Here is a 57671-nt window from a genome sequence, read left to right on the forward strand (position 1 = left end):
CTCTGTTGAAGAAAATTTAGCCATAAAAAATGCACCTCCAATTGTTAGACTGTGTCTAACAATTGGGGTGCACTTCATTAGGTTTGAAGAGACTTTTATTTCACATATCATAGTAATTTAGCTCCTATGAAAATAGGATTTAAGTTCTTTCTAAGGTGTTTATGGCGTACCGATAGTTACTGCCAGCAATGAAGCAATTCTATCTAGAGCTTCCTGCACTGTAGTAGGAGGAAGAGGCGCCCAGTTTGCTGGATTAATAGGTGTATAAGCTAAATCGAAAGCATCATCAACTCTAATCAACGTTGTATTTGTACCTAAAATATTTATCCGGGAACGAATAGGTAAAGAATCAACTGTTGCTCTGACTCTTGTAATAACGTCATTAACGCCATTGACAATTAAATTCCCTGAATTAGGGCTGGGATTGAAAATGTTTTCTGTAATAGCAAAGCTGGTTAAATTTAAGGGGTCAATTGGAATATGACCAGATAGCACATTAATAATGACATTACCATTTATTCCTCCACCAACTAAATTGACTTGGGTATCTGTAGTTGCTTGTGAATTAATAGTAATATTTCCACTAGAAACGAATGAAGCAAACATCGCCATGTTAATTCCATTTTGAGTATAACCACCGGATAACATTGAATCACGGATATTCACTTGATTCACAGAAGTAGATAAAGCTGTGAATATAGGAGTAGGGGTTATATTAACGCTAACAAAGAATAATTTACCTGAAACACTTTGCGCTGTTTGAAAGTTAAAATCAAGAGGCCCACTTAGTAATGTCAGGTCGACAAACCCAGATCTTGGATCTTGTGAAAAGTTCAGATCAAACCAAGAAGGATCATTTATATCGAAAGGAATTTGTAATCTAGTTAATAAAGTACTAGTTCCTACTAATTGAACGTTAGCTTTTAAATGAATTAATGGTTCAATATAGCTACCAGGTCCAATAGAGATAGCATAACGTTTAGTTATATTTGAAGGATCTGGAAATGGGGCGATAGCATCCGTTATTGATGCCATTGCTGCAGTTACTGTTAAAAATGGTGCACATTCAGAACCATCAGCAGTAGCATCATTACCAGCTTTGTTTACATAGACTATTCGAGTGAATATTGGTAGTGGTTCTATGCATCCAGGTCCGGTAGGTCCAGTGTCGCCAGTAGGTCCAGTGCCGCCGGTAGGTCCAGTGCCGCCAGTAGGTCCAGTGTCGCCAGTAGGTCCAGTGGGTCCGGTAGGTCCATCGGGTGGTCCGGTAGGCCCGGTAGGTCCAGTGGGTCCAGTAGGTCCATCAGGTGGTCCAGTGGGTCCGGTAGGTCCAGTGTCGCCAGTAGGTCCAGTGTCACCAGTAGGTCCAGTGTCGCCAGTAGGTCCAGTGTCACCAGTAGGTCCAGTGATGCCGGTAGGTCCAGTGATGCCGGTAGGTCCAGTAGGCCCAGTAGGTAGTGTGAATGGTGGAATAGCTGGTAAAGTAGGTCCGACTAAATTAGGATTTTCTGAAGCAGGAGATAAAAAATCATCCATTATATTTTCACCTCTGAAAAATTCGTATTACTAATAGTAAATGTGGGAGGGACAAAGTGAAATGGACAAACATGTGTGTTTTATAAATTAAATGAAATAGTTATTTGAATTAAATAGAGCACCATTAGAGATTGGGGTGCTCTTAAGCCAAGAACTATAATGTGTATTACTAAAGTCTGTGTAAGTATATGAACGTTGTATATAAATAGTACAGAAAAAGAAAATTTAACGAAGGTCAACTGTACGAAATTAATGGGGATGAATTGGCTAGATTGATGATAATGTTATCTATCCAATTGTAAGGACAATGTATTTTATGATTTTCATTAATGGACAAGCGGTTGTATATGTGAAATTTAATAAAATAGTTATTTTATGACCAAAAGTAAAAGAACCCGTTTGGTATAAACGGATTCTCCTTACAAGGTGTGCAAGAAATTCAAGGTAAATGGACAAGAGAAACCTGTGAAATCCCTTACGATACTAATGTATGCAAAGGAATCAATAAGATTAATGAAATTTACACTTAAATAAAAAGAGCACACTTATAAGTGTGCTCTCAAATAAGAAAGGTAGAATGCTATGAATGTAAAGCCGCCATATAATAACATATGCTTGTCCGGTTTAAATGTGAGAAGTTTTTAATAAAAACGCTATTTTAGTAAGGAACAAGTTTAAAAGGCCCTGATTGACACAGGACCTTTTAAAAGGGAACAACACTTGACATGTTAAAAATTATGACTGAAAGGTACTTTCATATTACCATTATTGGAATTTTAATTCCAATAATGGTTGTTGAGAAATAAAAACTTTATTTTGTACAATAAAGTAGCTAGCTGAAGTAGCTAACTGCTCTATTGTACAGTTTTAGAAGTTCACTGGATACAGATATATGTTGTAACAAAAAGTTACATCTATAGTATAAACAAATATCAAAATATTATGCAGGAAAGAAAACTAAATTAAAACTTCATTTTGTACAACAAAGCAGTCAGCCTAATTGGCTAACTACTTGTTGTATAAAGGAAAATTAGGCCCTACAAGTAAAGATGTGTAACTTAGAGTTACAGTTATAGTGTTAGCAGGACTGGAAATGTTATACGGGGATTAATGTAATAAAAATTTCATTTTGTAGAAATAAGGAAACTAAAAAAAAGCACCATGCATCAGTGCTCTTTAAGATAGGAGGTAACTCTCTGAAAGGAACGGCTAGATTAGAAATATATGATGTGAAAAAGAAATAAGAACAAAATTTTATTATAGATTTAATACAAAAGAGCAGCTAGCAAAAGCTAACTGCTTCAAACAGGAATGTAACTCTATATGTATATATTATTGATGAAATATTGATTTTTATTCAGGAAAAATACATTCATTTTGAATTATTGAATTACAAAGAACTTTTAATAAAAACGCTATTTTAATAAGGGAGGGCCCTTACTGAAAGCAAGGGCCCTATGGAAAGTTTCAAAATGTTTTTTTAGATATGTTAATGGTTAGGAAAACATAAATCTGGAAATAAAACTTGATATTCCGGGATTAATCGAAGATCAATGGTTGAGGTTGCAAAGGATAGATATTTTGCTTCTAATTCATCTAGTGTTACTAGGTGATGAGTACCTAAGCCATTCTGGATGCTATGTTTAGAAAGCGTTGGACCAATTTGTAATTTTCGATTTTTCATAGCTTTGTTCCATGGGCTGTAAAAGAATTTTAAAATGAAAGCAGGATACATGTAAACGCTAAATGGATGATTTGATCTATGCCTTCCAGCTGTATAGTTACCATGCAAATAATTGTGGATGAGTCTCCCTCCTACGTAGTAAGGTTTAGTTGGCTGAGGATGAAGTATTATCCCATGGTAACGCTGTTTGACAAGAGGAATACCGTATCTTGGATTACTATAACTGTGAGTAGGTTCGTCCACCATCAGAATAGTCCGAATGGAATACATGTTTTTCCCTAAGGTAGCAAGAGAAGAGTAAAAGGCTTCCGTATCAAAACAGCAAAGAAATTCAGTGGTATTTAAAACCATTTTCCAACCCTTAATTTCTTTTTCTATTTCCATTATCTCTTTATCAACTAATATGGCATCAAACTCTAATACTTTTGAATCTCGGATTTCCCAATGAGGTGCAAATAATCTACATATTTCTACTGAACGATCAGTAGATCCTCGATTAATAAGAATACCGTGATTAAATAGTTTTGTGTGGTGCATTAACCACCATGGGAGCAGATACTCTTCATTGTAGAAATGGGAAATTAAAGTTGTATTAATAAAAATACCTCCTTTTTAAAAGTAGATAAAATATTTTTTGTTCTATTTGTAGAAAAGAGGAAGCTCAAAAAGAGCACTATATAAGTGCTCTTGTCGAGAGTGAGTTTAAATTCCTATCATTCTATACTAATATATGCACTGAATTATGTAGTTGCTACTAAAGTTAATGTCAGTTTTTAAAATTAGAGGTTTCTTTTAATGAAACCTCTAAAAAGACAACTAAAGTTACGTTATAGTAAATTCAATTACAATAGGAGTACCTCCATCTAGGACGGCTCCTCCTACAATAGTAGCAGCTGTAGTAGTCACACCAGTAATAGTATCACCTGTTTGAATAACACCATTAATATAAAGTGTGAAAAAAGCATAAGAAGCAGGGAATGTTGTTACAGCACCAGTGTCATCAGTGAAGTCTGTGTTAGCAAAAGTTAAATCTGCTCCAGCGGCAGTTCCTGTTGCTGCTGTACTTACAAATCGTCTTCCAGCTATAAAAGGTTTAACAATAGGCATTTATGTTCACTCCTTTTTTTAAATTAACTCAGACAAATTTTTAAAAGTCTTGTCCTGTATTGTATTCTATGTTGTTCTTCCTTTAAAAGATACGGCTTGTAAACTAGTAAAAAGTGTAATTCTTATGTATTTAATAGATGCTATAGAAAATTAAACAAAATAATCTTTTTAAAGTGAGATTGTGAGAATGATTGAGGAATCAAAGAACTAATACAATGATATCGTCCAGCTAGAAAACTAGAGGACACCAATTCATTAAAGCGGCAATTAAAGCTGTTTTAGGGATAGGTGTCCTTTTTATTTTTGAAAAGGGAGATGGGGAAATGAAGGTGCTAAAAGATCAGTTACGTGAATGGAAAAAGCAATCAAAACAAGCTAAGAAGAAAAATAAGAAAAAACAAAAAGAGAAATTAAGCACTCGTGAGATTGAGGAATTAATGGGGATGCATAGGCCTTGTTATGAGCGTAGACGTGGAGCGTTAAGACAAAAGTAATAAAAAATAAAAGGGAGTGGTCTTACATGACTAAACAATTATCTTTTTTACCAAAAATCGATAGATCAGCAACGCAGAAAAAATTAGAAGGTGTTCTCGAAAATGTACGTTTATATAGACAGTTTGGAATGATGCGTGAAGAAATGAAAGTCACTCCTTCTTATGAAATTAGATATCACGGACCTACAAATGATGTAGGAAAGCCATTAGAAGATGTAGCGATGGCTAATATACAGCAAAGTGAACGAGAAGAGTGGATTAAGAAAACGTCATTTCGTATCGATCAATTCCTAAATCGTTTGGGTAATGGGCGTGCAGGAAAGGATCAAAGAAACATTATCATTAAGCGTTATTTAGAAGATGAAGATGTATGTGATTATATGGTTTATAACGAAATTGGTATGAGCGAGCGTACTTATCGACGCGTTAAGGCTAGAGTGTTTTATAAACTTGCTTTTGCTCTTAGATTAGAAGTTTATGAGACTGAAGAAACTGGAGGTAATGAATAATGAATTTTGTTCAGCCAATACGTGATCCAGAGCAAATACAGCAGTTAAAAGAGTATTTTAAGGAAAAGAGCTTACGTAATTATATTCTCTTCATTATGGGCATTAATACAGGCCTGAGAATCTCTGATATTTTGAAACTGAGGGTAGGAGATGTCAAAGGCAGTCATATATCTATGAGAGAAAAGAAAACAGGGAAACAAAAACGTATTCAAATTACTGCAGCACTGAAAAGAGAACTTAAATGGTTTATTGAAGAAAGAGAAGACAATGAGTATTTATTACAAAGTAGACAAGGTAAGAATCGTCCTATTGGTCGTAGCATGGCATATAAGATACTAAGTGGAGCGGCGGCAGAGTTCGGATTAGATGAAATAGGAACACATACATTAAGAAAGACGTACGGGTATCATATGTACATGCAAACAAAAAACATAGCATTACTCATGGAGATATTCAATCACTCTTCAGAGAAAGTCACGTTACGTTATATAGGTGTAAACCAAGATGCAATGGATAAAGCAATGACTAGGTTTAAAATCTAATCATTGCTTATTTCTTTTTTTATCTAGGGGTATCGCAGCATTTTGGAAAAAAATAAAAAAAGACTCGACCATTTTTTGGTCAAGCCCTGTATTAAATTACAAACTATTTCCCTTTAAGCACCAGGAATAGTTGGAACCAAATTCTGTACGACTTTGATGAGATTATTTGCGATATCTTGTTGTTGAGATGTAAGTGTATCAGATCCATCAATGAATACTGTAACGCATATCGGGCAAGCTTCGATATGAATCCCCAATAGATTAATTGCTAGACCACCTGGTATATCCACAGTAAGAATCGATGTGGAACCTTCAGGGGGAGTACAAGTCTCACAGTTAGTTTCAAGAGCCATAGAGTCACCTTCTTTCTTGATAGAGTTAATATATAAATATGTTCGAAGATACTCAAAGGACAAAGGTATTTGTACAAGCTTCGAAAATTGTGTTAGTGACTCAGATTTCTCCCCAATGAACTCAAGTCCTTCAGAAGATGTTACAATTATTGGATTAGTATCGGTATCGTGTACAATGAAAATCCCGCCAAGCTTGGTGAATTCATCAATGATTCCTCCTGGTTTCATCATTGTCATGACGTCCAAATCAGTAATATTCCCTTGAATTCCGATCCAAACACACCAGTAATCCGCTGCCAGTTGTTCACCTGTAGTGTATTGATCTTTGATAATTGATGGAGATATCTGCACAACAGTATATTGAGTGAGTGACCAAAGTTGTTTGGCGAAATCATAGGAAGCAACATCATTCTCAAGCAGTAAGACGCCCTTACCAAAAACAAAAGTGCTACTAGGACAATTTATACTGGTTGTCTCAGTCGTAGAAACTGTTTTATTTATATCCAACGTATAATCATTGGATCCCTTTAAATTTTTCATTTGAACCACTGGTTCAGTAACGGTGAGACAACTATCCGAACTCATGATTCCGTCTAATCTTGCAAAAATTTGAGCTTCCCCGGTATTAATTGCTGTAGTCAAACCTTTTGTCTCTTCCTCATTTGAAACTATTGCACTTGAAAGATTGCTAGAGTACCACTCTACAAGTTGTGTAATGTCCCTAGTTGATTTGTCAGAATACGTACCTGTCGCAGTAAACTGATGGCTCAAACTTGAACAAAGAGATAAAGTCTTAGGATCTATCTTGATGGAAACCAAGACAGATATTCTTTTTTCGTAACATTCTTTCTCTTTTGGGATAAACAGAATAGGAGGGTTAAATTGATTGGAAGTGTTCATTTGTGTTAGCCTCACTTTCTTTATCAATACATTTAATCAATATATGTTACATACAGAACTCGGTTTGGACTTGACCGCTCCCCTGATTATTTAGTTCATTTTAATCTGAAACTATTCACTTCCAGTAACGATAATTATGTAAATAAGCTGTCCACATGGGCAGCATATTTTATTTTTCCTCATAGCGTAGGTTATTTTGCAAAATACTGGTGGTATCCCTATACAGTTACTCATAATTTTCGTACTGTGTAACTCAAAAGAGAAAGTTAAATGAAATCAATGATACCAAGCGATTCATCGAAGGGGGCAGTTACACACAATATAAGATATGGGTAAGTGATGGGAGCTTTTTACTATAAAATAATAAGCGAATGATAATGTTAATCAAAATGAACCCATTGGCTACTAGGTTAATACGATGTAACGGGAAGGAGATGAAAAAATGAATAATGGTCATTATGAATACAAAAATTCTTTTCATCAGTATTATCCAAACGAGTCTTATCCTTTTGTAATGGACAACAGAAATATAGATATGAGTAGAGGGGTAAGGCCACAACAATGGCAACAACTACAACAATGGCAACAACAGCAACAACAGCAACAACAACCACAACAACAGCAACCACAATATAAGTGTCAATGTGATGGGAAAGAAGCTCTTTGTGTTTCAATTCCAGTTCCAATTACAGTTGCTCTTTTGGGGACGAAACTCCAAGTTGAATTACCGTGTATTAGGATAACTTCCGAAGAAGATATTACACCAGTATTGAAAAAGTTGATAAAGTCCCTTGGTGGTTTACTTGGCGGTTCAGGTGGCACTTCGTCTTAAAAATACAACTTTACTTATTTATTCGGATAATAACAGCGTTCGTTTAATCGAGGCAAAGTAGATTTGAATAGCAATAAGCAACTTTTGTGTCATTTGAACTATAACTATACACTTTGGCAAGGTTATGGTTCTTTTTAATTGTGGCAAAATAACGCTTCTTATTAAAACTTTTGGCCAACTCATGAGTAAAGTGACAGCGTTATTGATTTTAAAAAATAAAAAATCGCCTTATTAAAGGCGATTTATAATTTATTCATTTTGCATTCTTTTGATGATACATAAATATTTTTAAAAATTAAATACAATGTTCTATATTAACGTGTTTCTGGATCTTTGTCTTTTTTTCTAAGACCAAATAATCCTAGTAGTCCTAATAAACCAAGCCAAGTCCAATTATTATTTTTATTACGATTATCATTTAAATCATTTGTCGTATTTACATTTCGAGTTCTCACATCATTATTAACTCTATTCGTGTTATAGTCATTAACTCGAGTTGTAGTATTATTATTGTTAACTCTATTCGTATTATATCCATCGTATTCAGCATGGATGCTTGTACCAAAAAACGTAATAGTTAGTAATAGGGCACCTAAAATAGATGTAAGTTTTTTCTTCATGGTTTTCCCTCCTTTCGTATTTAGTAATGTCTCCAGTTCCTAAAGACAATATTCGGTTGAAAATATATAAAACCATTTGAATTCAAATTATGATAAATATCTTTAATTTTTATTATTAAAAATACTTAATAATAATGGATTAAGTTAATTGAAATGTATTTATTCTTTTTAAGCATAAATTTTTGGTAACGGCACATTCTATGAGAGGTAATTACTATATTTGGGTAAGGTGTTCCTTATGAGTTATAAGAACTTATTTTCTTTAATCAAGAACATGATTGGGAAAATTTTTTCTATAGTAAGTATTGTTGCTAAAAGTCTAATTTCTTTAAGGAGGAATATTTTTATGGGTATTTTAAGTGGAAATCCACAAAATGAACCAATGCACTACGGAGAAGTCTTTGGGATTTGGAGTTATCTTGCAGCGGCACAAGGCGCGATTGCTGGATATCAAGTTCTTATTAACCATACAGGGGACGAGGATTTAAAGAAATTTTTAGAGAACCTTGTAGAGAATGATATCCAATCAGAAGTTGAAGAATTAAAAAATATCTTGAAATTGAATGGTGTTGCATTACCACCAGCACCTCCAGAAAGACCAGTTGCATCTATTGAAACGATTCCTCCTGGTGCTCGTATTAATGATGCAGAAATTGCAGCTAAAGTTTCTATGGATCTTGCTGCTGGCTTAGTAGCATGTAGTCAAGCTATGGGACAATCTCTTCGAGAAGATGTTGGAATGATGTTTGGTCAATTTCATATGAAAAAAGCACAAGCTGGAGCTATATTACTTCGTCTGAATAAGAAAAAAGGTTGGATTATTCCGCCTCCATTACATGTTCTACAATCCGATCAAGCATAGTTATTGAAAGAAAGTTCAATTTATTCAGTGTAGCTGTTGCAGTGAGGTAATCTAGGAAAATAAAGGTTATTAGCGAATTAAAATAAATGGCAGAATCGTGACCGTTTTTTGGCAGTAAATGTGCCGGTTGTTTTGGAATCAACGTGATATATTTGTATTGTGAGAAGTGGCGGAAAAACACAACTCACTCTGTTGTTTCTAAAATTATAAACGGTTCGTAATGACGGCACATAAAATCCGAAACCAGCAGATGGTAGTGGTTGAATGATACCGTTATTAAGGAGAGCTTTTGCTCTTCTTCAAGTTACTTAATAATATGAGTGCAGGTGAACGTAGCATCATTAAGTAATTGGAAGAAGAATAAAATTTCATTTATCGTACTTATAGTAATAACATAGAATTTTCTCAGAAGAGCAACTGATGCACGGTTGCTCTTTCATTATGTAAAAATTGCATGGGTAGTCTGAGGATTGAAAGAGTAGTATATTATCTTTCTCGATGTACATATTAAGTAAAGTATTTAATATCATACATAAAAGGCGGGGTAATATGAGTGAAAATAAGAAAAGTGAAGAATTGAATAAGGTGAAGAAGTATTATTTTAATGAGGATAATCAGCCAGTAGCTGGCATAGAGTTAACTTTGCCGCCTGATATAGGAAGCATGTTAGACCTGAAATCAGATGATGATGAAAGTAATAATAAATAAGTTTAATCTAAGCATCCATTCGGGTGCTTTTTATTTTGTTTAAGGAGTGAGGGTAATTGGATAGCGTTTTAAACGGTAAGATTGCTGCGCTTGGTCTTATACCTATTGATATGAAAGCATATATCAAATACCTTAAGCCACATAAGAAAGCGTACATGAAGGCTGGTATTGATGTTAATCGATTCAAGTATTACAAGTTGTATGGAGAGAAGCACATGCTTTACTCAATGGAGTATCTCATACAAACACCAATAAAAGAATTATTAGAAAGAAATAGAGAGAATCAAAAGCGTTTGGTAAAGACAAATGAAAGAGTATAAAACCAAACAACAGAAGCGTAAGTTCTATGACAGTGGTGAATGGAAGATTACACGCGAACAAGTAAAGAAGCGTGACAACTATGAGTGCCAGGAATGTAAACGTAACGGCCGAGTTCAAACAGATACCAATGAATACAGTAAGAGTGCAAAGCGTAAGAAGATACAACTCGTTGTCCATCATATAAAAGAACTAGAACATCATCCTGATCTTGCATTAGACATAGACAACCTCGAAACAGTCTGTGTAAATTGCCATAACAAAGAACATGGAAGAATGTATGAAAAGAAACAAAATAAATGGGAACATGATGAGAAATGGTGAAAATAAAACAAAAATAACACCCCCCCTTAAAATATTTCATCAGAATTTCGTCATAGGGGCACCGGAGGAGGGGGTCGATTTTTCAAATTTATAACCAAATTCGCGCGTTATATCAAATTGGAAAACGATGTAAACCAGAAGGGAGGGATATTGTGGCTAGAGTGAAGCGTGAAACAATGAGAAAAAGGATTGAAAAGGATCTAACAAATCAATTGAAAGAAAAGAAGATTGTAGGTAATCATTACACTGACTTAATTCAAGACTATTTATCGTTGTGGGATTTAAAGTGTATTCTTGTTGATGATATTGAAGAAACCGGAATAAAAGTATCTGGCATGCATGGTCCGAAATCCAATCCTTCTATTAATGATTTACATAAAACAAATGATCGAATGATAAAGATTTTAGATGCACTTGGATTAGAAGCATCGGCAGAAGAAAAGAAAGCTCCTTCAAAACCTGTGCGCTCTATTAAAGATTTAACATGATTCAAAATAAATATGTCACTGAATATATTGAAATGTATCGCGCAGGGAAAATTAAGCTGAATAAAGAGCGCATAATGCTAATTGAGTACCTGGAGAAATACATCTTAATACGCGATGATTTGTATTTCGATAATGAAATGTATGAAGACTATATAAAATTCACTGAGAAATGGTACTTTGAATTACAAGCATTCCAAAAGTTCCTAACAGCATTTGTTTTTCTTTTCTATAAAGAAGATGATTCTGTTTTTTACGAGCAATTTTTAATTATGATGGCTCGTGGTGGTGGTAAAAACGGTTTAATTTCATCATTATGCCATTTCTTTATTAGTCCGCTACATGGAATAGATCGATACAATGTTTCAATTGTGGCGAACAACGAGAAGCAGGCTAAAGTTTCTTTTCGTGAAGTCTATGATGCTATTAAAGGAAAAGAAATACTAGAAGATATGTTTTATCGAACCAAGGTAGAGATACTGAGTAACGATACTCAAAGCATTATGCAATACCATACATCTAATGCTGGTTCTAAAGATGGACTTCGTGACGGTTGTGTTATTTATGATGAAATACATCGATATGAAAACTTTGATGTAGTAAATGTATTCTCTAGTGGACTTGGAAAAGTGCCAAATGCTAGGGAATTTTTTATTGGTACAGATGGCTTTGTCCGCGACGGATTCCTGGATAAAACAAAAGAGCGAGCGATGAACATTCTAAAGGGAAAAGATTTAGAAGATCCATTATTTCCTTTCATTTGCAAGATAGATAATCCAGAAGAAATTGATAATCCTGATGTATGGGAAAAAGCGAATCCAATGTTTAGTGATCCGAGAAGTTCTTATGCTAAACAATTATTTAAAAAGGTATTAACTCAATATAAACAATTAGAGAATAATCCTTCAAACCGTGAAGAATTCATAACAAAACGTATGAATTACCCTGAAACAGATTTAACAAAGTCTGTCGCTTCATGGGAAGAAATCATGCGTACTGGTTTTGAAGAAGATGGAGAAACGCTCAGAGAAGTTCCAGATTTAAAGCACAAAGTAGCTGTAGGCGGTCTCGATTTCGCCAGCATCAAAGACTTTGCTGCAGTCGGCTTGCTATTTAAACATGGTGAAGATTATATATGGAAAGGTCATTCATTTGTACGTAAAGGATTCTTGGACAAGGTGAAATTAAAAGCACCTATTTATGAATGGGCTGAAAATGGCTTACTAACTATTGTGGATGAACCGGTTATTAATATTTCTCACATTGTAGATTGGTTTGTAAAAATGCGTGAGATATACGGATTTAACACAATAGTAGCTGATACATTCCGTCTTGATCTTGTTAAAACAGCACTTGAAGCTGAAGGTTTCATATTGTTATATATTCGTAATCCAAAAGCGATTCATTCACTTTTAGCTCCACGAGTTGAAACGTTATTTGCGAACAATCGTATTATTTTTGGGGATAATCCATTAATGCGTTGGTACACCAACAACGTCTACGTCCACATCAAAAAAGACGGAAACAAAGAATATTTGAAGAAAGATGAATTCAAGCGAAAAACAGATGGATTCCAAGCTTTTATCCATGCATTATGGCAAGCTGATAACATTCTTGTGGATGAATTCGACTTTATGCTCGATGGTATTAAATTCTAATAAAGGGGGTGATAATCATTGGATGGTTGAACACGGTATTTAAAAGAAATAGCGAATTAGGCTATATGTTTGATGTGGAAATGTTTATTGAAAAAGCAAATAGAGTACACATGAAGCGATTAGCGATTGATACATGTATATCCTTTTTAGGAAGAACAATTAGCCAGTCAGAATTTAGAGTGAAAAATGGTGAAGAATTCAAAAAGGATGATCTTTATTACCGATTAAATGTTAGACCTAATAAAAATATGACAGCAAGTACCTTTTGGGAGAGTTTCATTTACAAACTTATTTATGATAATGAAGTGTTAATTGTACAAGCTGATGATGGTGATTTACTTATTGCTGATGACTTTGAACATAATGAATATGCTGTGTTTGAAGATACCTTTACGAATGTCACAGTAAAAGATTATCAGTTTAAGAGAAGTTTTAAGCAAAGTGAAGTTATTCATTTAAGATACCGGAATGACAAGTTATCACCTCTTATTGATGGTTTGTTTACTGATTATGGTGATTTATTCGGTAGGATATTAAGTTCTCAAAAGCGCAAAAATCAAATTCGCGGAACAGTTGATATGGACATGCTTGCTGCAAAGAGTAAAGAACATCAAGCGAAGCTTCAAGAATTCATTGATAACATGTACAAAGCGATTGGAGAAAAAGACGTTGCTATCATTCCACAACAACCAGGATTTAAATATGCTGAAACATCGGGTGGTGAAAACTCCGGTCAAAGTGTGGAGGAAATCAATAAAGTAACGAACGGTTTTTTAAATCAAGTTGCAATGGCTTTTGGTATTCCAACTGCTTTGATATACGGCGAAATGGCTGATGTTGAGAAGCAAACGAAAAATTATATGCTTTTCACAGTGAAACCTTTATTAAAAAAGGTTTCTGATGAAGCAAACGTTAAATTTTTTGAAAAAGAAGAATATCTTTTAGGTCAAAAAATTGAAATTAAAGCTGTTTCTTATCAAAGTATATTTGATTTTGCGACAAGCATCGATAAACTCATTTCTTCAAGTGCATTTACAGGAAATGAAATTCGATTAGAAGTAGGATATGAAGTTTCGGATGATCCTAACTTAAATACACATCATATTACGAAAAACTATACGAAACTAACTGAATCTGAAGGAGGTGAGAATACAAATGACGGTGAAAATTGACGTTAAAGGACCAATTATTTCGAATGATGAAGCTTGGATTTATGATTGGTTTGAAATGGATGCTGCAAGCCCAGGTAAAATTTCGAAAGAACTAACTAATGCAAATGGTGACGATTTAATAGTATCGATTAATAGTCCTGGTGGTTATGTACACGAAGGGTCAGAAATTTATACAGCATTAAAAAATTATCCTGGTCATGTAGAAGTTCAAATTGTTGGTTTGGCTGCAAGTGCGGCTTCTGTGATTGCGATGGCTGGTGATAAAGTCCGAATTTCACCTACAGCACAAATTATGATTCACAATGCTTCTATGTGGAATGGTGGAGATCATCGTGATATGGAAAATGCTGCTGAAATGTTGAAAACAACTGATCGAGCAATTGTAAACGCCTATGTCATTAAAAGTGGTAAATTAGATGAGGAACTACTTCATATGATGGCTGAAGAAACTTGGATGGGTCCACAACAAGCATTAGAACATAATTTTGTGGATGAAATCATGTTTATGGATAATCAGGTTAAAATGACAGCTTCATCTTCTACTGCTGCCATGCTTCCACAAAAGGTAATCGATGGTTTTAGAAATGGAACAATGAACAAAAGCCAAGGGATTACAAAAGAAGATTTAAATGCAGCATTATCAGGTTTGAAAAATGAAATTCTGAATGATTTAAAAACGAATAAAAATCCAAAAGAGCCTATTCAAAAGCCTGTTAATACAAAACAGAATTTGAGTACGCTCTTTTTAACTTTAGGAGGAAAATAAAATATGGTTATTAAGTTTAATAATTTTGAAGAGAAGAAACTAGCTTTCGCGAAAGCAACACAAGAAGGTACAGCGGAAGAACAATCAGTAGCGTTAAATTCCATGATTGAAGCACTTGCTACAGATGTTCGTTCAGATATTTTAAATCAAGTGAATGAATCAATGGTAGATCGTTCTATTATGCAATCTCGCGGTGCTAATGTACTAACAAGTGAAGAAATGAAGTTCTTTAATGCTGTTGTTGAAGAGGGTGGGTTTAAATCTACTGAGACTTTACCTAAAACAACTCAAGAGAGAATTTTTGATGATTTAGTTCAAGGTCATCCGTTGCTAGAGCATATCGGCTTAGAGAATTTAGGAGCTGTGACAGAATTTATTTATGGAGATCCAGAGGGTGCAGCTGTATGGGGACCGTTATTTGGTGATATTAAAGGGCAGTTAAATGCTACATTCCGAAAAGAATCAATCACTCAACTGAAATTAACAGCATTTATTCCATTAGCAAATGATATGTTGAAGCTTGGTCCAGTATGGGTGGAACGATATGTTCGTACTATGATTACAGAAGCGATGTCAGTAGGTTTAGAACGTGGTTTTGTAGTAGGTACAGGTAAGGAAGAACCTATTGGCTTATTAAAAGATCCTAGCGGAAGTGTAGTGAATGGAGTATATCCAGATAAAAAACCAGCGGGAACTTTAACGTTTGAACCAGGTCGTAAAACAATTAATGAATTAAAAGGCGTAGTTAAATTATTGGCTAAAAAATTAAATCCTGATGGTAAAACAGATGCAGATAGACCTAAAAATGTTGCTGGGAAAGTAGTTATGGTAACAAATCCATTCGATACTTTTGACATTCAAGCAAATGCTACAATTCAAAATGCAGCAGGTGTATATGTAACGAGCTTACCTTTTAATCCAATCCCAACAGAATCTGTATTTGTACCTCAAGGACAAGTGGTGTTCTTTGTTAAAGGGGAGTACATTGCAGCAATGGGTGGAACAGAGCCAATCAAGAAGTATGAAGAAACATTAGCTTTAGAAGATGCAACACTTTATATTGCCAAACAACATGCTACAGGTAAACCAAAGGATAAATACACTTCACAAGTTTATACATTGAAACTTGGAGAAGTAACGCCACCGACACAAGGATGATGTGAATGGATACAGTAATTTCAAATGAAATATTACAGCAATTCAAAGAGAGGATGCACTTAGGGGATGAGGAAGATGATAACCTAAAGCGCATCCTTTCTACGTCTAACAAGGCATTACTTAGGGTTTGTGGGAATTATGATTTAAATAAAGACGGGGAGTTCAAAGAATTAGTCTTTGAACGTTCTCGTTATGTTTATAACGATGCATTAGAGTATTTTGAAAAGAATTTTTTAAGTCAGATTAATAGTTTAGGTATCGATAAAGCATTAGAAGAAATTAAATTGGACGGTGATTAATATGCGTCCTTTTCAGTATAAAAAACCACTAAATACAGGTGATTTTAGAAATCGTATTATTATTGAACAACCCGAAGTAATAAAAGATGAAATGAATCAAGAGGTTGAAACAGGTGATTGGCAAGAAGTTAAGAAAGCATGGTCGATGATAAAAACTGTAAAAGGGTCTGAGTATATTGAAGCTTCAGCTTCACAAGCTACTCGGATTTATCGGTTTGTAATTCCTTATACAAAAGACATTACAGAATTAATGCGAATCAATATGAAAGGTCGTATTTTTGATATTATTGAGCCTCCAATGAATGATGATGAAATGTATCAAACATTGACTATTATCGCAAAGGAGCATACTTGATATGAATGATTTTGCGAGTGAACTTGCTAGAGAATTACAAAGATATGCAAATGTTGTGGAAGAAGAATTGTTGACAGCACAAGAAGAAGTATCTGATGTTGCTGTAGAAAAATTAAAGCAAGGCAGTCCTAAAAAAACAGGTGCTTACTGTAAAGGGTGGCGTAAGAAAAAAGAAGGTAATGGCGTTGTCCTCCATAATACGCAAGGACAATTAACACACCTCTTAGAAAATGGACATGCGAAAGTCGGTGGTGGTCGAGTTCCAGCACAAGTTCATATTCGTCCAGTTGAAGAGTATGTAATTGATGAATTGCCAAGACGTATCGAAAGGGCGGTTCAACAATGACATTAGGTGAACTAACAAAAATTCTTGAGGCTACAGGTTATCCTGTGGCTTATTCGCATTTCGCAGCAACACCAGGTAATCCTGTACCAAGTCCTCCGTATATTTGTTTTCTTGCAGATGGATCAGCAAATCTTATGGCTGATAACAAAGTCTATCACAAGATAAATGATTTAAATATAGAGCTTTACACAACTAAAAAAAATTTAGTTGCAGAAGCCAAGCTTGAAAAAGTCCTAGATGATCATGAAATTCCTTATGACTCACCGATTGAAGGGATTATTGAATCTGAAAAAATGTATCAGAAAATATATGAAATGAGGTTGATATAAATGAATAAAGAAAATAAAGTTACGTTTGGTTTGAAGAATGTACATTATGTTCCATATGATGTACAAGATTTTTCAGTGAAATTTGGTACACCAATTCCACTACCCGGTGGAGTTGAACTAACTTTTGAGCCACGCGGTGATTTAATTGAATTCTATGCAGATGACATGCTGTATTATGCGGCAAGTAATAACCAAGGTTACGATGGAACATTGAACATCGCTTCTATCCCAGAACAATTTGCTATTGATGCATTAGGTGAGCAATTAGATGAAACCGACGGTGTATTAAATGAATTAGCTGATGCTAAAGGGAAACCATTTGCATTACTATTTGAATTCGATGGCGATGTAAACGCGACTCGACATGTTATGTATAACTGTGCAGCAAGTCGTCCAACAATTGCATCTAAAACAAAAACAAATTCAGCTGAACCAAATACAAATGAACTGAAGTTTGTTTCTAGTCCAATCGTTTTAGCTCCTGGTGGAAGACCTATGGTTAAAACAAAAACAACTTCTAAAACAACTCAATCAATTTATGATAATTGGTACAAAGAAGTGTACGTTAAAAAACCAGCAGCACCAAAAGGAGCGTAATAGTAAATGGAAAAGACAATTACAGTAGATGGTCAAGATATTCGTTTGAAAAGTACAGGTGGGACACCAGTTCGATTTAAAGCACAATTTGGAAAGGATTATTTCGCGCAACTTCTTAAGTTAGCACCACTTGGGAAAATCGATATGGAAAATTTAGATCCAAGTAAATTAGATAGTGTAGATTTTGAAGTATTTTATAATTTAGTTTGGACTATGGCGAAGACGGCTGATCCAAAAATACCAGAGCCAATGGTGTGGTTAGATTCATTTGATGAATTTCCAATCATTGAAATCTTAGAAGATATTCAAGATATGATAGCTTCCACAATTCAATCTAAAAAAAAGTTGTAGATAGCAATAATAGTAGTCAACAAGGAGCGGATCAGGGGGAAGTGTTCACAACTGAGACGTTCCTTGTTTTGTGTTATAAATGCAAACTTACAAAAGCTGATTTAGAGGATATGACTATTGGTATGTGCCTTGATTATATCAATGAATATTTAGAAATGCAGAAGCCACCACAAGAAAAAACACGTAAAGCAACGCAAAAAGACTTTAACAATTTCTAAAGAAGAGAGGTGAGAAAATGGCAGGAAGAATTAAAGGGATTACAATCGAAATCGACGGGAATACCGGACCGTTACAAAATGCTTTAAAAGATGTAAATAAACATAGTAATGATTTAACTAAAGAATTAAAAGATGTTGAACGTCTTTTGAAATTTAATCCGGGTAATGTTGAAGCATTAGCTCAAAAACAAGAATTACTTACAAAAGCAATTGAAAATACCACACAAAAGCTAGATAAATTGAAGGCAGCCGAACAACAAGTCCAAGCTCAATTTCAAAACGGTAAAATTTCTGAAGAACAATATCGTGCATTTAGGCGTGAAATTGAATTTACAGAAGGATCGCTTAATGGTCTGAAAGGCAAACTTGCTGGATTAAAAGCTGAACAAGAGAATGTAGCAAGTTCAACAAGACAATTAGAAACCTTATTTAGTGCTACAGGAAAAAGTGTTGATGATTTTGCAGGAGCATTAGGAAATCGTCTTGTGAATGCAATTAAAAGTGGCACGGCTACAAGTAGACAGTTAGATCAAGCAATTGGTCTTATTGGTCGCGAAGCGTTAGGAGCAGAAGCAGATATTGAAAAGTTACAACGTGCGCTTCGTTCTGTGGATGATGGTAACTCTATTCAAAATGTTAGAAATGATTTAAGGGACCTATCACGAGAAGCAGAAAGAGCGAGTAAAAGTTTCAAAGAGTTAGATATTGGTTTGGAAAATATGCTAGCTGGTGGTGTGGCAGTTGGCGGTATATCAGGAGTAATTGAAAAAGCGCTTGATACGTCGAAATTAAAAACAAAAATTGATGTAACATTTGAAGTCCCAGCATCATCGAAGAAATCAGTTGAACAAGCTGTTCGAGGAATCGAAGCATATGGTGTAGATGTGGAAGAAGCACTGGAGGGGACACGTAGACAATGGGCTTTAAATAAAAACGTAAGCGATACAGCTAACACTTCAATTGTAAAAGGTGCAGCCGCAATTTCAACGGCTTATGCTGGTATTGATTTTACAGAATTAATTCAAGAAACTAATGAAATTGGTAACGAATTAGGGGTAACAAATGATAGTGCTTTAGCTTTAACAAATGCCCTATTAAAAATCGGATTTCCGCCTGAACAGTTAGACATCATCGCTGAATACGGTGGGCAGCTAACTCGAGCGGGCTATACAGCTGAAGAAGTACAAGCGATTATGGCAGCTGGTGTCGAGACAGGTACCTGGAATATTGATAATTTACTAGATGGGTTGAAAGAAGGACGTATCCGAGCTGCTGAATTTGGAAAAGAAGTTCCTAAGGCTTTGCAAGAACTGCTCGAAGGTACAAAGATTTCTGCTGACCAAATGCAAAAATGGGGTAAAGCTGTTGCTGAAGGTGGTAAAGGCGGCTCACAAGCTATGGTGGAAATTGCACGAGCTTTAGATGGTGTAGACGATGCGACAAAGAAAAATATGATTGGCGCTCAAATTTTCGGGACACTTTATGAAGATCAAGGACAAAACATCATTAACACGTTACTAGGCGCGAAAGATAAAGTTGTTGATCTTAATGTAAGCCAGGAAGAATTAAATGCAATGATAAAGAAAATGGATGCAAATCCAGCTGTAAAGTTTCAGAAAGCAATGGGTGACTTAAAGATGGCGCTCGAGCCACTTTTAGGCGTAGTAGCTAACATTATTGGAGCTTTTGCAAGTTGGATTTCAGCGCATCCAGCATTAGCAGCAGCATTAACAACAATTGTTGTCACACTGGGAATATTAATTGGAGCTTGCATGGCTCTAGCCCCGGTATTTGTCACCTTATCTAGTATTGCTGGAATAGCAGGTGTAAGTATTGGGGCTATTGCCGGTCCAGTTGCATTAGTAGTTGGTGGTTTCGTAGCCGCCACCGCAGCTATTACAGGGCTAATCGTTTGGATGCGTCATTTATGGCAGACCAACGAAGGTTTTAAGAATAGCATAACTGGTGTAATTTCAGGTATCCAGAGCTTTATTGAAGTATTAGTTTCACTAGGTAAATATTTATTCTTCACAGCCGCAGATGGAGATTACTTAAATGATTGGATCACACACTTACCGAAAGGATTCCAAGATGCAGCCGAAATAATAGGATTAGCAGTTAGTAAAATACGTGAAGCATGTCTGCAACTTTTTGATGCAGTAAAGGCAGCTTTTTCGGGAGATTTTAGCCAATTAGGTGAAATCTTTAAGATGATTGGTCCTTCTATAGCGGGTGCAATTATTGGTGGGCTTCCTGGTGTTCTTGTTTCTGTATCTCGTTATTTACCAGCGATTGCAGAATATTTAAATGCAAATTCCGGAATTATTCTTGAAACCATAACAAATATTTTCACCAATATATCTACTTTCGTGACAACAGCTTTACCTCAATTTCTTGAGGTTGGATCACAAATGATTTCAAGTCTTGTGAATGGATTAGTGGTAGCAGCTCCAATCATACTTGAAGCAATAGTGGGGATTATAAATACAATTTCACAAATGATTGCTACTTATCTTCCTATGATTGTTCAAACTGGAATCCAAATCATTCAAACCTTAATCTCCGGAATTGTACAGGTCTTACCTACGCTCATAGAGACAGGACTTCAATTAATTATGACTTTAGTTAATGGAATTATGTTGATGATTCCGCAACTAATCCCAATTGCTGTAACGATTATTCAAACCATTATTAATGGAATCATGTCATTTTTACCTCAGTTAATTGAAATAGGGATAAATTTATTAGTTTCATTAATTACAGGGATTACACAGGCTTTACCTATGATTGCTTTAGCGATTATTACAGTTATTACGACTTTGATTGAAGCCATTACTGCAAATTTACCTATGATTATTGAAGCTGGTGTTAAAGTTTTAACAAGCTTAATAGATGGAATCATAAATATGCTACCTCAATTAATAGATTTAGCAATAAATCTTATTACCAAAGTAGCAGATACACTGATTACGAATCTACCTAAAATAATCGAAGCTGGTGTTAAAATCTTGATGGCAATAATTAATGGTATTGTGCAAGTTTTACCACAGCTTATTAATGCAGCGTTAGACTTGATTGTTAAAATTGCGTCCACATTAATTGCAAATCTACCAAAGATACTTGAAGCAGGTATCAAGATTTTACTGATGTTAATTGCAGGGATTGTACAAGTCTTACCACAGTTAGTTGGGGCAGCACTTAATCTTATTATCACTTTAGCAGGAGAGTTAATTAGAAATTTACCTAAAATTCTTGAAGCTGGTGTGCAATTAATTTGGGCTTTAATAAAAGGGATCGTAAGTATGGTGGGGCAATTAGGTTCTACAATTGTGACTGATATTGTACCAAAGATTGTTGATACTTTAAGAAAAATCGATTTATTTAAGATAGGTAAAGATATAATAAGTGGATTAATTGACGGCCTAGGTAGTATGGCTGGGAAAGTGTTAAACAAGGTTAAATCCATCGGTAGCAGTATTTTAGATGGTTTTACTGGATTCTTTGACATTCACAGTCCATCAAGGTTAATGAGAGATCAAGTTGGTAAGCATATTGGGGCTGGTCTTGCAATTGGTATGGAAAATTCAATTGGAATAATAAATCGCGCATCTCAAGCGATGAGCGAAGCAGCAGTACCAACAGTTAATGTAGGGAATATAGGATTACAAGCTAATGGATTGTATCAAGATCAAGGTGTTAATGGTGAATTTGCAGTCCCAGGTGGTGGATTAGCAATTGAAGTACCTATTAATTTAGATGGACGGGAAGTTGCACGTGGTACTTATCGATATACAACCGAGTATCAAGATAGAGAAAATAAAAGAGACTCAGCCTTTTAGGTTTGAGTTTCTTTTATTTTATAGGGAAATGGGGTGTTAAAGTGAGTTCTTTTACATTTAACAATGAACGTAAGAAATATATCCAAATTGAAAAAGGATGGAGTCCCCCAACATGGGCAACTCTAAAACGGAATTTTTTAAAAACACCTGGATATCCAGGCGCAAGATTATTAGGTACAGAAACCGACCCACGTCCACTTCCTGTACCTGTAGGAATTATTGTTCCAGATGGAACAGACTTAGAAACTTTAAAAGAAGAAATAGCAGATTGGTTAATTACAGAACAACCTGTCGAGTTAGTTTTTGATGTGAAACCAGACAGAACATATATAGCTGTTATTGATGAAGATTTTAATGTTGATGATTTTGTGAGTCTGGGAAAAGGTACTTTAAAATTTATCTGTCCAATGCCTTATAAATTAGGACCAATTCGAAATGCAAAAGCAAAACTAGAACCGAATAATATTATTAAAATGGATGTTTTGAATGAAGGAAGTGTATTTTCTGAACCGAAATTCAAGATACAGGTAGCGAATCCTTCTACATTCATTGATATTATAAATAAAAATGGAGATCAACATTTCCGTATAGGATATCCAGTTAAGATAGATGAAACGCCAATAAGTCGATATGAATTGGTTATGCATGATAAAGCAAACTCTCTAGTAGGTTGGACGGAAGTGGGAAAAGATTTCGTTTCAGATTACGGCATTGTAGCAGGGAAAATGATAGCAGATGGCGCACGTATCATGCCATCTGATTATGGTCAAGGGCAATTTTGGCACGGACCAGCAGTGAAAAGAAGCATTACAGGTGGACCGCTACAAGATTTCACACTTGATGCAATAGTTGAATGTCGAAACTTAAACCCTGCAACTATGGGACGGGTAGAACTTTATTTATTAGATGAAAACAGCGTTGTAGTTGGAAAAGTAGGTATGTTTGATGCATATAGAAATTCTAGTGAGAATTTCGGTGAGGTTATGGCAGGAAACGGTGACTACAATCATCTGATTATAGCAGAAACTGGTTATTATCGTACAACATGGAATGATTTTTATGGACGTCTACACATTGCACGAGTGGGAAATTATTGGCAAGGTGATATTGCTTTAATTGATGAAAAAGGAAATTATCATACAGAAAAATTTGCCCAATGGTGGGATACGGCCAATAGCTTTATGAAAAAGGTAGCTCAAATTGTTGTTCATATATGCTCGTTTAATGATGCACCATCATTAATTGCGGCTGTACATGATATTAAAGTGCAAAAAGTAAACAGCAATACTGAACGTCAAATACCTTATATTGTTCAAAAAGGAGATCTTGTAGAAATCGATTCATCGGATGCAAGTATTCGTATTAATGGAGCGGATGCGATAAATATAAAGGATTTTATGAGTGACTATATACGTATTGAAAAAGGAAAGAATGAAATCGAAATATCCCCAAACAACATTGGACAGGTAGATGTCACGTATAGGGAGCGTTACAGATGAGTAAAGCAAATAATCTATTACACATTGTGGATTTTAAAACAGAACAAATCATAGGTGTTATCAAAGAACAGGATTATTGGGATGATTTACGCCAATGGGAGCTTAAAGATAACAAAGATAAATTTGAGTTCACAACAGCTGATGGTACAAAGATAGCGGCATCACTTATACAACAGAACCTTGTCGTTAAACAAACTCGTGACGGTACTTTTGTTTCATACATTATTACAGAAGTAGAGCAAGATTCAGCAGGTCGTCCAAAAAAGATTTATGCACTTGGTGAACATACAAAGCTAAAGAAAGCGACTGTAATTAAACCACAAACTTTACAAGCTACTACAGTCAATGAATCTACGGACTTTGCTTTACAAGGTACAGAATGGAAACGTGGGATTACTGAGTTTGTTGGTATACGTACCATTCATATTAATGATTTTACAAATCCGCTTGATCTCTTAAAACAAATCGCATCTACGTTTGAACTTGAGATTCGTTTTAGAACAGAAATATTGGGATCTTTTATTGTCGGTCGTTATGTAGATTTAGTAAAAAAAGTTGGCCGTGACAATGGGAAAGAGTTTTTACTAGAAAAAGATGTACAAGGCATTCGGCGTATTGAGAGTAGTCAAGATGTAGTAACCGCTCTTGTCGGTGTTGGTCCACAAAATAGTGAAACTGGTGAATTTCTCACATTCGAAGAAATAAACAATGGCAAACTTTATGTAGAAAATAATGATGCTCTGCAACGTTGGTCAAAAGATGGTAAGCATCTATTTGATATTTATTTACCACACACAGAAGACCAAGATATGACGAAGCAAAGACTTAAACAATTAACAGAAGCAGAATTAAAGAAGCGAATTAATAGTTCTACTTTATATGAAGTAGATGCAGTAGCGCTTGAAAAAGTGTTTGGTTTATCTCATGAAGCGGTTCGTAAAGGCGATACAGTACGAATAAAAGATACAGGATTTAGTCCACCACTTTTCTTAGAAGCTAGGTTAATAGCAGCAGATGAATGTGACACTGATCCATCGAAAGATAAATATATCTTTGGTAATTATCGTGAAATTAAAGATACACGAAGCCTTATCGATAGGTTATACGCACAAATCATGGGTAGCTTATCGAATAAAGCATCTAAAGAATTACTAGATACGTTAGATAAAAAGCTGCAAGAGAACGTAAAAGAAACAGAAGTCATTCGAAAAGAATCGGAAGCAGCAAAGAAAATTGCTGAACAAGTGGCTGAAAGCTTGAAGAATAATACCGTTGATATTATTGAAGGTATAAATCCACCAACAGAAAACTTAAAGGATAGAAAAACGTTGTGGCAAGATATCAGCATAGGTAAGCCTGGTATTCTGAAATTGTGGAAGGATGGTAAATGGGATTCTGTTGTTCCTGATGTGGAATCCGTTAAGAAAGAAACATTGGAACAGGTGAGCAAAGATATCGAGACCACAAAAAATGAATTAAATCAAAAGGTTCAAGAAGCGCAAAAACAAGCAACAGGGCAATTTAATGAAGTGAAAGAAAGCTTACAAGGTGTTAGTCGAACCATTTCTGATGTGCAAAATAAACAGGGTGAAATTGATAAGAAGGTAACAAAGTTTGAGCAGGATTCTAACGGGTTTAAATTATCTATTGAATCGTTAACTAAAAAAGATACTGATATCAGCAATAAATTTAATACAGTCGAGCAAACTGTGGAAGGCACAAAAAAGACAATATCTGATGTGCAACAAACTGCAAATGATCTGAAGAAAACAACAACTGAAATTAAAGAGCAAGCAGGCAAGATTAGTGAGAAGTTAACAAGTGTAGAAAAGCAAGCAAATACTCTAACAAATAAAACAACTGAGATTGCAAAAAGTGTGGATGGAATCAAAGAAACAGTAACAAAAGTAGAAAATAATCAGGGTGGATTTGATAAGCGTGTAACAGCAGTAGAGAAAACCGCTGAAGGTATTTCTCAAAACGTTACCAAAATACAAGAAACACAAACGGTACAAGGTAAACAAATTACTGAAGCACAATCTACAATCAAACAACATTCTGATGCACTTGATCTGACAGTGAAAATGAAAGATGTTGAGAACTATGTAGGCGGTATTGGTTCTATCAACGAAATTAGAAACGCAGGTCTTGAATTAGGTAACAAGTATTGGTCAATTAACCAGGGTACTGTCATTCAGCCAAACTCAAAATACAAAGGATACGCAACTTTCTGGAGTGATTACTCAGGAAAGACTAGTGATCACTGGTCTGGTACCGCTTCTGAATTTATATCAGTTACAAATGGTGAGGATCTTATTTCTTCAGGTTGGTTTGCTACTGACAATATAGCTTCATTGGATCAAAAAGCATGGATGGAAATTGAGTTCTGGAATGCTACAAAAGGAACTAGAATGAGAACGCAGCGTGTAGAAATCCAATGGGCTAAACAAGGCGATTGGGCAAGAATGATGATGGTTTCAAAGGTTGCAGCTAATGAAGAGTGGGTTAGATGGCGTTATTATGTTCAAAGAAACGGACGTATACGAGCTGCCCTTCCGATGTTACAGCGAGGTAAAGTAGCTACAGAATTTTGGTTGCATCCGAAAGATCAAACTGATGCTGATAAAATGATTGAAGATATTTCCAATAAAGTAGCTACACTAGATTACAACCAGAAAACAACTGAATTAGAGCGCCTTATTTCCGCCAATACGGAGGGAATTAAACTTGCTGCAGTAAAAAACGAAGTATATACGAAACAACAGGCTGACGGAAGATATGCGGATAAAACGTATGTAGAAAAACAAGAGGGACGTATTGAGGTAACTGAAAAAGCGATTACTAGTACCGTCCAAAAAGGCGATATTATCTCAGCTATTAACCAAACAGCTGAAAAGATTCAAATTAATGTTGCTAAGTTGCAGATTAACGCTGATACCATTGTAAAATGGCTCACCGCTACAGGTATTAATGCAGATGTAATTAAAATCGAAAATGGGAAAGTTACGATTGATAAAAATGGTATTACAGCAAAAATGGCTGACTTCTTTTTTGAAGATGAGCGTGGGCAGAAATTTTCAGTAACACCAAGGAAGAATCTCATTCCAGATCATGACTTTTCACACATTTCTTTTAAGAATTTTAATAATTATTTTTTGAAGATTGAATACAGTCCTACATGGACAATTATGTCTAATCCATATATTGAGAAACCAGTGGTTAATAATTATGAGCCAATGGTTAATCCGTTGCGGATAGATTTAGGAAACTGGATTCGTTTTACATTATTTGATGGTGTAAAACCAGGTAAGAAATACACATTGTCGGCTCATTTCAGAGCAACTACCAATGATAATCGTGTAAACATTACAAACAAGCCAATCATGAGAGCGGTATTCGGTAAATATAACGGTGACACTCCCGTGGAGCTTGGACGAGCATCAAAAACTTACGATGCACCAAGCATTCAAACTGGGAAAATAGTAAGATACGCTTTAACCTTCACTGTGCCGAGTAACTATGTAGAAGGAAATGGTTATGTTTATATTGATTTATTTGGCGAGGGGCTCTTAAATAATATGCAAGCAATTGCTGTATCAGGTGTTCAGTTGGTGGAAGGTGACGTTCCTTCCGTTTATAACTGGGATACAACACATGGAGAACTCGTAAACGGAACACTGCCTTTTTCTACAATTGCACTTGGTACAAAAGATAATGTTATTTACCACAATCATGTGAACAAATGGAATTATATGAATGCGCCACTTGAAATCATAAGCAATGGCGAAATGATGGCACTCGTTGGAGATGATCGTGCGGGACTCAGTTTTTATCCCCGTGGCGGTGGAGAACGTAGAAGTTACATCGGTCACATTTACAACAATGAAAATAGATTCCGAATTGAATCAAAAGATCCTGTTGCAACGACACAATCAATTGAATGTAATGGGATTAACGTATGTGGTGGATACTTTGGTGCTAATGCAGGTTCTATTCATTATACAAATGGTAGCTTAGGTTTAGGGTGGTATTTCCATGATGGTAGATGGAATTATGTTGATTTCACAAATATGACTTCTAGAACATAGAGAGGGAGATGAGTATGAATCCAGACAAATTTATGCGTCCAATGCCACCTAATGAACAGTCACCATTCTTAGGTAGAGTAGTTGATTTGAAGAAAGGTGAAAATCAAGTCACCGTTAGCATTCCAAACGATATGCTAGAATTTTGCGGTATCAAGGAAGATACAAAAGTTGAAGTTTGGGGACTTCCTGATGGCACGTTGAATATGCGGATTGCTACTGCATGTGATTTATGTAATAAGGGCGGCAGAGTTTACGAGATTGAGCTTTTCGGTAAAGTAAGCCTTATCTGTGCCGAAGATTATGTAAAGCTAACTGGAAAGAGACCAGGGGCTTCTGATGAAGTAACACTTGAACATGTGGAAGAAGTAGAAAATAGAATGATAGAAGAAGCATTATCAGCAGATCAATATTAACTAAATACGTTTAAATAAGTAGGACAGCCATGAGCTGTTTTTAATTTTGAATAAAATACGGTTTTTCTAACAAAGAGGAGCGATTTCGCTGCTCTTTTTATTTTGAAATGAGGTGGTCAAAATGGACAAATGCAAAGAGTGTGAAGAAAACAAAACAAAAATGCAAAACGTTGAGATACGCCTTGCAGTGGTAGAAAGCAAAGTGGCAAAGATTGAGGAAAATATTGAAAAGATACTTAACAATACAAATTGGCTTGTTAAAAGTATTGTTGGTGGTATTATCGCAGCTATTCTTGCCTTCTTATTGAAAGGAGGTGGTATGTAATGGTTAGTTTAGCCGTAATGATTGGAATTGTCGTTGGTCTTTCTCAAATCGCCAAAACAATTGGATTACAAACAAAATATGTTCCGTTATTGAATGTAACGCTTGGCATTGCGCTAGGCGTTTTATTTTTGGACGGAGATATCAAAACAAATGTATTTCAAGGAATCATCATTGGGCTGTCAGCAAGTGGATTATTTGATCACACAAAAATTATGAAAAAGGATGTTGATGAAAAATGAAAAAGACATTAAAACATATTTCTTCTGTAGTCTTTGCGGTTATTTTAGTTTTATCTATTGCAACAAGTGCTTTTGCTGATAGAACGCTTATTATTCCTGATTTACCTAAACAACCATACCGTTATGGTGTAGGTGCTTATGAGGGAGTTATAGCACATTCTACAGCAACTCCAGAAGCTCCAGCTATTAATATTCAAAAATACGAGTCTCGTACATGGAGAAATGCATTTGTTCACTATGCAGTCGATTGGGACGAAACAATCCAAATTGCTGATACAAAGTACATTGCTTATGGCGGTGGACCTGCTGCGAATAAACGATTTGTACATGTAGAGTTATGCGAAACAGCGGACTATACAAAATTCAAACGCAGCTATGATAAATATGTTAAATTACTAGCTAAAATCTTACGTGACCGTGGGTTATCTGTAGAAAAAGGATTATGGACGCATAGCGATGTAACACATTATCTCGGCGGTACAGATCATGAAGACCCACTTGATTACTTAAAGTCTCATGGCGTTTCAGAAGCTCAATTTAGAGCAGATGTACAACGAGCATACAATAATTCTATCGTGGATGTTTCTGTACCTGACAAGCCATCTAAGCCAGCCGAAGTTCCAATGGCTGTAACAGATGGGATTGCTTATATTGAAGGATACAACGTTAATTTACGTAAAGGACCGGGTACAAGCTATTCTAAGATTCGTCAGTTAAACAAACCAGAAGCTTATGTTGTATGGGCTGAAAAGGATGGTTGGTTAAATCTTGGTGGAGAGCAATGGATTAAGAACGATCCATATTATGTGAAGTTTAGTAAGAAGAGTACAGTGAATTCATCTATTGTAGGGAAACGCGTTGTATCTAAGGTTAACAATCTACGATTCTATGATGCTCCATCTTGGCAGAATAAAGATGTTGCTGGTTCTGTAGATGCAGGATTAGGGTTCACGATTGATGCGAAAATAACTGTCAATGGATCGTCACAATATAAAGTACACAATAGCAAAGGTAAAACATACTATGTAACAGCAAATGAAGCCTATGTGTATGTGAAGTAATAGCGAAATTTTAAAAAAAGCATTCCTGTTTTAATAGGAGGGATGCTCTTTTTTTATTTATACTTAATTATTTTCCATATTGTATGTGTCTAGTTTAATGTGAGCCATTCCTTCAGCTTCTATCATTTCAAAAATTTCTCTTTTACTTTCTTCATAAACGTCTAATATTCCTAGAATTTCCGAAGCTTCGGGGTCCATGCGGTTAACTCCTATCAATTATTTTAGAACTTAACCAATCTCAGTTTGTAACTCCATTCCAAACATCAAGATCGTTATCATCTAAAATTGCTTTGATTTTATCTTTCTCAAAAACTACTAGATATTCATAAGGTAAGGCTAAAACTTGAATAATTGAAGGTCTAATTTTTAGTAGCTGATATGCATAAAATGCTTCTAATTTACCTTCTGTTTCATCGACAGGACCGATATACCAACCAGAATCACCTTTTTCACAATCCTCAGCCCTTTGTAAATAAATCTCATCTAGTTGTAACACATTTTTTGCAGTCACTATTTTATCGCTAAACCTTATCATTTCACCATCAATATTTAACTGACGTAAACAGTGTACTTGTTCTAATTGCACCCATAAAGCAATTGTTAGATCCTCTGTAGTATCCTTAAATGGATTTTTTGTATAATCTGGGGCAATAATGTGATACCCATCTTCACGTTTGGATAGAACAAAAATAGACCAACCAGCTTGTATAGAAAATCCATCAACTAATTTGTTATATTCTACTTTAGTTAGCAAATACAATAACTTTTCTATTTGAGGGCTTAAATGTTCTTCTGCTGTAGCTAATATATTTTTACCACCTATATTTTTAACTATTGTTTTCAATGGACTGCAACCTCTCTTTTATTGATTTTTTCAAACCGTCTCTAGCTACTGCTTCACGTTCTAACATTTCCAGTCTTATATTTTCGGGAACCTCACCGTATTTAGGGTGCCCCAGCAATGTACTCCAATCTTTTGCATTCTTAGAAGCATTAGTTGGTTTTCCAAGTCCAACAAAGTTTACAGCCATATTAAACACTTCTATAAACGTTTACAGGTTGCAGCTTGAGCTTGTTCGAATTGTTGCATACGTTGTAACGATGCAGTCGAATTATAACTCCTTGAAATAATACCAATTTCATGTAACAACTGTAAATATTACATTTTTGATGGATAATTACATAGACCAATAAAAAAGAAGAACGTTTACCCTTACTACAAGGCGTTCTTCTTTTTTTATTTTATTCGTCGTCTTCAAAATCGCGTAAGCTATCCAGCAATTCTGTAAAAGATGAACAAACAGGGTAAATTGCTTCTTCCAGCTCTTCTTCCTCATGATCCCAAAATACAACGGTTGGGGCTTCGGGATTATTTCGGTAATCAAAGCATAGAAGGTTACCAAACGGGTCTCTAGCAAAAGGGTATACTTTATCAACTAATCTATCTTTTATACCTTCATAGTTTTGGACAATCGAATATTTATCTTCTATATGAAGAGTTAAGAGGTCACTGAATACATTTTCATCTTGTCCTGGTACATCAAATACTTTTGGGTTAGGGTATCCCCCGTCATATTTCTTCACGCACGCAACAAAATCGTTGGGTAATTTAATATTAAAATATTGTTCTATCTTTTGGATTTCTACGTCTGTAATTGGTGTTTTACTCATAAAGGACCATGTAATATTGTTCATTTTTGCCACTCCTTATTTATCGCTATCTTTTCCCCAAATTTTATATCCACCTGTATGACCAGTATCGTGATGTATCTGATAATCTACAAGTTGCATTCTACCAGTATCTTGATGGTGATGCCATGTGTAATGCTTTGGTGTTTCACCTTGTTTAAACATTTGGATTTCTTCTTTCGTAAATTTTGAAGCTAAATCAGGGTCTTTTATTATTTGTTCGTATAATGCTTTACTACATTTTCTGAAATGTGTTGGTCTAGATTTTTTGAAGTCTGCCTCTTTTAGGATTACCTCACCCTTAGATTTAAAAATAGGGAACCCATCTGCATCATACGGAATACCTGTAACAGGATGTTTGTCTCCTGCCAACTCACCTTTTCTTAATCTTATTGTCTTAGGACCATTTGGACCTTCATAAGTATATGGAGCTGCTTTCTGCAAATACTGTTGGATACTTCCAACTCCTGCATATGAGAACGGAGTTCCAGGTATGAATTCATAGTTATTTAATATATGCAATGCATTTCTGTATGCAGAGGAGTTTGTTAGAAGCGATCCTCCTTTTGTAAGACTTGTAACAGCTGTTACTTTTCCTACTTGTCCAACCTTATCCAGACCTTTGCTACCAATAAAACCTGTGAGTAGCGAGGTGACTGCATAAGCTGCATAATGTTCTCTACTTTTCATATCCCCATTCCATAATTCATTTATGAATGAATCGGATAGAGCATTCCATGCCGCAGGTAGGGTTTCTTTATAATTTACGATTGCATCCTTCATGTCTAACCAGGTCTCTTTATCTCCTAAAGCGACGAATCCGTCCCATGCGTCTACAACCCCATCTACAACCCCAGTAGAAATCCCAGTCCACGCATCATTCAAGTCCTTTTTATTTCTATCCCAAAATGTCTCTTCTGATTTTGGCGGGATTTTGCCACACATGGCACCTTCTTCAATTGAATTATCAGCCTGACGATTCCTATCTTCTGTAATCGCTTGAATAGAAGTCGCCCATTCCATATTCAACCCTTGCGTACTAAATGTTCCGCTTGCAGGACTAAATCCTTTGCCACTTTGTACTTCCGCAAGCCCTTGTGCGATACTCGTAGCTAGTTGAAGTGCTGTAGTATAGTTATTGCTAGACGTTTGATTAAATTCATATAGATGATTTAACTTTTCTTGAAGTTTGTGTCTCATGAGAGTAAAAAGATTCGCCATGGCGTCCATACCCGGGATTGGCATAGCTTGACTAATGGCTTCCATACTTGCCTTCATTCGGTCAATTTCTCGAATTTGTTCTAATATTTCTTGTTCAATAACATCTGTTGAAGCCACCTGTGATTGAAATTGACTTGGAAAGGCATCGTTCTGACGGATTAATTCTTCACATAAGTAAATGATTCCTTGTGCTAATGGACGAAAGGTTTCTGTGAAAAATGCTTTTGCACTATCGTAAGTTTGTCCTTGTAGAACAGTGTCAATTGCAAAAGCGTCAATCGACTGTATGGCTTGTTCCATACCTTGAATGGTAGCGGTACATACAGCGTTCATGCTCTGAGTTTGGTTCTGTACTTCTCCCAAATACATATTTAAACTCATGCATTTGTCCTCCTTACTAATTGTTGTTGCTGGTAGGATAGGTTGTTTTCTAAATTACTAAGGTCTCGTCTTTCTTTAAGCAATGTTTCTTTTTTGTTTTCCAATTCGAATGTAAGTTTTCGCTCAATGTGTTGTGCTTCTTGACGGATATCCATAAAAAAATGAGATAATTCTCTATCGCTGTGCCAAGTTTCTAAAATACGGTTGAATAGGCGATTACTTCGATTTTTCCATCCGTGAAAATCTGTTTCCGCTTGTTCCTGAGTTTGAATCGCGGATTGATTTCGTTCTTGTTTTTCAAATACATTTTGTAACTTCTGATTTAACTGTTTAGTTTGGTTTTCAATATCTCGATCCATCTTTTTCCTCCTATCGTTTTATCTTTACGAAGGTGGTCACATTAGCGAAAATTGTTTTGAAGCTCGTGATCCATTCTCTCAAACTCTTTGGCTACTGAATGAATATTATCGACCGCTTGTTGAAAGGCGGTTGAGAATTGTTTCGTCAAATCTAAAACTTGTTGGTTCACTTCTTGTGCTTTTGAATTAACAGAGAGCGTAGTACGCGTTGCCTTTTTTATAGAGCGATTTGTTGCACTTTGGATGGTATCTGAAGCTGCTCTCATCTGCGTAGCGATTTGTTGTGCTGATTGAAAATTACTTTGAAATTGTCCCATCGTATAAACCCTTTCTATATTTCTATGAACGTATTTAAGAAGGAGAGTGCCTAGTGTGTATGTCCAGTGTCTACTGTTCTTTATAGGAATACTCCCGGAAAAATATTGCGAACTTAATTATAACAATAGTTGTATATATTTTCCTTGAAAGATTTACTTTTTATAAAATTTTTGTGTTTTACAGTCTTTAGTCAGTGGGAAAGAGTCCATCATGAGAGAAAGCGATTTGCTAGGAATGAAATAATAGATAAAGAGATTAGTATAGTATTTATAATTGATGCAAAGGTAACTGTTGATGCTTCCAATATAAAGTACACAATAGTAAAGGAAAAACATACTTTGTAACAGCTAATGAAGCCTATGTGTATGTGAAGTAGCAAAGAGAGTCTGCTCAAATATGAGTAGACTCTCTTTTTTATTTAATTCATATTGGATTAAAATGTACCGCTATTATTTACTGTTAGATACTTGGTATCTACATAACCAAGATCCTGGACATGTTGGTATAACGTCGTTAATAACTCTTCGTCTTTGCATAAAATACTAATATCAAAACCATCCACTATACTTAATACGAATTCACAATCAGTATTAATAAAGTCTATTGCTGTGAGTATTCGTGTTGGAGTATTCTTTCCTAATTCAGGGAAAGCACATATTGTCAAGAAGATTAAGAAATAATTTTTGTTTCTTAAATTTTGTTCTAACTTATTTCCAGATATAAAGTGATCATCGTCGAGCAATGTTTCAAACGTAAAATTACCACAAGAATCTTTTAGGTATATTTCGGAAGCATTTACTTGCCATGAGTAATTTTTAAAATTAAAAGGTTCTAATAAACTTAGTACGGATAAAAAGAAATTTTCATCTTCTGGAGCGTGAAAGTGTATTCCTATATTCATATTATAATAATCTCCTTTTTAAAAGTGTTGTAATTGATTAACATATGAAACCATACCATAAATTATTTAAATTATATATATAAATTTTGATTATTAAGAGGGATTTAGTAAGAAGAGGTATTAAAGAAGAAATGCGTGTATTATCTAAACAAAAAAGTGCTAACAAGTTTGCAAACGAACTTGCTAACACATATAAGAAATAGATAAAAATATCGCTGATATGTCACCTTCAAATATAGACTTAATCATATAGAAAACACTAATACTGAATCCTCATAAAATCATTCGTGATACCAAGAATATAACCATCCCGATATTCCTTTACTTTTGCGACGAAAACGAGGCATGATATTGATTTCTACTTCAGAATTTACATCAGATAATAAAAAAATGCGGTTTGTAAAGTTAAAAGTACAACAAGCTACAAACGGTATGAAATGGATTAAGTTATTTAGAACATTAAAAGATGATTTTCAAATAGGTGGAGAAATTGAATTAGACCATATTGTCCAATATCCGAAAGATTATATTGTCGGAACAAATAGAAGAGTATTACTTCCATATAATGAAAGAATATATAAAGTGCAAGGTACTAAAAAAAAGCTAGGTATAAAAGTAAAGGAGAAAGGATATCTATTTAAAGAATTTCAGCGGAAATTCTCTCATTTCGCATTACTGCCAGAATGCAAAAGGGTAGCAACAAATAATGAAAATGAATTATTTCCTTTATTTGCACCAAAAGGATTAGAGACCGTAACCTTAGAAATTTGGTCTGAAAATATAGCATTGGAAATAGAACAAGCATTATTTGATAGTGAAATAGTTTTAGCTAAAATAGGAGAAACATCTTATGTAGTAAATGCTGATTCGCCAGTATTATTAAAGATTGTAAGATTTAATATTGAAAAAGTGTTACAAAATCCATATAAAATGCAGTATTGCCAAAAATATAAAACAAATCTTGTAGATGATGTTGTAAAAGCAGTTCATGCTACGGCAGGTAAGCGAAGTGATACGACGTTAGCATTAATTGCAATGAAGAAGTGTGATGGAAGAGAGAAGATTGATCCGAAACAAATTATTCGTGAAGGGTTTGCACGAACAAAACGTATTTCAACATTTATTAATTTATTTATAGGTCAAAGTGTATCTCGTGAAACAATTGTAACTAGTATTTTTAATTTATTAGAACAAAAAGGATTTTTGAAAGGCAATTGGAATAAGAGGAATTTACCTTGTACATATGTCAATTTATCAGTTGAACGAATCTCGAAGTTTGATTTCTTACCTATTATTTCAAAAATAAAAGGTAAAGAAATATCATATAAATTATATGGGGATACGGAATCGGAGTGGCAACCGATCGACTATATGTTATTACAAATAAATAAACATAATGTATTTTTACCACAACCATCAAAAAGAAATGATGTGGGTGCCCGTTTTAAGGAATTTGTATCTGAAACATTAATGGGAATGTTACAACATGCGCAAAAGGAAAATGAACAAGTTTATTTCATTGTAGATGCGAATTTGAGAAAATATTGGATTAAAGAGTTGCAAAATGAAAAAATTAATATAGATATTGCACCTGAGATTATTCCAGATATATTAAAGGTTCCGAATTTAAACGTTATAAGAATAAATACTGCTTTTGATGTACCAAGCTTTGTTGTAATAGATCGTGAAAATGATATGGATAGAACTGGATTATATGCGGATCAAACAGGGATGTATTATAGCACTGGTGAATATCGATTAAATTGTAGTGACACAATTCAACAATATATACTTGAAATTCTACCATTAGGTGTAAAACATGTAGAAAGGGAATATATCGCTAAAATGATACATTTCATGTGTTGTAATTCAAGTATACTTCCGGAAAAAAATGTGCATATGCCATATTCTATGCATATGGCTAAAGTAATAAAGAGTTATGCCACTGATATAGATGCAAGAGAGTTTAAAGAATTCGATGATGAATTAGATGTTGATGTAATAAAGAGAGAAAAGAAAGATTCAATAGTGCTAATTTAAATAATAGTAAATAAATCCTGTTCGTTATACCGATTAGGATTTGTCATTTGTTCATGTAAATATAGCTATCCTTTGTCATGTATCTTTTCTATTTTGTATTTACTTTATAAACATTCAGGATTAAGATGTTTTTTAGAAATACAAAAACTGAATCACATGGAAAATTAATTTTAAAACTTAATAGAAATTTGAAAGGAATGGGGAATTGTGAAGAAATTAGATGTATTATTAATGCTACTGAGCGGCCTCTTTCCAATTGCAGGAATGTTAAAGCAAATCCCTCTTGAACAATCTTTATATATTGGAGGACTTTTATTTTTTACTAGTTTCGGTAGTTACTTTGCAAAAAAGATATATTCACGTATATGTAGCTGGATAGCATATGCACCATTTATAACACTACTGTTAGTTATTTGGAATCAGGATATTTCAACAAGTGCTATAATAGCAAATGCCAAAATTGCCGCCTGTATCGCTTTAATACCTTGTATATTTCGCTTTCGTACATACGGGCTTACTTTAGGTTTATTCTCATTATGGGCCGCTTTATTATGGGATATAAAGGAAGTACAGTCGTTAGTCATACTTGAGCGTATGACGAGTTTAATGACAAGCAATTACGTATATCTTCTACTCTTAGCTGGAGGACTTATATTAGGTGGATTACTTGCGACGTTAATACACCGTAAAGAGAAGGATAATAATAAAGAAAATATAAATCTATTTCACCAAAAAAAGAAACGCAAAAAACTATCATTTAAGATGCCACTTCCAAGATTACCGAAATTTAAGGTGAAATTATTTAAGTTTGGTGGAAAAGGTTCTAAACGTAAAACGCCAGAAAAAATACGTAAGCATAATTACGAAGAATCAGCTCCAGCTGTAACATATGAAATGTCGGAGCAAATAGATCAATATAAAGAAGAGACTGTTCAAGGACAAACGAGGATGGAACGTCGTAGAAATAGGTATAATGCATAATAAATTTCAGTAAACCTTTAATGATTTATCGTTAAATTGATAAATTATTAAAGGTTTTTTATGTAATTAAATATAGATTGCCAATGAGAAATTCATAGCATATTCTAAAACTGAGGACTTAAATAAAATAATGGGAGGACAAAATGCTTATTATTACATATATTTCTGTCTGTATATTATTTTTAGTTAGTTTTTTACATATTTATTGGGCTTTCGGGGGTAAGTGGGCGACAAATAGTGTCATTCCAACTAAAGCTGGAGAAAAGGCGTTTACACCAGGTACAGGAATGACATTGTGCATTGCGTTATTATTAAGTATGGCAGCAATGATTTTATTACAACAAGCAAATATTGTTCATTTCGCAGTTCCAAATATTTTTGTTCAAATGGGATCCTGGGTTTGTATGGTTGTTTTTTTCCTAAGAGTAATTGGTGAATTTCATTATTTTGGTATCTTTAAACGAAAAATAGGTACGCAGTTTGCTAGAATGGATACTGTTTTATATATACCACTTTGTGCATTTCTATCATTATCCTTTTTATTAACAATTATAAAGTGAACATAGAAAAGATAATCATGTAATGTATTTAGTATATAAAGATACGGATATTAAATAAGAGGTTTCTGTGCAATCAGAAACCTCTTATTTTGTGTGATTGTAAACATCGGTTATTTGGGAGCTTATTTATTTAATTAAGATAATAGAATGTTTACATTTGAAAGAAATGAATTGAGATTTAGTTATTGCTTCTATGAATGATACATTTTCTTCATTTTTTTTGTCCCTAAAATACAACTAATAATTGCGAGTAATGCATTTGAAGAAATAAAGTTTACAGTCCAATAAATTCCTGTTCCAGCGATTATATCGATAATTATAAATCTTTTAATTGCCGAACTTTTGACTACATGAAAAACAAATTGATTGTTATAGTTATCCAATGTTATCACATCCCTTATCTAATATATGACAAGGCATGCTTGTTCTAGTCTTCATGATAATATACAAAAAGAGTAATTAGCAGAAGCATATAAAGTAGTTATAAAAAAAGGATAACTATTGGAAGTTACATTCTTAAATTTAGTAAAAAAATAAAAATCATAATTTATCCTGCGTTATTGATGGAATATTATGTTTTACTTAAGAGGTTATGCGGAAAGTTTGAAGAAAAATTCTTTCATTAAAAGTACGATTCCTAGCAGAAACAAGACTTCAATTGAGAACCAAAACATACTTTTTTGAGGTTTTTTAAACTCCATAATAATTGATGAAAATAAAAAAATTGCAATCAGTATGATGATTAAGAGTCGGATTATATCAACCATTCATAACACTCCTATTATTTAATCAATACTATTATATAATCTTTTCCAAAGATATAGAATTCTAGAAACGTTTTATTGTAATTTTAATAAATAGAATAAACGGTGTATATTATCTGTTTTTCTGCAAATTATTTCAAACGTGTAGTGGAAAGTGATAAATCCACGTTTAAATAAAAGGATGTAAGCGTATTCTTAGCGAATTATAGATAATTAAGAGAGGCGGTGACACTATGAAGTATGTAAAAGTCAGTATGAATGGTGGAAGTGAGCACAAATTCTCAATGACTTTAGAACGATTTGAAGAGCTTATTACTACAGAGAATGGATTATTAGAAAATAAATTAGTTTATATTGAAAATGTAATGATTAACCCTACTAATATATCTTCTGTGGTAGAAAAAATTGGTGTACCTGCTAAATTTATGGAAGTTTAAAGGGAATTAGATAAAAAACATCCATGGGGATGTTTTTTGTTTATAAATAAAGCAATTGTACAATGAAAGTATGAGCAGATTTTAATAGTAATCATGTAGGCTATCAAGAATGAATGGATATAGAAAGGTCTTTTCTAGCGCTCCAATGTGTATGTATCTCTTTGGCATCTAGACATTGTGCTTTTTCATGCACAATGTAATACGTACAAGCATATAGTATGTAATAGGACAAGATCTTCGTGTCCTACTAAATACTCAGAAAAAACCTCTAATCACATTAGAGCATCCAATAGCAGGGTGCTCTTATTTTTTATGAAAAATGTAGCTTCATAAAGGTTTCGTTTCAATTAAAGTTTTCATTAACCTTTGATTTTAAACTTATCTTTAACGTTAATAAATATTATGGTTAATATAATAGCAATAATTAAATTAGACAAATAGAAATTTTGGTGAATCAGTAGTTCAAAGATGACATCGAATGTATACAATAAAGCGATAGCAGGTAATATACAAATAAATATAAATCTCCAATTTTTTAAATAATGTTTATAGTTAGTAAGTACTTTCTCCATTCATATTGCTCCTATATTTTTTATTTTCTATATAATTATACATTTAAATAAAAAGATTTACAAAGTGTTTAAAAAATATTTAGCAACTAATGTGATTTTGGGAGATAGATAAGGAGGAAGCAAAAAATATTATAGATTTATAGATTGAGAGAAATATAGAGAAAGCTTTTGTTAAAAACTTAGATGGTAGCAGCAATCTGTGTAATAAACGATTTGATTTTAAAAAGGCTTTTAAACATCTAGACTAAAATGATACACTATAATCTACGTTATTTTAGAAATGAATAGAGGGATTTATATGATAGATAAAATTAAAAATGTTGTTGAGGATATGTATGAAGATGAAGCAAAACATTTACTTCAAAGTATTCTCATACAGTTAGATGTATTAGACGGGAATTATAGCGAAGATATGCTAAAAAATTTAACGAGTATCCCTAAGCAATTGACGAGTCATACAACTCAGGAAAAGAATTTAGAAGAAAGTACACACATTCATATTGCCTTTGATGATTCAACAGCCGGATGTTTAAAATATATGTTGAAACAAGAAGGGTTACACGAGGAGAATGTTGTTTCATACTCTGAATTCTTTTCTATTGGTCCCATACATCAATTACATATGAATGAAGGTCAATTAGCAAGATCACAGTGGTTATTAAATAACTTAACTTCTTATGATTGTTATTTTGAAGAAGAGTATTTACCAAGATTTAAGGAGACTTTAGAAGAGCTACATTCAATTCCGAATGAAACACCGATTACCATTTGGAAGGCGGATAATGCCCATGAGCATGTAGGGCTTTGTTTTGCAACTGCGCAATTAAAAGATAAGAAAAATATTCGTGTTATAAATACTTCTGAAGCGAGTAGAGAAATATTAAAACAAGATTATGATATTCGTGGAACTGGAGAATTATCTCCTGAAAGTTTAGCTCTTTTTCTAAAACGTTTTGTGGAATTTCCGTATTTAACTGAAGAGAAGCGAATGAAGTTTGCACATGAGTGGGATATATTATCGCAAAGCATGGAGTTTTTAAGAGTTTGGAAAGACGATGAAGTGCATTCTGTACAAGAAGGTTACTTTGATCAATTCATTATTGAGTGTGCGAAAAATGTGGGAGCAGATAAAGAATTTTATAAAGCTCCGAGAGTAATAGGTGAAGCACTTGGTCTTGCAGATCAATTGGTTGGGGATACGTTTTTGGAATATCGCTTGAAAGAATTAATTAAGCAAGAAGTATTTGAATATGAAGGTTCATTAGATCAAATGCGTTTTTATAGTGTGAAGTTAAAAAAATAATAAATATATCCAGTGTATGAAAAAGTTCGTATTTTTAAAATGCGAACTTTTTTCAATTGAATTTAGGCTATACATAAGCTTCCTATAGTTAACGAATTACATATGAATGTTAAAGGAAATGAAAAGAAGGTGATTTGTTAATATGTATAATCAACAAAACTATCCATATGATCAAGGGATGTATTATAATCCACAAAACTACGGTTATAAATCTACAAATGAAGTGAGAGATATTGAACAAGAAGATTACAGACCAGATGATGCGGAAGATGCTCCAACGTCACCACCACCGTCACAAGCTCCGTCGTTACCGTCCACATTTGCTTCTCCTGCACAAGCAGGTAATATGAAATCATGGATGTGTAACTGTCTAGGAAGATGGGGCTATTTACGTTTACATCGATCTGGGCCTTTCGGAAGAGATTTATGGTTCTTTCCAACTGAGGTAAGAAGAAACGGGGTTTCAGGTTATACTTGGCAAGGTGGTCGCCGTCGTAAAGTAAGTTACCGATATCAACAAATTAGTAACTTTATGTGCTTCGCATAAAGAAAAGTGAGCGAGTAGAATACTTTTACTCGTTCACTTTTTTATTTTTCAATATACGAAGTAAGATTGTAATTGAAAATTTACAATTTTCACGTTTTTATTAGAGTATAATGCATATGTTGGTTGATTTTCAAAAACAAGTGAGAGTGAGGGAATGCAATGTCAATGAAAAACAAAGTGGGCCTAAGAATAGAGGATGGCATTAATTTAGCTTCAGCTCAGTTTAAAGAAGATGCGTATGAAATTTATAAAGAATCGAGAAAAGTGCAGCCTATATTATTTGTAAATCAAATTGAAATCGGTAAAGAATGGCTCATTACAAGATATGAAGATGCTTTGCCGCTTTTAAAAGATAATCGCTTAAAAAAAGATCAGGCAAATGTGTTTCCTCAAGATACAAAGAACATGTATCTTTCCGTTGACAATAGTGATCATTTAACAACGCACATGTTAAATTCGGACCCACCTAACCATAGTCGTTTACGATCTTTAGTTCAAAAAGCTTTTACACCGAAGATGATTTCACAGTTAGACGGAAGAATTCAGAGAATAGCGGATGATTTAATAAGTGAAATAGAGCGAAAAGGTACATTAAATCTTGTGGATGATTATTCATTCCCATTACCGATTATTGTAATAAGTGAGATGCTTGGAATTCCAAAAGAGGATCAAGCGAAATTTAGAATTTGGTCTCATGCTGTCATTGCATCGCCAGAAACACCTGAAGAAATAAAAGAAACCGAAAAACAACTATCTGAGTTTATTACATATCTTCAATATATAGTTGATGTAAAACGAAAAAATCCAAAAGAAGATTTGGTTAGTGCGTTAATACTTGCAGAAAATGAAGGGCAGAAACTTAGTGCTCGAGAGCTATATTCAATGATCATGTTATTAATTGTAGCCGGACACGAGACAACAGTGAATTTAATAACAAATACGGTATTAGCACTTCTTGAAAATCCGAAGCAATTACAGTTATTAAAAGATAATCCGAAATTAATTGATTCAGCTATTGAGGAAGGATTGCGTTATTATTCTCCAGTTGAGGTGACAACTGCAAGATGGGCGGCTGAGCCGTTTCAAATTCATGACCAAACAATCCAAAAAGGAGATATGGTTATTATCGCATTAGCTTCCGCAAACCGTGATGAAACAGTATTTGAAAACCCAGAAGTATTTGATATTATGCGTGAGAATAACCGTCACATTGCTTTCGGACATGGTAGTCATTTCTGTTTAGGAGCTCCACTTGCTAGGTTAGAAGCAAAGATTGCTATTACTACTCTGTTTAAAAGAATGCCTGAACTACAAATAAAGGGCGATCGTGAAGATATTAAATGGCAAGGAAATTATTTAATGCGTTCTTTAGAGGAACTGCCTTTGACTTTCTAGAATAGTTAAAATGAGACATGCATACATTGAAAATGTTTTACATAGAGTATGTATGTGTTATTTAAATTCGAAACGGAAGGGTGAAAACATCCCAATGATCAACTAATTCTATTTTTAAGAGATCTTCGTTAAAAAACGAAATATTCTTCTGAATAGGATTAGTATGTACATTTATAGAAAAGGGATGTGTTTCGCACTGCGAAAAATATAGTCTTTTCATATGATTTGTGCTGCCTCCTGTTCAGAACATGAAATAGGAGGCTTTTTTATGTCGACGACTATAGAATCGAAACGAAATCATGGGGTATCACAAGTATTGAAAAACCGATTTGTACAGGGAATTCTTGCATCAGCATTATTTTTACAAATAGGAATATGGGTTCGAAACTTTGCGGTATTATTATATGTTATGGAAATGACGAAAGGTGACGCTTTCGCTATATCAATGATTTCAGTTGCTGAATTCGCCCCAATTTTTATATTCTCATTCATTGGTGGAACTTTTGCTGATAGGTGGAAGCCGAAGAGGACAATGATATGGTGTGAAACGTTAAGTTCTATTTCAGTATTCGCTGTATTAATTACACTTATGTTTGGGACGTGGAAAATTGTTTTTTTTGTGACGCTAATCTCTGCAATCCTTTCGCAGTTTTCTCAACCATCTGGAATGAAGTTGTTTAAACAACACTTATCGACGGAACAAATTCAATTAGCAATGTCTATATATCAAACGATTTTTGCGATATTTATGGTGTTAGGACCAATTCTCGGAACATTTATTTTTCATAGTTTTGGAATTTATATTTCAATCATTATAACAGGTATCGCGTTTTTACTTGCTGCAGGTGTATTGTTATTTCTTCCGAAAGATCTTGAAAACAAAGCAGAAAAGAAAGACATCACGCTGTTGCAGGAAATGAAGGATGGTATTAAATACGTCAAAAAGAAAAAAGCATTAACTTTACTTGGATTATGTTTTATGGCAGCAGGACTAGGAATAGGCTTAATTCAGCCACTTGGCATATTTATTGTAACTGAGCAGTTAGGGTTATCAAAAGAGAGTTTACAATGGTTACTAACAGTAAATGGCGCAGGGATGATTGTTGGCGGAGCTTTAGCGATGGTATTCGTGAAAAACGTTGCGCCGCAAAAAATGTTAATCGTAGGTATGCTTGGTCAGGCTATTGGAATTGGTATAATTGGTTACTCTACAAATTTATGGGTGACACTTACGGCACAACTTTTTAGTGGGTTAGCTCTACCATGTATTCAAATAGGTATTAATACACTTATTATACAAAATAGCGATACGGATTTTATTGGTAGAGTAAATGGCATTTTAAGTCCACTGTTCACCGGTTCAATGGTAGTAACGATGAGTATTGCTGGTTCATTAAAGGAGATGTTTTCGTTAAGTATGATGTACGAGGGGACGGCTCTACTATTTGTTATTGGATTATTGTTTATTTTACCTATATACAATTTAAAGCCAGTAATAGCAGTAGAAAGTGAAATGAATGGTAAAGGAAGTGCTGTGCAACATGAATCCTAATCCAAACGTTAAATACCCAATTGAAGGAAATCAAAACATTCATTTTATAAAAAATACAATAACGAAATCTAATATACTTGTTGGTGACTATTCTTATTATGATGCGAAACATGGGGAAACATTAGAAGATCGAGTATTATATCATTATGAATTTATCGGAGATCGTCTCTTCATTGGGAAGTTTTGCTGTATTGCATCTGGAGTTACCTTTATTATGAACGGAGCGAATCATCGAATGGATGGATTTTCAGCTTATCCGTTTAATATTTTTGGGAATGGATGGGAGAAGTTTACACCAGATTTGTCTGATTTACCGTATAAAGGAGATACAGTTATAGGAAATGACGTTTGGATCGGTATGGATACAACGATTATGCCCGGAATTAAAATAGGAGATGGTGCAATCATTGCAGCGAAATCTGTTGTGACTAAAGATGTCGCACCATATACAATTGTTGGTGGAAACCCTGCAAATAAAATAAAAGAGAGATTTTCAAATGAAATAATAGAAGAATTATTGCAAATTCAATGGTGGCATTTTGACATTGAAAAGATAACTGAAAATATCGATGTTATTGTACGAGGGCATATAGAAACATTAAGAAAGCTAAAAAGGTAATAAAAATTAGATGACAAAGAGTATCATACCTCCGAATTTTGTTAATGATAATAGAACAAGGAGGTGTGATACTATGGCACAAGACGTTTTATGTGAAGTAAACAATTGTAAATTTTGGGCTAACGGTAATAAATGTAGTGCAGATGCAATTTATGTAGTTAGTCATAAAGGGAAACAAGCATCTACAACGGAAGAAACAGATTGCAAAACTTTCGATCCAGAATTGTAAATTTTTGAAGGGTAGCCAAATCGTGGTTGCCCTTTTATTAATACTAGTATTGATAATAAATCTCATTTTCATTCATTATTTTTAACTTTTTCTGTTATTTTTTATATTTTCTTCATAAGTGATGTAATCCAACGTAGTTCATGCTCAATACGTGATTTAGTAAATTCAACAACTTCTGTAATAAAAGGTGAGACAACATCAAGGGATTGGATGGCTGTAAGTTGTTTTTGAAGCACGTTTTGGCGCGTAGTTAAAATTTCTATTCTAGCCTCGTAATCAAGTTTGTCGAAAAGCGCGATACGTACAAGGACCTCAGTGTTGTTTGTCGCAATCTTTTCGGGGAATTCTCTTAACATTTCATAAAAAATTTCTTCTCCTGTTTCTGTTATATTGTACATATTTCGGTTTGGTTTTCCAACTTGTTTCTGTACATTTTTCGTTATGGCTCCCATGTTTTCAAAACGCCGAAGAGTAGGGTAAAGCATGTTATGATTTAATTCAAAATTATTGCCTAACCGATTTTGAATATTTTTCTTTATTTCATAGCCATGTTTTGGCCCTGTTGTTAATTCTGCAAGTAATAAAATATCAACATACATAAAAAAGCCTCCTCATATATTTCTCAAGTTTTTATTTGAAAAGTTTTGCTATGTATATGTTAAAATAACATATGTTAGTTTATACAACTTTGAATTACCTACCTATCACTTTTATTGTAAAAGAAAAGGGAGGAAAGAACTATGGATTCACCTGAAAATGTTATTTTAGTTCATGAAATTTCAAAGCTAAAAACAAAAGAAGAGCTGTGGAACCCGTATGGATGGTATCAATTTATGAGGGATAATTACCCAGTACATTATGATGAAGAGCAAGATGTTTGGAATGTTTTTTTATATGAGGACGTGAATCGTGTTTTATCAGACTATCGCTTATTTTCAAGTAGTAGGGAGCGGAGACAATTCGCAATCCCTCCTTTAGAAACTAGAATAAATATAAACTCTACAGATCCGCCAGAACACCGTAACGTACGTTCAATTGTTTCTAAAGCATTTACTCCAAGAAGTTTAGAACAGTGGAAACCTCGTATACAAGCTATTGCGGACGAACTTGTAAAAAATATAAAAAAGTATGATGAAGTTAATATTGTTAATCAATTTGCTGCACCTTTACCTGTTACCGTTATATCAGACCTATTGGGAGTACCTACTACAGACCGTAAACAAATTAAAGAATGGTCTGATATTTTATTTATGCCGTATAGTAAAGAAAAGTTTAATGATCTGGATGCCGAGAAAGGGATCGCATTAAATGAATTTAAAGCATATCTTTTACCGATCGTTCAAGAAAAAAGATATCATTTAACAGATGATATTATTTCAGATTTAATACGAGCTGAATATGAAGGTGAAAGATTAACCGATGAAGAAATTGTAACTTTTTCATTAGGTTTATTAGCAGCTGGTAATGAAACGACTACAAATTTAATTATTAATAGTTTTTATTGCTTTTTAGTGGATTCACCTGGAATTTATCAAGAATTAAGAGAAGAACCTAAATTAGTTGCAAAAGCGATTGAGGAAGTATTACGCTATCGCTTTCCTGTTACATTAGCTCGGAGGATTACAGAGGATACAAACATATTTGGTCCTTTAATGAAAAAGGATCAAATGATTGTTGCATGGGTTAGTGCAGCAAATTTAGATGAGAACAAATTCTCACATGCTTCTAAGTATAATTTACACCGCATAGGAAATGAAAAACATTTAACCTTTGGTAAAGGTCCGCACTTTTGCTTAGGGGCACCGCTTGCACGTTTAGAAGCGGAGATTGCATTAAGTACCTTTATAAATGCTTTCGAAAAAATAGAGTTATCTCCATCTTTTAATTTAGAAAGATGTATATTGAAAAATGAGCAAACTTTAAAATATTTACCTATTCGCTTAAAAACTCAATAAAACGTTCAACAAGGTACATTGTATTGTACCTTGTTTTTTTATTTCTCAATTGTAAAATTTTAGTGTGTTTTATAGTATGGAGGTATGTGAAAAAAGCGTAGAGGAGGATGCTTATGTTAACGTGCAATGGGAGTAAAACGTTTCAAACATTTATTAAAGCTGTAACTGATTTAATAAATGGTGATTTATTAGAAGAAGAAATCGTGTGTAAAATTGAAACATTACTAGAAGAACTTTTAGAAAAGAAAACATGGCTTCCGTTAGATAAACAGAAGTCAAATTCGGCTCAATATGCACGACACTTACTGTATGAAGATCCATTAAAACGTTTTGAAGTATTAGCTCTCGTATGGAAAGATGGACAATCTACACCATTACATGATCATGATGGCACATGGGGAGTAGAAGGCGTTTTTTCAGGAAGGATAATGGTGCAGAATTTTGTTCAAACGAAGCAGCTTGGAAATTCACTTTCTTATTTAACACATACAGGAAATCTTTATTTGGGAGAAGGCGAAACAGATAAAGTAATTCCACCAGCTGATTGTCATATTCTAGAAATATCCGAAAATGAAAGCGTAATCACAATTCATATATACGGAAAGCGTTTAGAAAAGTTTAAAGTATATATCCCAACAGAAGAAAAAAATGTATATATGTGTGAGACAAAATATATTAGTTATAATTCATAGCATAAAATCCAAAGCTTTTCTATAAAAAGAACAGCTTTGGATTTTATTTTTAATTATTTCTTGACCTGAAACGCTTTTCATAAATTATAAATAAGGAGTACTTCACGAGATTCGTATGAAAACGATACCTTTTATTTAATAAAAACTCGTGTATTTATAGAAAGTGGTGAAGAAATAATGAAATTAATCGCAATTGATCTAGATGGAACTCTTCTTTCAGGGAATAAAATGATTAGTAAAGAGAATGCAGAAGCAATTCGAAAATGTCAAGAAGCTGGCCATGTTGTAGCAATTTGTACAGGACGTTCTATTGTGGATATTGAACGACTATTGTTAGAAGTTGGTTTGGAGTGTCCGATTATCGCAGAAAATGGTGCGCTTATATATAAAGATAAAAAAATGATGAAGAGATATCCAATTCAAAATATGCAGGCACTTGAGATTGTAGAATATCTTGAAGAGAATGGCTTGTATTATCAGCTCTATACTAATAAAGGTGTGTATGTACCCGATTATGGAGTAGAGAGTGTACGTAATGAAATCGAGTATGTGAAGAATGCAAAAGGAAATTTCGATTTGAAAGAGTTAGAAACGATTGCTGCATTATACCTTGAGCATACAGCATTTCATAGCACAGAAAGTTGTAAACCAATTGTAGAAATGGATATACATGTGCATAAACTTTTACCGTTTTCTTATGACATAGAGAAATTAAAAAAATTAAAAGAAACGTTTCTGCATAATACGGATTTAGCTATTACATCTTCCTATTGGCATAATTTAGAGATTAATCATCGAGATGCTCAAAAAGGAAATGGATTATATACTTTAGCAGAACATCTTAATATTCCAGTTGAAAACACTGTAGCAATAGGCGATGGCTTAAACGATGTTTCTATGATGGAGAAAGCAAATATATCAATTGCAATGGGAAATGCAGTTGAAGAAATAAAAGCGATGTGTAAATACGAAACGTTAACAAATGAAGAACATGGTGTCGCACATGCTTTATATAAATATGTAATGTAATAAAAAGAAAAAAAGAATCTACTATGTAATATTAAAATAGGTTCTAACACACAAAGCTTTTATAATCCTTTATGTTAATAAAATGTTGCACATTTTATTAACGGAAATACATCACTAATTTCTAGTGGTGTATTTTTCTTTTAGAAGACCTCTTTATGACCTCATTTGCTACCACAACAAAAAAATAGATTTACTACAGCATTCAATTTTTGTATAATTAAAATAGAATATTCTGGAAACCAAAACTTTTAATGAGGTGTGTTTATGAAAATATACACAGTCAAAGAAGTGTCCTCCCTCATAGGGAAGCATGAAGAAACGATTAAAAGGTGGATACGTTCTGGTAAGCTGCCTAATTCATATCGCAATAGTGATAAAGAAGGATGGCGGATACTTGAAAGTGATTTGCTTCATATTACAGAGATCGTTCCCACAAAAGAAGAACCCCATCAAGAATCCCACATAAAGTCATTTAAAAATGAAGAAGCTCCGCTAATAAAATTAGCATACGAAGCTGTTACACTTACCTCACCTACGAAAGAAATTCATTCAGTCTTATCTATTGTTGGAATTAAACGTACTTTAGAAATACTACTTATTATGCAGCAATCTACTACAAAAGTGAAAAACCCTGATGGATTTATTAAAAAAGCGATTCGTGAAAATTGGAGTCCAACTACTCTTCTCGTTAAAATACCTAAAAAACAAAACAAACACTTATCTGATCTTACACAGCAAGACTACGATGCGATGCAAAACAAAGCAGAAAACACATACCAATCAAAGATTGCACTCTACAACTGGTTAGAAGATTAATTTTATTTAAAGTTGCTGGAAGGTGATTTGCACAATGGGCCAAGGATATTATTATGCATATTGTCCGAAGGATGTTGAGAGTCGATATGAATTGCTAGTTTTTAATAGTAATAATGAACCATTTTTGCCTTTAACGGACTTTTACCAAGATTGTATAGGAAGAATATCGAAAAGTTCAGCTTTATCTTATTTACAATGTCTGTTACCTTTTTTTTATTGGTTAGAACAGCATAGCAACTATCAAGAAAGACATGTGAAATGGGATGATTCACCAGAAATTATACGAATAGCCATTGAAGATTATTTAAAAAGCGAAATGGAATGTAGAGTTCGTGAAAAGGATAGTTTTTGCTTTGTTAATCTAACAAACAAAAGCCCCAATACCGTAAATCGTTTTTTATCTGCGATTAAATCATTCTATAAATCGCTTATTCGTTTAGACGAGTATAATCATCCTAATCCATTAATAGATTCCGAAGCAATTCTCAATGACTATCGTAGTCATGTTGAAGGTGTTAGAAAGGACAAACCACGCATGCCCGCTATTAGCGGAACAGAAGAACCTTTAGAATATCGTAGATTAACGGATTCTTATTTCAAAATTATCAATGATGAATGGCAACCTAAGATTATTGACGATCCCCACTTACCCTTTCAAGTCTATCAAGCGGGGAAAAATATAAATTGGTCTCAAAGAGAAACGGTTATATCACGAATGCTTTTTGAAACTGGAGCTAGGGCTTCTGAAATCATTGAATTAACAATTGGAGATTATCGTTCAAGAAAAAGTCATCAAGAAGTCATTACATTCAGTAAAGGTAGCTATGGAAGAAAGGTAAAGTTTCTTCGACTTAGCAAAGACACTGTAAAACGCCTTTTTCAATATATTAATACCGAAAGAATGAAATATGATATAAACCATTTTAATTATGAACAACTATCTGATGAAGCTCCTATATTCCTTTCAGAGTTTGGTACACCTTTAACGTATCATGCTTGGTACTATCATTGGAACAAAGCAATGACAAATGGCGATATTAAGTTGAATCCACATAAAGCAAGGCATTGGTTTGTCACAACTAGACTTAGAGAGATTCATAACATTTCTAAATATGATTCCGAAATCCACCAACGAAAGAATGAACTTATTAAGTATATGAAATGGAAAAATCCAGATACCATTAGAGTGTATGAGCATTATTTCGATGAGGAAAAACATCGAGAATCACATGACCAAATGTTTGAAAATATGCAAAAAAATGAAATCGAATATGAACAAAGTAAAAAAATGAAGAAAAACATCGAATTCCAACATACAACAATTGAAGTCCAAAAAGAAATAGATCATGATTTACAAGAACTGTTAGAAGGGCTGGAGTAAGTATGTCAACAATAATTAGAGATGTACCAAATAATGAATGGTATGATAAGTTAAAGGAAAAAGTGGACGGAAAAATTCTTCACTTAAAAGACTCAAGAGGTATTTTTCTTTTAGATAAATTAGATGAAAGAAACTTAAAGTATTTCTTGAGTGCTTGTGTTAATAAACCTTGGGCAAATCATCTCTTATTAGGGATACTTACTAGTGCGGATAAAAATCTAGATTCGCATACAATTAGAAATCCATTAATAAATGCTAATCCAAGATTCCAAGATATTTTTTTAGCATTTAACTTGAATACGATGTCAGAATTTGATGTTATGGAACATTTGTATAAATATTTTAAAGGAACAATTTATCCCGAACATTCCAATTCTATGAGAATGAGTTTTTTTAAAAATTATAGAGCACTTTCCTCTCAAATGAAAAAGTGGTTAACTCATAAATTATCAATCGAACAACAAGAATATTTTGAGCAATTTCTTTTTCCTATACCTTTATTTAACTCAAATGATTTTCTATTTGAAAAATTAGCGACGGAACAGGCACAAAATAGTCGGAAAGATGAAACAGATGCTATAGTTCCTTTTCTACCCAAAATCCGATCGGAAGCCCATTTCCGCTGGAATCAAATAAAACGTATAAGGGAAAGTTTTCAAAAAACAATAGAACGTGTTGAGGAACAAAACTTATCTCTTCCACTGGAATTTCATTACGAAGAACCGACACGAATTGGAGAACGTTTTTATTTTCGTTTATGGGATAAGCAGTCATTTGTATTACACCACGAAGAATACTTCCCCAAAACAGTAGTTAAACAAGCACAAGAACGTAAATCAACCTATTCAAAAAATAATAATCACCACTTTTTAGAATTTGTAAAATCTGAACCTTTAGATGAAGATGACGAAGTAGATGGATTATGGTTTACTGATTTAATTGAAAATGATGTTCTAGGAAATTTATTTCAAAGGGCCAACAAAGAAGAAATAAAACAAAAACAAGACTTTCTAAAATTGTGGGGGTACATGGATATGTATTCTGAAAGTAAATCCCCTCCGTTTGCTAGTGGTCATAAAGATATAATTAGTTTTTCAGCTTTTTTAGGTCGTTATAGGAATAATGTAAAAGGTGTTTTTTTTGATGTAGAATCTTTTTATGCTGGATGTACATTTGGTTTATTGGCGATAGATATTCTTACAACAACAGGAGCAAGAATAAATGAACTATTACAAATTAGCAACACGAAAGAATGTATACAAACTAAATTGGTAAAAGAAAAACTTCATTATTCATTTTATGCGATTCCAAAAGGAAGAGATATTGTAGAAGAATTTTATGTGAGTAAACAAACAATGCAAATTATCCAAACCGTTTCACGAATGCTAAAGGATCATTATGGAGGGAAAATTCCCAGTGTTGAATATCGTCATGATAGAAAGCACTTGTTTCCAGGAGAAAAGCCTTATTATTTTCAATATAATCACAAAGCTTTTAAGATTCATGCAGTGTATGCCTGTATTCGATTTCTACTACACGGGTTAAGATTTGAAACACAAGAGGGCTCTCCTGTAATTGTAAAAACACATTTGTTACGGCATGCATTTGCAACAGAAGCTGTACAACGTCAAAAGATGCCTATTGATATTTTGGCGAAAATTCTGCATCAACGAGACTTAGCGGTAACTGAATACTATTCGGCTCCAACTCCAAGTCAAATTGCTGAATCGGTCGGTGAACTTCAAGATGTAATTTCTAGCTATATTGACATAGATGATGCTTTACTACGAAGTCCAGTAGAACTTCAAAAAGAACTTACAGAGTATAGTGAAAAAGTTGGAGTTTTTAATAACGTTTTAGGCGGTACTTGTGTGACAGATTATGTATGTCCGACGAAGATGGCATGTTTAGGGTGCAAAGCAAAAATTCCACAACCCGAACAAGAACATGAACTATTAGAAGCTATTAAAGTTGCAGAGGACATGGAAAAACGTTTCAAAAAAATTGGACTCGAAATTGAAGTAAGAAAGGCAAAAGAAATGCGGAAACAAGCTAAGATTGAATTAAAAGAAATTGATTTAATCAAAAAATATAGAGAGGAACAGAATTATGAACCAGTTATCAAATCTAACAACTTCTGGTAATCGTTCTTGGCTGCGGTCTGTTCACAAACAAAGAAAAAATCGTTCTATTCAATTAGGCATGTTGACAATTGATACTCTCGTTTCAAATGGAATTCCTGTAACTTACAAAAACATTCATGAAAAATCTAAAGAACTTGATGTAACAGGAAAAGGTATCCACGCTAATACAATAAAAAGAAATGAGGAACTGTATTCCTATTACAAACAATATAGTAAGACTTTTAAAGTAAAACAAAACAAGAAAAAGACTGCATTACAAACCACATTTGATGAATCGACTATCAGAAACATTTCACCTAGTCGCAATATTTTAAAAGTAAGAAGTAAATATATGAAATTATCTAAAGAAGAACTTGTAGATAAACTTATTCAGACGGAACAATACCTTGCTCGTAATCATCAAAAGTGGGTTACAAGTCATTTTGAACAATTTAAGTAAAGCATATACCTTTTAGGGATATAAAACAAAAAAGCTATTTCTTTTATTAGAGTTTTCTAAAAAGAAATAGCTTTTTTTTTGATATACAATTATCTATGGTAAACTCCTTGTTCATTCAGTATAGCTATGTTTAATTTTAGAAGAGTTCGGATTCTCTTTTAATAAGCTTATTATAAATAATGGCTCTGTTAAACTGAAATGTTGATTTTTTCCTTATCTAACTAAAGTATATATTAATTGTATTAATTTTTTACTTCGTCAATTTTATATTACTTAAAATAGATGGAACAGCATTATTTATATAAACTATCAATTGATTCATTTGCTCAAAAAAATGTTCGCTATCAGGTTCACCAATATTTACTGGTGTTTGTAGACCATTGTATACTTCGTTAAACAAACGAATATCACGGTTATATTGTTGTTTAATAAATTCTTTATGTAATTCGCTCATCCCAATAACAATATCAAATTTATCAAAACAAGTTTCATCAAATTGTGTGCGATTGAACAAAGAAGTATCGATACCCAATTCATTCATTATATTAAAATGAATTGTGGAATATTTGCTAATATCGCTATTAGCCCTAATGCCCGCAGAAGCCACTTTAACTGACGTGTTATTCGTTTTTTGTAGATAGTTTTTCATACAAAATTCAGCAATTACACTTCGGGTGAAATTATCAGTGCAAACAAATAAAATGTTCATTATTACCTATCCTTCCTTCAAAAACATCTGTAATTTTATTGGATCAAACTACCAATTAGTTCAATAAAGTTTGCTTTAAATGTATGTAGATAACTAATTTTGATTGGCGAATTTGCTGGTTTATTAAATGATTCTCACATAGACGGGTACTAACAAGTACCTCTTTTATATTCGCTGTTGTTGCGTCAAATACCTTCATTTTGAAGAATTGAAACCATGCTAAACAGTTCGAGGTATTTTGTCGCCACACTTTTAAATCGGTCAATCCAATGACTGAAATGAGCGTGATAACTGTTCACATTTTGAATGTGATAAGTCCCTTTAATGACATGACCTGTTTTTGATGTATTAGTACGGTAATGTTCCATGCCTTTTTCTTTTGCGTACGTCATGTACGCCCTCCAAGCATCTGTACAAAGAATAGTATCCAAATCTAATAAATGTCCAATTGTTTCTTTTTCAATGTTCATTTTATTGTGGTAAAAATCAAAAGTTGTTGTAGTAATTGGGGTCATAAAGAGGTCTTCTAAAAGAAAAACACACCACTATTCAATAGTGATGTACTTTCCGTGATAGAATGTGCAACATTTTATCGAATCCCTCGTTTATTAAAGGACTTGCCAGTTATGTGTCCTTTTAATAAAACAAAAAGATTCTTTTTTTCTTTTTATTAGGGGTAAGGTATTCTATGAGATTCATAGAAGCCTTATTACACCTCATTATATAGAATATATTGGAATAAATGTTTATATTTTTCATGAAAGTTGTGAATTTTTTGTGAATTTTATGATTATTATATTTTTATCCCGCATTAACGGGCAGTAAGACCCCTCACCTCAAAATTCAGCGGAAGCAAAGAAGTTAGGTGGGGGATGAACAAAACCCCCACTGATTAAAGTTTCACTTTATACTTCTACTAGCAGCGCATAACATTCCCATATTATTTTCTGTTTTTAATTGAAAAATAGAATTTGTTTGAATAATTATTCTACAGCTATATACCTAGGAGCACTTTCTTCGTATAATGAAGAAGTATGAATTTTGAATTTGTATAAATTTTACATATTGAGGTGAAAAAGGAATGAATGCGCGGCTAATGGAACTTATTGATGTGAGTACAATAGAAACCATGGCAGAACAATTTTATAAATTAACCAACATATCACATCAACTTCTTGATGCTGAAAACGAATGTATATTTTCATTTGGAATTAATGAAATGAAAGTATGTAAACTTCCAAAAATTGAAATCCCCCTTTTCTTATACAATCAATATTTAGGATCTTTTGTTGTATGTTCCAAACGAAGCGAAATTTTCAATTGCCAAAAATATTTTGAAATGCTTTCTAACCTTATTATAACTGGGGTGAAAAAAGAAGTTCAAAGTAAAAATATATCGTTACTTTCTCGAAAAGAGGAAGAACTACATACGATCTTACAAAACATGCCTGTTATGGTTGATGCGCTTGACTATAATGGAGATTTTGTTTTGTGGAATCGAGAATGCGAGATTGTAACAGGTTATACTGCTGAAGAAATAATTGGGAATCCAAACGCTCTTCAATTACTGTATCCTGACCATAATTATCGCCATCAAATACAAAATAAATTTTTGACTCGTGGAAAAAATTTTAGAGATTGGGAAATGAGTTTAACATGTAAAAATGGAGAAATTAAAACGATAATGTGGTCCAATATATCAGAGCAATTTCCTGTAACGGGATTTAGTTACTGGGCTGTTGGGGTAGATATTACACATTTAAAAGCAATAGAAGAGCAATTAAAACAACAAACCTCTGAATTGGAATTAATTTTCAAAGCTTTACCAGATTTATGTTTTTTAACAAAAGATGATGGGACAATTATAGATTATAAAGCAGGATCCCCTACAAAATTTTACGTGCCCGCAGAAGCTTTTATGGGAAAAAAGTTTTACGAAATATTACCGTCTCCAGTAGCACAGCAATTTCAAGAAGCAATTCGCCAATTGAAAGATGAAGGAAAGAATGTAATTGTAGAATATCCTCTAACAATTAATGGAAGTATTGATTTCTTTGAAGCTAGATGTTTACCATTATTACAAGATAAAATTATGATCATTGTCCGCGATATTACAGAGCGGAAAAAGGCAGAAGAATTGCTAAATAAATCAGATACACTTGCGGCAATTGGTCAATTAGCAGCCGGTGTAGCTCATGAAGTGAGAAACCCATTAACTGTAATTAAAGGATTTATACAGTTATTCCAAATTAATACAGAGGATCAAGAGAAATATTTTGACCTTATGCTTTCCGAAATAGAAAGAATAGAAGCAATTCTCCAAGAGTTTTTGTCGATTGCTAAAACTGATGAAATAAATACAGAAAAGAAAAATATTTATCAAATTTTTAAAAATGTCGTATCACTAATTAATACAAAAGCAATCATGACAAATATTCAAGTTGAACTATTTACAGATTCCGAAGAGATAATCATTGAATGCTCAGAAAATCAATTGAAACAAGTTTTTATTAATATTTTGCAAAATTCAATTGAAGCAATGCTAAATGGTGGAAAAATTTCAATTCATATAAAAGAAATACATAAAAATGGTGTCATTATTAATGTAATAGATGAAGGAATAGGAATACCTGAAGAAAGAATTAAAAGAT

The 57671-nt window shown here is 33.8% G+C and carries 62 protein-coding genes and 2 pseudogenes (1 of these 64 running past the window's edge); 46 read left to right on the forward strand and 18 right to left on the reverse strand.

Going from position 1 to position 57671, the window contains the following annotated elements; genetic code table 11:
- Positions 1-159: 159 nt before the first annotated feature.
- The 3 genes from JDS95_RS21875 to JDS95_RS21885 all read right to left on the reverse strand — a co-directional run bounded on the left by JDS95_RS21875 (position 160) and on the right by JDS95_RS21885 (position 4327).
- Positions 160-1536, reverse strand: a complete 1377-nt coding sequence (locus JDS95_RS21875; RefSeq protein ID WP_199690781.1) for an exosporium leader peptide-containing protein — start codon at positions 1534-1536, stop codon at positions 160-162.
- Positions 1537-3025: 1489 nt separating this feature from the next.
- Complete coding sequence (locus JDS95_RS21880) at positions 3026-3757, reverse strand: glycosyltransferase family 2 protein (RefSeq protein ID WP_242474181.1); 732 nt, start codon at positions 3755-3757, stop codon at positions 3026-3028.
- A gap of 285 nt (positions 3758-4042) precedes the next feature.
- Positions 4043-4327 (reverse strand): DUF4183 domain-containing protein, encoded by a 285-nt coding sequence (locus JDS95_RS21885; RefSeq protein WP_144467761.1) that lies wholly within the window; start codon positions 4325-4327, stop codon positions 4043-4045.
- Positions 4328-4650: 323 nt separating this feature from the next.
- Between JDS95_RS21885 and JDS95_RS21890 the strand changes: the two genes are divergently transcribed.
- Genes JDS95_RS21890 through JDS95_RS21900 form a run of 3 tightly spaced genes read left to right on the forward strand, consistent with a single transcriptional unit; the run spans position 4651 to position 5872 of the window.
- Complete coding sequence (locus JDS95_RS21890) at positions 4651-4821, forward strand: hypothetical protein (RefSeq protein ID WP_186311385.1); 171 nt, start codon at positions 4651-4653, stop codon at positions 4819-4821.
- A gap of 26 nt (positions 4822-4847) precedes the next feature.
- Positions 4848-5330, forward strand: a complete 483-nt coding sequence (locus tag JDS95_RS21895; RefSeq protein WP_144467762.1) for an ArpU family phage packaging/lysis transcriptional regulator — start codon at positions 4848-4850, stop codon at positions 5328-5330.
- Positions 5330-5872, forward strand: coding sequence for a site-specific integrase (locus JDS95_RS21900; protein ID WP_144467763.1), 543 nt, complete (start codon positions 5330-5332; stop codon positions 5870-5872). Before JDS95_RS21895 ends, JDS95_RS21900 begins: the two co-directional genes overlap by 1 nt.
- 113 nt (positions 5873-5985) lie before the next feature.
- Here JDS95_RS21900 and JDS95_RS21905 read toward each other — a convergent pair whose 3' ends face one another.
- On the reverse strand, positions 5986-7125 hold the full coding sequence (locus tag JDS95_RS21905) for an Ig-like domain-containing protein (protein WP_199690782.1): 1140 nt from the start codon (positions 7123-7125) through the stop codon (positions 5986-5988).
- A gap of 442 nt (positions 7126-7567) precedes the next feature.
- Here JDS95_RS21905 and JDS95_RS21910 point away from each other — a divergent pair, with 442 nt between their 5' ends.
- Positions 7568-7957: a hypothetical protein gene (locus JDS95_RS21910; protein ID WP_199690783.1), complete on the forward strand. Its 390-nt coding sequence runs from the start codon at positions 7568-7570 to the stop codon at positions 7955-7957.
- 314 nt (positions 7958-8271) lie between these two features.
- Here the strand turns inward: JDS95_RS21910 and JDS95_RS21915 are convergent, their stop codons facing one another.
- A complete protein-coding gene (locus JDS95_RS21915) occupies positions 8272-8577 on the reverse strand; it encodes a WGxxGxxG family protein (protein ID WP_199690784.1) in 306 nt (101 codons plus the stop codon).
- A 346-nt stretch (positions 8578-8923) separates the two neighbouring features.
- Between JDS95_RS21915 and JDS95_RS21920 the strand changes: the two genes are divergently transcribed.
- The 23 genes from JDS95_RS21920 (at position 8924) to JDS95_RS22030 (ending at position 29987) form a co-directional block, all read left to right on the forward strand.
- Entirely contained in the window at positions 8924-9439 is a 516-nt protein-coding gene (locus tag JDS95_RS21920) for a DUF3231 family protein (protein ID WP_000512143.1), read from the forward strand.
- Positions 9440-9988: 549 nt separating this feature from the next.
- A complete protein-coding gene (locus tag JDS95_RS21925; RefSeq protein ID WP_186311386.1) occupies positions 9989-10147 on the forward strand; it encodes a hypothetical protein in 159 nt (52 codons plus the stop codon).
- Positions 10148-10203: 56 nt separating this feature from the next.
- Entirely contained in the window at positions 10204-10467 is a 264-nt protein-coding gene (locus JDS95_RS21930; protein ID WP_144467767.1) for a hydrolase, read from the forward strand.
- Positions 10454-10789 carry an HNH endonuclease gene (locus tag JDS95_RS21935; RefSeq protein WP_144467768.1) on the forward strand — a complete coding sequence of 112 codons (336 nt, stop codon included), beginning with the start codon at positions 10454-10456 and terminating at the stop codon, positions 10787-10789. Before JDS95_RS21930 ends, JDS95_RS21935 begins: the two co-directional genes overlap by 14 nt.
- Before the next feature lie 152 nt (positions 10790-10941).
- Positions 10942-11277, forward strand: coding sequence for a P27 family phage terminase small subunit (locus tag JDS95_RS21940; RefSeq protein ID WP_085451358.1), 336 nt, complete (start codon positions 10942-10944; stop codon positions 11275-11277).
- On the forward strand, positions 11274-12932 hold the full coding sequence (locus JDS95_RS21945) for a terminase TerL endonuclease subunit (protein WP_085451359.1): 1659 nt from the start codon (positions 11274-11276) through the stop codon (positions 12930-12932). Before JDS95_RS21940 ends, JDS95_RS21945 begins: the two co-directional genes overlap by 4 nt.
- An 8-nt stretch (positions 12933-12940) precedes the next feature.
- Entirely contained in the window at positions 12941-14104 is a 1164-nt protein-coding gene (locus JDS95_RS21950; RefSeq protein ID WP_438263792.1) for a phage portal protein, read from the forward strand.
- A complete protein-coding gene (locus JDS95_RS21955) occupies positions 14088-14870 on the forward strand; it encodes a head maturation protease, ClpP-related (RefSeq protein ID WP_085451360.1) in 783 nt (260 codons plus the stop codon). The genes JDS95_RS21950 and JDS95_RS21955 overlap by 17 nt, the downstream gene beginning before the upstream one ends.
- Positions 14871-14873: 3 nt before the next feature.
- The gene (locus JDS95_RS21960) at positions 14874-16028 is read left to right on the forward strand and encodes a phage major capsid protein (protein ID WP_085451361.1); all 1155 of its coding nucleotides are present in this window, start codon (positions 14874-14876) and stop codon (positions 16026-16028) included.
- Between the two features lie 5 nt (positions 16029-16033).
- Positions 16034-16327, forward strand: a complete 294-nt coding sequence (locus JDS95_RS21965; RefSeq protein ID WP_085451362.1) for a hypothetical protein — start codon at positions 16034-16036, stop codon at positions 16325-16327.
- 1 nt (position 16328) lies between these two features.
- Positions 16329-16682: a phage head closure protein gene (locus JDS95_RS21970; RefSeq protein ID WP_085451363.1), complete on the forward strand. Its 354-nt coding sequence runs from the start codon at positions 16329-16331 to the stop codon at positions 16680-16682.
- 1 nt (position 16683) lies between these two features.
- Entirely contained in the window at positions 16684-17028 is a 345-nt protein-coding gene (locus JDS95_RS21975) for an HK97 gp10 family phage protein (RefSeq protein ID WP_085451364.1), read from the forward strand.
- A complete protein-coding gene (locus tag JDS95_RS21980; RefSeq protein WP_085451365.1) occupies positions 17025-17357 on the forward strand; it encodes a hypothetical protein in 333 nt (110 codons plus the stop codon). The genes JDS95_RS21975 and JDS95_RS21980 overlap by 4 nt, the downstream gene beginning before the upstream one ends.
- Complete coding sequence (locus JDS95_RS21985) at positions 17358-17954, forward strand: major tail protein (RefSeq protein WP_085451366.1); 597 nt, start codon at positions 17358-17360, stop codon at positions 17952-17954.
- Between the two features lie 6 nt (positions 17955-17960).
- A complete protein-coding gene (locus JDS95_RS21990) occupies positions 17961-18305 on the forward strand; it encodes a hypothetical protein (protein WP_000415940.1) in 345 nt (114 codons plus the stop codon).
- Positions 18306-18346: 41 nt separating this feature from the next.
- Entirely contained in the window at positions 18347-18523 is a 177-nt protein-coding gene (locus JDS95_RS21995; RefSeq protein ID WP_176281069.1) for a hypothetical protein, read from the forward strand.
- 17 nt (positions 18524-18540) lie between these two features.
- Positions 18541-22362: a phage tail tape measure protein gene (locus JDS95_RS31190; RefSeq protein ID WP_242474182.1), complete on the forward strand. Its 3822-nt coding sequence runs from the start codon at positions 18541-18543 to the stop codon at positions 22360-22362.
- A gap of 41 nt (positions 22363-22403) precedes the next feature.
- Complete coding sequence (locus JDS95_RS22005) at positions 22404-23861, forward strand: distal tail protein Dit (RefSeq protein ID WP_199690785.1); 1458 nt, start codon at positions 22404-22406, stop codon at positions 23859-23861.
- Positions 23858-27949, forward strand: a complete 4092-nt coding sequence (locus JDS95_RS22010) for a phage tail spike protein (protein ID WP_199690786.1) — start codon at positions 23858-23860, stop codon at positions 27947-27949. The genes JDS95_RS22005 and JDS95_RS22010 overlap by 4 nt, the downstream gene beginning before the upstream one ends.
- A gap of 14 nt (positions 27950-27963) precedes the next feature.
- Positions 27964-28362, forward strand: coding sequence for a hypothetical protein (locus tag JDS95_RS22015; protein ID WP_085450678.1), 399 nt, complete (start codon positions 27964-27966; stop codon positions 28360-28362).
- A gap of 121 nt (positions 28363-28483) precedes the next feature.
- Positions 28484-28687, forward strand: a complete 204-nt coding sequence (locus JDS95_RS22020; protein WP_085450198.1) for a hemolysin XhlA family protein — start codon at positions 28484-28486, stop codon at positions 28685-28687.
- Positions 28687-28926 (forward strand): holin, encoded by a 240-nt coding sequence (locus tag JDS95_RS22025; RefSeq protein WP_085450199.1) that lies wholly within the window; start codon positions 28687-28689, stop codon positions 28924-28926. Before JDS95_RS22020 ends, JDS95_RS22025 begins: the two co-directional genes overlap by 1 nt.
- On the forward strand, positions 28923-29987 hold the full coding sequence (locus JDS95_RS22030; protein WP_199690787.1) for an N-acetylmuramoyl-L-alanine amidase: 1065 nt from the start codon (positions 28923-28925) through the stop codon (positions 29985-29987). The genes JDS95_RS22025 and JDS95_RS22030 overlap by 4 nt, the downstream gene beginning before the upstream one ends.
- Before the next feature lie 63 nt (positions 29988-30050).
- On the opposite strand, the gene JDS95_RS31570 is transcribed toward JDS95_RS22030, so the two are convergent.
- The 7 genes from JDS95_RS31570 to JDS95_RS22060 all read right to left on the reverse strand — a co-directional run bounded on the left by JDS95_RS31570 (position 30051) and on the right by JDS95_RS22060 (position 33954).
- Entirely contained in the window at positions 30051-30185 is a 135-nt protein-coding gene (locus JDS95_RS31570; protein ID WP_002109431.1) for a hypothetical protein, read from the reverse strand.
- Positions 30186-30225: 40 nt separating this feature from the next.
- Complete coding sequence (locus JDS95_RS22035; protein WP_199690788.1) at positions 30226-30831, reverse strand: immunity protein Imm33 domain-containing protein; 606 nt, start codon at positions 30829-30831, stop codon at positions 30226-30228.
- A complete protein-coding gene (locus JDS95_RS22040) occupies positions 30815-31018 on the reverse strand; it encodes a hypothetical protein (protein ID WP_080609310.1) in 204 nt (67 codons plus the stop codon). Before JDS95_RS22040 ends, JDS95_RS22035 begins: the two co-directional genes overlap by 17 nt.
- A 211-nt stretch (positions 31019-31229) precedes the next feature.
- Complete coding sequence (locus tag JDS95_RS22045; RefSeq protein WP_001060035.1) at positions 31230-31682, reverse strand: SMI1/KNR4 family protein; 453 nt, start codon at positions 31680-31682, stop codon at positions 31230-31232.
- A gap of 12 nt (positions 31683-31694) precedes the next feature.
- Complete coding sequence (locus tag JDS95_RS22050; RefSeq protein ID WP_000056063.1) at positions 31695-33278, reverse strand: HNH endonuclease; 1584 nt, start codon at positions 33276-33278, stop codon at positions 31695-31697.
- Entirely contained in the window at positions 33275-33637 is a 363-nt protein-coding gene (locus JDS95_RS22055) for a DUF3958 family protein (RefSeq protein WP_085450202.1), read from the reverse strand. The genes JDS95_RS22050 and JDS95_RS22055 overlap by 4 nt, the downstream gene beginning before the upstream one ends.
- Before the next feature lie 41 nt (positions 33638-33678).
- On the reverse strand, positions 33679-33954 hold the full coding sequence (locus JDS95_RS22060) for a TIGR04197 family type VII secretion effector (RefSeq protein WP_085450203.1): 276 nt from the start codon (positions 33952-33954) through the stop codon (positions 33679-33681).
- A 302-nt stretch (positions 33955-34256) separates the two neighbouring features.
- Between JDS95_RS22060 and JDS95_RS32170 the strand changes: the two are divergent.
- Positions 34257-34331, forward strand: a pseudogene (locus tag JDS95_RS32170) (N-acetylmuramoyl-L-alanine amidase); the annotation flags it as partial.
- Between the two features lie 57 nt (positions 34332-34388).
- Here JDS95_RS32170 and JDS95_RS22065 read toward each other — a convergent pair.
- Positions 34389-34856, reverse strand: a complete 468-nt coding sequence (locus JDS95_RS22065; RefSeq protein ID WP_085450204.1) for a DUF2691 family protein — start codon at positions 34854-34856, stop codon at positions 34389-34391.
- A gap of 351 nt (positions 34857-35207) precedes the next feature.
- Between JDS95_RS22065 and JDS95_RS22070 the strand changes: the two genes are divergently transcribed.
- From JDS95_RS22070 to JDS95_RS22080, 3 genes are all read left to right on the forward strand, one after another.
- A complete protein-coding gene (locus tag JDS95_RS22070) occupies positions 35208-36896 on the forward strand; it encodes an RNaseH domain-containing protein (protein WP_242474183.1) in 1689 nt (562 codons plus the stop codon).
- 207 nt (positions 36897-37103) lie between these two features.
- Complete coding sequence (locus tag JDS95_RS22075; RefSeq protein WP_199690789.1) at positions 37104-37877, forward strand: DUF3959 family protein; 774 nt, start codon at positions 37104-37106, stop codon at positions 37875-37877.
- A 143-nt stretch (positions 37878-38020) separates the two neighbouring features.
- Positions 38021-38437, forward strand: coding sequence for a DUF3995 domain-containing protein (locus JDS95_RS22080; protein WP_000905583.1), 417 nt, complete (start codon positions 38021-38023; stop codon positions 38435-38437).
- Positions 38438-38628: 191 nt separating this feature from the next.
- Here JDS95_RS22080 and JDS95_RS22085 read toward each other — a convergent pair whose 3' ends face one another.
- Complete coding sequence (locus JDS95_RS22085; RefSeq protein ID WP_000371056.1) at positions 38629-38820, reverse strand: hypothetical protein; 192 nt, start codon at positions 38818-38820, stop codon at positions 38629-38631.
- 614 nt (positions 38821-39434) lie between these two features.
- Between JDS95_RS22085 and JDS95_RS22090 the strand changes: the two genes are divergently transcribed.
- Entirely contained in the window at positions 39435-39638 is a 204-nt protein-coding gene (locus JDS95_RS22090; RefSeq protein ID WP_000878378.1) for a hypothetical protein, read from the forward strand.
- Between the two features lie 359 nt (positions 39639-39997).
- On the opposite strand, the gene JDS95_RS22095 is transcribed toward JDS95_RS22090, so the two are convergent.
- Entirely contained in the window at positions 39998-40210 is a 213-nt protein-coding gene (locus JDS95_RS22095; protein ID WP_000416829.1) for a hypothetical protein, read from the reverse strand.
- 298 nt (positions 40211-40508) lie between these two features.
- Here JDS95_RS22095 and JDS95_RS22100 point away from each other — a divergent pair, with 298 nt between their 5' ends.
- From JDS95_RS22100 to JDS95_RS22125, 6 genes are all read left to right on the forward strand, one after another.
- Positions 40509-41513, forward strand: coding sequence for a DUF1835 domain-containing protein (locus tag JDS95_RS22100; protein ID WP_000565715.1), 1005 nt, complete (start codon positions 40509-40511; stop codon positions 41511-41513).
- A 142-nt stretch (positions 41514-41655) separates the two neighbouring features.
- Positions 41656-42060 carry a hypothetical protein gene (locus JDS95_RS22105; protein WP_000282703.1) on the forward strand — a complete coding sequence of 135 codons (405 nt, stop codon included), beginning with the start codon at positions 41656-41658 and terminating at the stop codon, positions 42058-42060.
- 159 nt (positions 42061-42219) lie between these two features.
- Positions 42220-43455 (forward strand): cytochrome P450 family protein, encoded by a 1236-nt coding sequence (locus JDS95_RS22110; protein ID WP_000062110.1) that lies wholly within the window; start codon positions 42220-42222, stop codon positions 43453-43455.
- A gap of 268 nt (positions 43456-43723) precedes the next feature.
- Complete coding sequence (locus JDS95_RS22115; RefSeq protein WP_144467135.1) at positions 43724-45007, forward strand: MFS transporter; 1284 nt, start codon at positions 43724-43726, stop codon at positions 45005-45007.
- Entirely contained in the window at positions 44997-45626 is a 630-nt protein-coding gene (locus JDS95_RS22120) for a Vat family streptogramin A O-acetyltransferase (RefSeq protein ID WP_085450207.1), read from the forward strand. The genes JDS95_RS22115 and JDS95_RS22120 overlap by 11 nt, the downstream gene beginning before the upstream one ends.
- Positions 45627-45699: 73 nt before the next feature.
- A complete protein-coding gene (locus JDS95_RS22125; protein WP_000046090.1) occupies positions 45700-45855 on the forward strand; it encodes a DUF1540 domain-containing protein in 156 nt (51 codons plus the stop codon).
- Between the two features lie 101 nt (positions 45856-45956).
- Here the strand turns inward: JDS95_RS22125 and JDS95_RS22130 are convergent, their stop codons facing one another.
- Positions 45957-46454 carry a PadR family transcriptional regulator gene (locus JDS95_RS22130; RefSeq protein WP_000289116.1) on the reverse strand — a complete coding sequence of 166 codons (498 nt, stop codon included), beginning with the start codon at positions 46452-46454 and terminating at the stop codon, positions 45957-45959.
- Between the two features lie 141 nt (positions 46455-46595).
- Here JDS95_RS22130 and JDS95_RS22135 point away from each other — a divergent pair, with 141 nt between their 5' ends.
- The 7 genes from JDS95_RS22135 (at position 46596) to JDS95_RS22165 (ending at position 54311) form a co-directional block, all read left to right on the forward strand.
- A complete protein-coding gene (locus tag JDS95_RS22135) occupies positions 46596-47810 on the forward strand; it encodes a cytochrome P450 (protein WP_085450208.1) in 1215 nt (404 codons plus the stop codon).
- A gap of 113 nt (positions 47811-47923) precedes the next feature.
- Entirely contained in the window at positions 47924-48502 is a 579-nt protein-coding gene (locus tag JDS95_RS22140) for a cysteine dioxygenase family protein (RefSeq protein ID WP_000954448.1), read from the forward strand.
- Between the two features lie 177 nt (positions 48503-48679).
- Positions 48680-49531: a Cof-type HAD-IIB family hydrolase gene (locus JDS95_RS22145; protein WP_000766360.1), complete on the forward strand. Its 852-nt coding sequence runs from the start codon at positions 48680-48682 to the stop codon at positions 49529-49531.
- A 264-nt stretch (positions 49532-49795) separates the two neighbouring features.
- Complete coding sequence (locus JDS95_RS22150; protein ID WP_199690790.1) at positions 49796-50347, forward strand: helix-turn-helix domain-containing protein; 552 nt, start codon at positions 49796-49798, stop codon at positions 50345-50347.
- A gap of 34 nt (positions 50348-50381) precedes the next feature.
- Positions 50382-51728 (forward strand): tyrosine-type recombinase/integrase, encoded by a 1347-nt coding sequence (locus JDS95_RS22155; RefSeq protein ID WP_199690791.1) that lies wholly within the window; start codon positions 50382-50384, stop codon positions 51726-51728.
- Positions 51729-51730: 2 nt separating this feature from the next.
- Positions 51731-53872: a site-specific integrase gene (locus JDS95_RS22160; RefSeq protein WP_199690792.1), complete on the forward strand. Its 2142-nt coding sequence runs from the start codon at positions 51731-51733 to the stop codon at positions 53870-53872.
- Positions 53838-54311, forward strand: coding sequence for a hypothetical protein (locus tag JDS95_RS22165; protein WP_085450213.1), 474 nt, complete (start codon positions 53838-53840; stop codon positions 54309-54311). The genes JDS95_RS22160 and JDS95_RS22165 overlap by 35 nt, the downstream gene beginning before the upstream one ends.
- 250 nt (positions 54312-54561) lie before the next feature.
- Here JDS95_RS22165 and JDS95_RS22170 read toward each other — a convergent pair whose 3' ends face one another.
- Positions 54562-55020 carry an arsenate reductase/protein-tyrosine-phosphatase family protein gene (locus JDS95_RS22170; RefSeq protein ID WP_085450214.1) on the reverse strand — a complete coding sequence of 153 codons (459 nt, stop codon included), beginning with the start codon at positions 55018-55020 and terminating at the stop codon, positions 54562-54564.
- Between the two features lie 55 nt (positions 55021-55075).
- Positions 55076-55475: pseudogene (locus JDS95_RS22175) on the reverse strand (IS1595 family transposase); the annotation flags it as partial.
- Positions 55476-56101: 626 nt separating this feature from the next.
- Between JDS95_RS22175 and JDS95_RS22180 the strand changes: the two are divergent.
- Positions 56102-57671, forward strand: the 5' portion of a protein-coding gene (locus JDS95_RS22180; protein ID WP_139823488.1) for a PAS domain-containing sensor histidine kinase. The gene runs 218 nt beyond the window's last position; the window shows 1570 of its 1788 coding nt (coding positions 1-1570); the start codon lies at positions 56102-56104; its stop codon lies beyond the right edge, outside the window.

The organism is Bacillus cereus group sp. N24, from assembly GCF_016483345.1.
GTDB classification, from domain to species: Bacteria; Bacillota; Bacilli; order Bacillales; family Bacillaceae_G; genus Bacillus_A; species Bacillus_A toyonensis.

Excerpts from the sequence above, each read along its gene's own strand:
- JDS95_RS21875 (WP_199690781.1), bottom strand. The coding sequence starts at position 1,536 with ATGGATGATTTTTTATCTCCTGCTTCAGAAAATCCTAATTTAGTCGGA.
- JDS95_RS21880 (WP_242474181.1), bottom strand. The coding sequence starts at position 3,757 with ATGCACCACACAAAACTATTTAATCACGGTATTCTTATTAATCGAGGA.
- JDS95_RS21885 (WP_144467761.1), bottom strand. The coding sequence starts at position 4,327 with ATGCCTATTGTTAAACCTTTTATAGCTGGAAGACGATTTGTAAGTACA.
- JDS95_RS21890 (WP_186311385.1), top strand. The coding sequence starts at position 4,651 with ATGAAGGTGCTAAAAGATCAGTTACGTGAATGGAAAAAGCAATCAAAA.
- JDS95_RS21895 (WP_144467762.1), top strand. The coding sequence starts at position 4,848 with ATGACTAAACAATTATCTTTTTTACCAAAAATCGATAGATCAGCAACG.
- JDS95_RS21900 (WP_144467763.1), top strand. The coding sequence starts at position 5,330 with ATGAATTTTGTTCAGCCAATACGTGATCCAGAGCAAATACAGCAGTTA.
- JDS95_RS21905 (WP_199690782.1), bottom strand. The coding sequence starts at position 7,125 with ATGAACACTTCCAATCAATTTAACCCTCCTATTCTGTTTATCCCAAAA.
- JDS95_RS21910 (WP_199690783.1), top strand. The coding sequence starts at position 7,568 with ATGAATAATGGTCATTATGAATACAAAAATTCTTTTCATCAGTATTAT.
- JDS95_RS21915 (WP_199690784.1), bottom strand. The coding sequence starts at position 8,577 with ATGAAGAAAAAACTTACATCTATTTTAGGTGCCCTATTACTAACTATT.
- JDS95_RS21920 (WP_000512143.1), top strand. The coding sequence starts at position 8,924 with ATGGGTATTTTAAGTGGAAATCCACAAAATGAACCAATGCACTACGGA.
- JDS95_RS21925 (WP_186311386.1), top strand. The coding sequence starts at position 9,989 with ATGAGTGAAAATAAGAAAAGTGAAGAATTGAATAAGGTGAAGAAGTAT.
- JDS95_RS21935 (WP_144467768.1), top strand. The coding sequence starts at position 10,454 with ATGAAAGAGTATAAAACCAAACAACAGAAGCGTAAGTTCTATGACAGT.
- JDS95_RS21945 (WP_085451359.1), top strand. The coding sequence starts at position 11,274 with ATGATTCAAAATAAATATGTCACTGAATATATTGAAATGTATCGCGCA.
- JDS95_RS21955 (WP_085451360.1), top strand. The coding sequence starts at position 14,088 with ATGACGGTGAAAATTGACGTTAAAGGACCAATTATTTCGAATGATGAA.
- JDS95_RS21960 (WP_085451361.1), top strand. The coding sequence starts at position 14,874 with ATGGTTATTAAGTTTAATAATTTTGAAGAGAAGAAACTAGCTTTCGCG.
- JDS95_RS21965 (WP_085451362.1), top strand. The coding sequence starts at position 16,034 with ATGGATACAGTAATTTCAAATGAAATATTACAGCAATTCAAAGAGAGG.
- JDS95_RS21970 (WP_085451363.1), top strand. The coding sequence starts at position 16,329 with ATGCGTCCTTTTCAGTATAAAAAACCACTAAATACAGGTGATTTTAGA.
- JDS95_RS21975 (WP_085451364.1), top strand. The coding sequence starts at position 16,684 with ATGAATGATTTTGCGAGTGAACTTGCTAGAGAATTACAAAGATATGCA.
- JDS95_RS21980 (WP_085451365.1), top strand. The coding sequence starts at position 17,025 with ATGACATTAGGTGAACTAACAAAAATTCTTGAGGCTACAGGTTATCCT.
- JDS95_RS21985 (WP_085451366.1), top strand. The coding sequence starts at position 17,358 with ATGAATAAAGAAAATAAAGTTACGTTTGGTTTGAAGAATGTACATTAT.
- JDS95_RS21990 (WP_000415940.1), top strand. The coding sequence starts at position 17,961 with ATGGAAAAGACAATTACAGTAGATGGTCAAGATATTCGTTTGAAAAGT.
- JDS95_RS31190 (WP_242474182.1), top strand. The coding sequence starts at position 18,541 with ATGGCAGGAAGAATTAAAGGGATTACAATCGAAATCGACGGGAATACC.
- JDS95_RS22010 (WP_199690786.1), top strand. The coding sequence starts at position 23,858 with ATGAGTAAAGCAAATAATCTATTACACATTGTGGATTTTAAAACAGAA.
- JDS95_RS22015 (WP_085450678.1), top strand. The coding sequence starts at position 27,964 with ATGAATCCAGACAAATTTATGCGTCCAATGCCACCTAATGAACAGTCA.
- JDS95_RS22020 (WP_085450198.1), top strand. The coding sequence starts at position 28,484 with ATGGACAAATGCAAAGAGTGTGAAGAAAACAAAACAAAAATGCAAAAC.
- JDS95_RS22025 (WP_085450199.1), top strand. The coding sequence starts at position 28,687 with ATGGTTAGTTTAGCCGTAATGATTGGAATTGTCGTTGGTCTTTCTCAA.
- JDS95_RS22030 (WP_199690787.1), top strand. The coding sequence starts at position 28,923 with ATGAAAAAGACATTAAAACATATTTCTTCTGTAGTCTTTGCGGTTATT.
- JDS95_RS31570 (WP_002109431.1), bottom strand. The coding sequence starts at position 30,185 with ATGGACCCCGAAGCTTCGGAAATTCTAGGAATATTAGACGTTTATGAA.
- JDS95_RS22040 (WP_080609310.1), bottom strand. The coding sequence starts at position 31,018 with ATGGCTGTAAACTTTGTTGGACTTGGAAAACCAACTAATGCTTCTAAG.
- JDS95_RS22045 (WP_001060035.1), bottom strand. The coding sequence starts at position 31,682 with ATGAACAATATTACATGGTCCTTTATGAGTAAAACACCAATTACAGAC.
- JDS95_RS22050 (WP_000056063.1), bottom strand. The coding sequence starts at position 33,278 with ATGAGTTTAAATATGTATTTGGGAGAAGTACAGAACCAAACTCAGAGC.
- JDS95_RS22055 (WP_085450202.1), bottom strand. The coding sequence starts at position 33,637 with ATGGATCGAGATATTGAAAACCAAACTAAACAGTTAAATCAGAAGTTA.
- JDS95_RS22060 (WP_085450203.1), bottom strand. The coding sequence starts at position 33,954 with ATGGGACAATTTCAAAGTAATTTTCAATCAGCACAACAAATCGCTACG.
- JDS95_RS22065 (WP_085450204.1), bottom strand. The coding sequence starts at position 34,856 with ATGAATATAGGAATACACTTTCACGCTCCAGAAGATGAAAATTTCTTT.
- JDS95_RS22080 (WP_000905583.1), top strand. The coding sequence starts at position 38,021 with ATGCTTATTATTACATATATTTCTGTCTGTATATTATTTTTAGTTAGT.
- JDS95_RS22090 (WP_000878378.1), top strand. The coding sequence starts at position 39,435 with ATGAAGTATGTAAAAGTCAGTATGAATGGTGGAAGTGAGCACAAATTC.
- JDS95_RS22095 (WP_000416829.1), bottom strand. The coding sequence starts at position 40,210 with ATGGAGAAAGTACTTACTAACTATAAACATTATTTAAAAAATTGGAGA.
- JDS95_RS22100 (WP_000565715.1), top strand. The coding sequence starts at position 40,509 with ATGATAGATAAAATTAAAAATGTTGTTGAGGATATGTATGAAGATGAA.
- JDS95_RS22105 (WP_000282703.1), top strand. The coding sequence starts at position 41,656 with ATGTATAATCAACAAAACTATCCATATGATCAAGGGATGTATTATAAT.
- JDS95_RS22110 (WP_000062110.1), top strand. The coding sequence starts at position 42,220 with ATGTCAATGAAAAACAAAGTGGGCCTAAGAATAGAGGATGGCATTAAT.
- JDS95_RS22115 (WP_144467135.1), top strand. The coding sequence starts at position 43,724 with ATGTCGACGACTATAGAATCGAAACGAAATCATGGGGTATCACAAGTA.
- JDS95_RS22120 (WP_085450207.1), top strand. The coding sequence starts at position 44,997 with ATGAATCCTAATCCAAACGTTAAATACCCAATTGAAGGAAATCAAAAC.
- JDS95_RS22125 (WP_000046090.1), top strand. The coding sequence starts at position 45,700 with ATGGCACAAGACGTTTTATGTGAAGTAAACAATTGTAAATTTTGGGCT.
- JDS95_RS22130 (WP_000289116.1), bottom strand. The coding sequence starts at position 46,454 with ATGTATGTTGATATTTTATTACTTGCAGAATTAACAACAGGGCCAAAA.
- JDS95_RS22135 (WP_085450208.1), top strand. The coding sequence starts at position 46,596 with ATGGATTCACCTGAAAATGTTATTTTAGTTCATGAAATTTCAAAGCTA.
- JDS95_RS22140 (WP_000954448.1), top strand. The coding sequence starts at position 47,924 with ATGTTAACGTGCAATGGGAGTAAAACGTTTCAAACATTTATTAAAGCT.
- JDS95_RS22145 (WP_000766360.1), top strand. The coding sequence starts at position 48,680 with ATGAAATTAATCGCAATTGATCTAGATGGAACTCTTCTTTCAGGGAAT.
- JDS95_RS22150 (WP_199690790.1), top strand. The coding sequence starts at position 49,796 with ATGAAAATATACACAGTCAAAGAAGTGTCCTCCCTCATAGGGAAGCAT.
- JDS95_RS22155 (WP_199690791.1), top strand. The coding sequence starts at position 50,382 with ATGGGCCAAGGATATTATTATGCATATTGTCCGAAGGATGTTGAGAGT.
- JDS95_RS22160 (WP_199690792.1), top strand. The coding sequence starts at position 51,731 with ATGTCAACAATAATTAGAGATGTACCAAATAATGAATGGTATGATAAG.
- JDS95_RS22165 (WP_085450213.1), top strand. The coding sequence starts at position 53,838 with ATGAACCAGTTATCAAATCTAACAACTTCTGGTAATCGTTCTTGGCTG.
- JDS95_RS22170 (WP_085450214.1), bottom strand. The coding sequence starts at position 55,020 with ATGAACATTTTATTTGTTTGCACTGATAATTTCACCCGAAGTGTAATT.